Raw genomic sequence first — 57,003 nt, 5'->3', positions numbered from 1 at the left:
GCCTGCTGGCGTAGCGGATCATGTCCTACCTCGACTCTGAGCGTGTGCCTGGGACTGCGCCTCGCACGGCCTGGTGCCGGCAAGGCCGGTGGTGTCGCCGCCGGCCCCCGCCGCAGCGGGTGGTCCGGCGGCGACGCCACCGGTGGTCAGGAGCGACCGGTTACTTCTTGACGGCGATGTGGCGCAGGTCCCAGATGCCGATGTTCGACATCGGGATGTTGTCGGTGCCGACGATGTTCGCCTTCGAGACGTTCGCGTTGGTCTGGTTGCACAGCGGCACGAACCAGGCCTGCTCGAGCGTCGTCTTCCAGATGTCCTGGTACAACGGGGCCCGCTTGTCCATCGGCAGCGTGGGGTTGGCGGCCTCGGCCGCCTTGCCCGCGATGAGCGAGGGGTCCGCGGCGAGCTTGTACGTGTTCAGCATGTAGGTGTTCACCGTCGCCGCCGGGTCGGCCTTCGGGCTCCACGACGTGCCGACCATCAGCTCGAAGTCGCCGGCGATGAAGCGCGGCTCGTTCTCGGTGTTGGGCACGGGGTTGAGCGTCGCGTCGACGCCGGCGGCCCGCAGGGACGCCTGCACGACGTTTGCCGGCTGCTCGGCGTTCGTGCCCGCGGCGAAGGTGACCGACACCTTGGCGCCGCCGGCCTGCTGCACGAGGGCCTTGGCCTTGTCCACGCTGAACTCGTACGGGTAGGTGTAGCTCGGGATGCGGCTCGGGTCCGTCTCCGGCACGACCTGGCGGGTCGGCGTGCAGTAGCCGCTGAAGAGCGCGCTGATCGCCTCCGGGTCGACCGCGTGGGCGATCGCCTGGCGGACCTCCGGCTTGACGAGGTCGCCCTTGTTGGCGCGCAGGTAGATGCCGACGACGTTCTTGAACTTCACCTGGTGCTGCTGGAGACCGCTGCCCGGGGTGACGATCTTCTCCACCGTGGCGATCTCGCCGGCCGAGCTGAGCGGGGCCAGGTCGACCTGGCCGCTCTGCAGGCCGTTGAGGCGGGCGGCGGCGTCGGGCACGCGCTGCAGCTCGATGCCGCCGAGACGGCCGACGTTCGGGTCCCAGTAGTTGTCGGCCCGCTTGAGGACGAGCTTCTCCTGGGGGACGAGCTGGGTGGCGATGTACGGGCCGGACCCGGCGGTGCCGGGATTGTTCTTGATGTCGGCGCCGTCCTTGATCGCCTTCGGGCTGACCATCATGCCGGCCGTGCCGGTGAAGGACGCGGGCAGCTGGACGCCCTTGCCCTTGACCAGCTTGAGGCGCGCGGTCGTCGCGTCGACGACCTCGACCGACTCGATGTCGGCGAGGTCGCTCTTGAGGGTCGAGCCCTCGAGCGTCTTGCCGCGCTCGATGTTGACCTTGACGGCCTCGGCGTCGAACGGGGTGCCGTCGTGGAACTTCACGTCGTCCCGGAGCTTGAGTTCCAGGACGCTGCCGTCCTCGACGAAGTTCCACTCCTTGGCCAGGCCCGGGACGATCTTGTCGTCCTTGTCCAGCATGGTCAGCCGGTCCCAGACGAGGAACAGGTAGCCCCACGCGCCGTAGCTCGTCTGCAGGGCCGGGTCGAGGTCGCGCAACGGACCCGCCGACGCGAACTTGAGCACTGCCGACGTGTCGATCTCGCCCTGCGCGGCGCTGCTGCCGCTGCCGGAGTTGTCCGGCGAGCTGCAGCCGGCCAGGGCGAGAGCCCCGATGCTGATCAACGCGACCACACGTTTGCGGGCCGTTATGGTGACGCCCATTCTCATCCTTCCTAAACACGAGCCGAGTCGTTCCGGCTGATCAGAGGTGGTGTTGTCCCTTCCGGCCGCTGCCGGGCGGGATCCGTGGGTCGCTGACGGCCTTCGGAGCTGTGGTGGTGGCCGGCGTCTCAGCCCTCCGCGGAGAGGATCAGTGCACTGGTGGGAACGCCGACGCCCGCCGTCACCAGGACGTTGCGGACGCCGTCGGGCTGGTTGGTCGAGGTGCCCCGGACGAGGCGGACGCCCTCCGCGACACCGTTCGTGCCGTGCAGGTAGGCCTCGCCGATCTGGCCGCCGTGGGTGTTCGTCGGCAGCGAGCCGGTGACCTCCAGATTGCCGTCGGCGATGAAGTCCTTGGCCTCACCGCGACCGCAGAAGCCGTACTCCTCGAGCTGGTTGAGCACGTACGGCGTGAAGTGGTCGTAGAGGATCGCCGCGTCCATGTCGGCGGGACCGAGCCCCGACTGGGCCCACAACTGCCGGGCGCAGAGCTCGACCTCGGGGATCCGGGTCAGGTCCTCGCGGTAGTAGCTGACCATCTGGTACTGGTCCGGTCCCAGGCCCTGGGCCGCGCCCCGGATGTAGACCGGGGTGACGGGCAGGTCCTTGGCGCGTTCGGCGCTGACGACGACCATCGCCTGGCCGCCGTCGGTCTCCTGGCAGCAGTCGAACAGGTGCAGCGGCTCGGCGATCCAGCGCGAGGCCTGGTGCTCCTCGAGCGTGAGCGGCTTGCCGTAGAACCACGCCCTGGGGTTGTTCGCGGCGTGCTTGCGGGCGAGCACCGCCACCCGGCCGTAGTCCTCGCTGGTCGCGCCGTACGTGTGCATGTAGCGGCGGGCGAACATCGCGGTGTGCTGGGCCGGGGTGAGCAGGCCGTACGGGTTGACCCAGGAGCGGTACTCGTTGTCCGAGGTGGCCTGGGTCTTCGCCGGCGGAGGTCCCTGCCCGAAGCGGACGCCGGAGCGCTCGTTGAAGGCGCGGTACGTCACGACGACGTCGGCGATCCCGCTCGCGACGGCCATGGCGGCCTGCTGGACGGGTGCGCAGGCGCCGCCGCCGCCGTAGGGGATCCGGGAGAAGAACTTCAGCTCGGGGATGCCCAGGCTGCGGGCGACCATGTTCTCCGGGTTGGTCTCCATGGTGAAGGTCGTCATGCCGTCGACGTCGGCGGGGCTCAGGCCCGCGTCGGCCAGGGCGGCCGAGACGGCCTCGACGGCGAGCTGCAGCTCGCTGCGGCCGGAGTTCTTCGAGAACTCCGTCGCGCCGATGCCGACGACAGCGGTGCGACCCGACAGGAAGGTGGACGTCACGTCACTGCTCCGATCCGCGGGGCAGGCGCACTGTCACCTCGGAGACGACGTGCCCGCCCTTGCTGTTCATGCCACGCACCGCGACGCGCACGGTGTCCTCCTCGACGCCGACGACCTCACCGGTCAGCCGCATCACGTCACCCGGGAAGTTCGGCACCCCGAGGCGGGTGCTCAGGCGCACCATGCGCGCGGCGGGGCCGGCCCAGTCGGTGACGTAGCGGCCGACGAGCCCGTTGGTGTGGTTGATGCTCATGTACGTGTCGGGGGTGCCGCGACGCTGGGCCTGGGCCGGGTCGTGGTGCACGTCCTCGTAGTCGCGGGTCGCGAGCGCGCCGGCGACGATGACGGTCCGGGTCAGCGGGATCTCCAGCTCCGGCAGCGTGTCGCCGGGGCTCACCTGCTCGATGGTGATCTGCGTGCTCACAGCTGCTCCCCCTCGCCCACGAGGTCCGCGAGCTGCTGCAGGTGCCAGGCTCCGGAGCCGGCGGTGTTGGCAAGCTGCGTGGTCCAGAGCATGTAACGGTGGATCGGATAGGTGACGTCGGCGCCCATGCCGCCGTGCACGTGCTGCACGGTGCGCGCGACGCGGTCGCCCGCCTCGGCGGCCCAGTACTTCGCGACGTGCACCGCCGCCCGGGACGGCCGCCCGGTCGTCTCGCGCCAGAGCGCGTTGAGGTAGGTGACCTCCATCGCCTCGGTGTCGATGTGGCAGTCGGCGAGCTGGTGGGCGACGGCCTGGAAGGTCGCGATCGGCACACCGAACTGCTCACGGCCCGAGGTGTAGTCGGCGGCCTGGCGTACGGCGGCCTGGCTGACGCCGCTCTGCAGAGCCGCCACCGCGGTCCAGACCTGGCGCAGCAGCCAGTCGAACCGGTCCTCCTCGGGGCCCTCGGCGAGCAGCGCCGCGGCGGCGTCCTCGAAGTGAACGTCGGAGGCGAGTCCACGGTCGGTGCGCTCGAACGTGTCCCGGCGTACCCCGGGTCCGGCGGTCGGCACGAGGTACAGCCCGACCGCACCCGCCTCGTCGGTGGCCGGGACGACGATCGCGTCGGCGAGGTGCGCCGAGCGGACGCCGACGGCGGTGCCGCTCAGGGTGACCCCGTCACCGCCGGGCTCGGCGCCGGACCGCACGCGGACGCGGGCGCCGTACGGCCGGGCGTCGGTCAGGTCGTCGACGGCCACGGTGAGGACCGTGTCTCCGGCGGCCACGCGGGGCAGCCACTCGGCCTGCTGCTTGGCGTTGCCGTAGCGCAGCAGCGGGAGGACGCCGCCGACGAGGGTCTCCCACAGCGGGACGGTGCCGAGCGTGCGGCCCTGTTCGACGAAGACCCCGGCGATCTCCCACAGGCCCAGCCCGGCGCCGCCGTGCTCCTCGGGCACGGGCAGCCCGAGGATGCCGGACTCGGCCAGGTCGCGGTACAGGACGCGGTCGAAGCGGTCCGGCCCGGCCTCGATGTCGAAGAGCCGCTGCGGGTCGCCGTTGCGCGAGAACACGTCGCGCGCCAGGTCGTTGACCGTGACCTGTTCCTCGGCGAGCTGGAAGTCCATCAGTTCCCTTCCTCTTCTGTGGGCTCCGATGCGGAGGTCGCGGCCCGGAAACGCGGCAGCGTGAGGTTCTCGTCGTAGTCGAGCCAGTCGACCTGCACGGGCATGCCGATCTCGACCTCGCCGGCGTCCCCGGCGAAGTCGGCGACCAGACGGGTGCCCTCTTCGAGGTCGACGAGCACGACGGTGAGCGGGTAGTCGTACCCGGGCGCCTTCGGGTGGTGGCTGACGACGTAGCTGTGCACGGTGCCCCGGCCGCTCGCCTCCACCTCGTGCCACGCGTACGAGTGGCAGGAGGGGCAGATCGGGCCGGGCGGGTGGCGCAGTGTGCCGCAGTCGGTGCAGGCCTGGATGACGAGGCGACGCTGCGCGGCGGCGGCGAACCAGAACGCGTTGTCGCGCAGGATGAACGGCTTGTGCCGCAGCGCCGGGTCGGCGGCGGCCGGCGCCGCGGGCTTGGCGCCGGACGGGTCGAAGCGCAGGATGCGGAAGCGCTGGCGGGCCACGACCTCGTCGTTCTGGTCGGTGTAGGTGCGCAGCGTCGTGATGAAGTGGCCGGTGCCCAGGCCGGTGGTCTTGCGCGGGGAGACGTCCTCGATGACAGTGGTCATCTTGATCTCGTCGCCCAGGCGCAGCTCGCGCACGTACTCGTGCTCGTCGTTCGTCGCGACGACCCCGACGAAGCCGGCGTCGGCGAGCAGCGCGAGCAGCCGGGCCATCGGGGTGTCCGGCGCGGCGCCCGCGGCGGCGGCCGTGTGGGCCTTGTAGCCGACCATGAGCCAGGTGGACAGCATCGGCGGCGGGGCGACGACGCCCTCGCGGCCGGTGTCCCGGGCGGCCCGGTCGTCGACGTAGACGGGGTTCTCGTCGCCCATCGCCTCGACGAAGTGCCGGATCATCGCCTGGTTGACGGCGTCCTGGGCGTAGCGGGTGGGCGTGGCCTCGAGGCCGACGAACTCGCGCAGACGGGCGAGGAAGGCGTCCTGGTCGGTGGCTTCGGAGGCGGGGGCCTGCGTCGTGGTGCTCATGCGGAACGCCCCTTCCTCGGCATGCCGAGACCGGCGACCGCGATCATGTCGCGCAGCACCTCGTTGGTGCCGCCGCCGAAGGTGTTGATGTAGGAGCCCCGGGTGTACGCCTCCAGCTGTCCGCCGAGGACGGCGCCCGGCGCGCCGGCGCGCCGGGTCGCGCGGGGACCGACGACGGAGACGAGGTTGCGGCAGACCCGGTCGTGGGTCTCCGTGCCGTAGACCTTGGCGACCGACGCGGCGGCGGGCGCCGGGTTCTGGCCCTCCCCCACGACGGCGATCTTCCAGTTGAGCAGGCGCATCGCGGTCAGCTCGGCGTAGTCGCGGGCCAGTTCCGTGCGCACCCACGGCTTGTCCAGGACGCGGTTGCCGTCGGCGTCGGGCTCGGCGGCCCACGCGGCGACGTCGGTCCACAGTTGCTCGGTGCGCCCGCCCATCGCGGCCAGGCCCACCCGCTCGTGACCGAGCTGGCCGGTGATGAGGCGCCAGCCGCCGTTGACCTCGCCGACGAGGGCTTCGGGGCCGACGCGTACGTCCTCGTAGTAGGAGGCGTTGGTGTGGGTGATGCCGCTGGTGGCGATCGGCGTGCAGCTGAAGCCCGGGTCCGACGTCGGCACGATGAGGATGGTGATGCCCTTGTGCTTCGGGGCGGCGGGGTCGGTGCGCACGGCCATCCAGACGAAGTCGGCCTGGCTGACACCGCTGGTGAACACCTTCTGGCCGTTGATGACCCAGCCACCGTCGGGCGTCGCCTCGGCCCGGGCGCTCAGCGAGGCGAGGTCGGTGCCGGAGCCCGGCTCGCTGTAGCCGATGGCGAAGATGACGTCGCCGGTCAGCATGCCCGGCAGGTAGGCGCGCTTCTGCTCCTCGGTGCCGTAGCGCATCAGCATCGGGCCGATGTTGTTGATGGTGACGAAGGGGAACGGCGCCTGGGCGCGGTTGATCTCGTCGAAGAGGATGTACTGGTCGATCGCCGGGCGGCCCTGGCCGCCGTACTCCGTGGGCCAGCCGAGTCCGAGCAGGCCGTCCTTGCCGATCTGGCGGATGATCTCGCGGTAGGCCGGGCGGTCCTCGTTGGTGCCGCCGAGCGCCTCGCGGACCTCGGGCGTGAGCAGGCGCGCGAAGTAGGCTCGCAGCTCCCTGCTCAGCTCTCGCTGCTCGGGCGTGTACTCCAGGTACATGGATGTTCCTCATTCTCGGGGCGTGGGCGCCAGTCGGTGTGCCGGGCGGGCCGGCAGGTCAGGTGGCCGGCAGGAGCGCGGCACGTCCGTTGTCGGCGAACTGCTTCTCGAGGTCCCGGACGTCCGCCTCGGTCAGCGGGCGGTACGCGGTGGACGCGCCGTCGCGGACCCAGACGGGGTCGGTCGTGACCCAGGCGGTACGGCGCAGGATCTGCTTGGCGACCTTGCCGTTGCCCGTGCTGGGGATCTGGTCGACGATCCGCACGAAGCGGGGCCGCCACTTGGTGCCGAGGTCGGCCTGCTCGTCGAGGAAGGCGGTGAACGCCTCGGGGTCGAAGGTGGCGCCGCTGCGCAGCTGGATCACGCACATGACCTGGTCGCCGGTACGCGGGTCGGGCACGGCGAAGACGGGGGCGACCGCCACCCGGTCCCAGCGCTCGATGATCCGCTCGGCGGGGCCGGCCGCGAAGTTCTCGCTGTCGACGCGGATCCAGTCCGAGGAGCGGCCGGCGAAGTAGAAGTAGCCGTCGGCGTCGCGGTAGGCCAGGTCCCCGGACCAGAAGTCCTCGCCGCGGACCCGCTCGGCGGCGGCCTCGGGGTTCTTGTAGTAGCCCTCGAACTTCGCCGCCATGCCGACGCCGACGAGCTGGCCGATGGCCTCGTCGGCGTTGAGCAGCCGCCCGGTCCCGTCGAGCCGGGCCGGCGGGCACTCCAGCCCGGTCTCCTCGTTCATGACCTTGATCTCGGCGCCGGCGACGGCCACACCGAGCGCCTCGGCGGGCGTCTCAGGGGTGCGGTTGATCCGCATGACGCCCTCGCTGGAGCCGTAGCCCTCGGAGATGACGACGCCGAAGCGCTCGGCGAAGCGGACGATGTCGGCGGCCGAGGCCTCGGTTCCGACGGCGCGCCGCAGCGTGCTCGTCGCGTCGCGGGGGTCGACCGGCCGGGCCAGGATGTAGGCCAGTGCCCGGCCGACGTAGTTGAAGTAGGTGACGCCGTGCTCGTGCACGTCGCGTACGAAGCCGGACGCGGAGAACCTGCGGACCATGCAGATCGTCGCGCCGCAGACCATGGCCGGGCCGAGATTGAGCATGACGGCGTTGCCGTGGAACAGCGGCATCGCCAGGTAGCTGACCGAGTCGCGGGTCAGCTCGGTGCGGGCCAGCAGCGCCTCGGAGACCGCGGCGAGGCGCCCGTGGGAGCAGATGACCGCCTTGGGGGCGCCGGTCGAGCCGGAGGAGAACATGAGCAGCAGGTTGGCGCGCGGGTCGACCTCGTCGGTGGGTACCGGCGCGCCGGCGTGCCGGGCCAGCCAGGCGGCGTACTCCGGGGAGTCGATGTTGCGCACCTGCCCGGCGGGGATGCCCAGGTCGAGCCCGTCGACGAGGCTGGCGAGGCGGTCCTCGGTGAGGAGCAGGTCGGTGTCGGTGTGCCGCACGTCGTGGGCCAGCTCGGCGCCACGCCGGGTCGGGTTGATCCCGACCACTGTGGCGCCGGCCAGCGCGGCGGCACAGATCCAGTACACGTAGTCGGGGGTGTTCTCCAGGAGTAGCCCGATGTGCAGTGGCCTGCCGTCGGGCCGGGGCACGTCGTCCAATGCCGCGGCCCGGTCGGCGGCCTCCTGCACGATCCGGCCCCAGGTGATGGTGCGGCCTTCGAAGAGCAGGCCGGGGTGGTCGTCGCCCGTGCGTGCCCGCACGATGTCGGCGAAGACGGCGGGTCCCGAGTTTCGGGCCACCGGGGCCTGAGTCGTCATTGACGTTTGCTCCGTCTCGTCCGTCGTCAAATGCGAATCACCAAACAAGCAAGCGCTTGGTCGAAGCGTAGAGTGAGGCTTGCCGCAGGTCAAGGCCTTGACAACGCTTCCCATGGGCTGCTCGCGGCGAGCGCCGAGCGCACCCGGTCGGTGTCCTCACCACGCCGGCGCGGGGCCCGTGGGACCCCCGCGGGTGTACGCGAGAAACGAGGCGTCGGGGCCGGCTGGGCGACCCCCTCGACCTCGACGACGGCGCCCCGGGCCCGCATCTGCGGGTGCTCGGCCGACTCGGCGATGTCCAGCACCGGATGCACACACGCGTCGACGCCCTCGAAGACGCCGGTCCACTCCCGCCGGGTGCGGCCGGCGAAGACCGACGCGATCCGCTCGGCCCAGCCGGCCCACCCCGACTCGTCGAACTGCCCCGGCCCGTCCTCCGGATCGAGGCCGAGCGTTCGCAGGAACGTGCGGTAGAACTTCGCCTCGATGGCCGCCACGGACATGAACCTGTCGTCGGCGGTGCGGTACACCCGGTAGAAGTGCGCCCCGCCGTCGAGGTAGTTCGTGCCACGGGTGAGGTTCCAGGCGCCCCGCGCGAGCATCGAGTGGATGACGACGGTGAGCAGCGCGCTGCCCTCGAGCATCGAGGCGTCCACGACCTGCCCACGCCCGGAGGAGACACGCTCCTGCAGTGCGGCCAGCACGCCGAAGGCCAGCATCATGCCGCCGCCGGCGAAGTCGGCCAGATACATCGGCGGCACGACGGGGCCGGTGTCGGGCAGGCCGATCGTGTCGAGCACCCCGGAGACGGCGATGTAGTTGAGGTCGTGCCCGGCGGCCGCGGCGAGAGGGCCGTCCTGGCCCCAGCCGGTCATCCGCGCCACGACCAGGCGCGGGTACCGCTCGGTGAGTTCGGCCGGGGCCAGGCCGAGACGTTCGAGCACCCCGGGCCGGAACGGGTCGAGCAGCACGTCCGCGTCGGCGAGCAGCCGGTGCACGAGCGCCCGGTCGGCCTCGGACTTCAGGTCGAGCGTGACTGTCGTACGACCCCTGTCGATCGCGTTGACCTGCGCGCGCTCCCGCCGGTCGGGCTCGCCGGGTGGGTCCACCCGGACCACCTGGGCACCCATGTCGGCGAGCATCATCGTCGCGAACGGCACCGGCCCCTGCCCACCGAGTTCGAGGAGCCGCAGGCCGGCCAGCGGCCCTTCGAACCGCTGGCCGGGGACGCCGCTCACGCCTGTTCCCGGGTGCCGGCCGGCACCGGGAGGCCGGTCACGGCACGGGGGTCGGTGCTCCACGTCCGCGCGGTCACGCCCTCCTCGCGCAGGACGCGCTTGAGGACCCGCCCGACGGCGTTCTTGGGCAGTTCGGTGCGGACCTCGATGTGTGAGGGCACGGCGTACCGCGGGATGCGCGGGTGCAGCCACTCGAAGAGCTCAGCGGGGTCGATCTGGGCGCCGGGCGCGGGCACGACAGTCACCTTGAGGTCGTCCTCGGCCAGCGGGGAGGGGACGGCGTGGACGGCGACCTCGCCGACGGCCGGGTGGGTCGCGACGACGCCCTCGATCTCGAAGCTGGAGATGTTCTCGCCGCCGCGGCGCAGGTAGTCCTTGCCCCGGTCGACGAAGTAGAGGTAGCCGTCCTCGTCGAGGCGGCCGTAGTCACCGCAGTGGAACCACAGTCCCCGGAAGACCTCCAGCGTCTTCTCCGGCTCACGCCAGTAGCCGTTGAACATGATCGCCGGACGGTTGGGACGGGCGACGATCTCGCCGACCTCGCCGACGGGCAGCGGGTTGTCGTGCTCGTCGACGATGCGTACCTCGAAGGAGTCGTTGATCTTGCCGGCGCTCCCGGCCCGGTAGCCCCCGGGTGGGGTGAGGGTGATCAGGCAGGCCTCGGTCAGGCCGTAGGCGCCCGAGCCGACCCGTTCGACGCCGAAGCGCTCCGTCCAGCGAGCGGCGAGCTCGGCGGTGACCGGCGAGCCGGACACGACGCGCAGCCGGCCGAAGGCCTCGCGGGTGGCCTCGGAGTCGGGGGCGCCGGCGATCATCGGCAGCATCGAGCCCATGAGCGCGGCCATCGTCGCGCGGCTGCGCAGGATCTCGTTCCAGAAGCCCCGGACCGAGAAGCGCGACGCGAGGTCGATGGCCGAGCCGAGCTGGAGCGAACCCATCACGTGCCCGACGGCGGCCATGTGGAACAGCGGCATCGCCGTCCAGAGGACGTCGTCGGCGCGGCGTTCGAGGTTCTCGTGCATCTGGCGGGCCATGTTCGCCACGTAGCCGTGGCTGACCATGCACGCCTTGGACGGCCCGGTCGTGCCGGCCGTGTAGATGAGGTGGCTGGTGGCGTACGCGTCGAGGTCCGGGGTGGTCGTCACCGCCGAGCCCTCAGCGACGGCGGCGTCGAAGTCCACGACCTCGGTGGCCCAGGCGGGCGCCGGGCCCGAGGCGGGCCGGATGGGGGCGCCGACGAGGACCGGCACCCGTAGCTCCGTGCCGATGAGGGCGTCGTCCAGGACGGGCACGAACTCGTCCTCGACGATCATCGCGACCGGGTCGGCGTCGAGCACCTGGTGGGCCAGTACGGCGCCGCGGTTGCTCGTGTTGAGCGGGACGACGAAACCGCCGCGAAGCGTCGTCGCCCACCAGGAGAGCAGGGCCAGGCGGCCGTTGCGGGCGAGGACGACGACCCGGTCGCCGGGCGCGCCGCCGCCGGCGAGGAACCCGGCGAGGCGACGCGACGCGGCGTCGAGCTCGGCCACTGTGAACGGGGCGCCGGCGAGGGTGAGGGTCAGGTCCGGCTGCTCGTCGAGCAGGCGGGACAGGGCGGGCAGGAGCGGGGTGGCTGCGGTGGGACGGTTCACTGGCTCTGGCTACCTTTCTTCGGGTCGGCCGCGCGCGGTGGCGGACGGCGGGGACCTGACGCTCAGCCCTTCGTCATCGCGACGGTCCGCAGGTCGAACAGGCCGAGGTTGGTCCACGGCAGCTGCTCGGCCCCGACGACCTTCGGGGAGGCGATGGTGGCGCTGGTGAGGTTGCAGATCGGGATGAACCACGCCTCGCTGAACAGCCGCTCCCACAGCTGGTGGTACTGCTTGGCGCGCTCCTCGACGCTGGAGCGGGGGTCGGCGGCCTTGGCCGCGATCGGGCCGATGACCTCCGGGTCGGTGGCGAGCTTGTAGTTGCCGAGGAGGTAGTTGTCCACAGTTCCCGCCGGGTCGAGACGCGGGTTGAAGGTGTTGGACACCTCGAGCTCGAAGTCGCCGGCGATGAAGCGGGCCTCGGTCTCGGAGTTCGGCGTCGGGTTGAGCTTCGCGTCGATGCCGGCCTGGGACATGGCGGCCTGGATGGCGGTGGCGGGCTGCTCGGTGTTGGTGCCGGCGGAGAAGCTGATCGACACCTTCGCCCCGCCGACCTCGGAGATCAGCGCCTTGGCCTTGGCCAGGTCGAACTCGTACGGGTAGGTCGCCGCCGGGTCCTCCCACGGGCTGTCCGGGTAGATGCTGCGGGTAGGCGTGCAGGTTTCGGCGAAGAGCGCGCGGATGGCGGCCGGGTCGACCGAGCGCGCGATTGCCTCACGGACCCGCTTGTCCTTGAGGTCGCCCATGTCGGCGCGCAGCAGGATGCCGAGGACGTTGCGGAACGGGCGGGTGGTCACCTTGAGCTGGCCGTCCTCGCCGAGCTGGCGGGCCTGGGTGATCTCGTTGGCCGAGGAGACGAAGCTGAGGTCGGTCTGACCGCTGATGACGCCGTTGAGCCGGGTGGCGCCCTCGGGGACCCGGGTGATCTCCATGCCGGCGAGGCGCCCGGCGTTGGGGTCCCAGTAGGTGCCCTCGGCGCGCTTGACGACGTACTTCTCGTTCGGGATGAACTCGGTGACGACGTACGGGCCCGAGCCGGCCTTGCCGGGGGCGCGCTTGAGGTCGACGCCGTCGGCGATCGCCTTGGGCGAGACCATCATCCCGGCGGCGGTGGCCAGGGCCGAGGGGAGCACGGCGCCGGTGCCCGGCTTGAGGTTGAGGCGCACGGTGTGCGCGTCGACGACCGTGACGCCGGTGATGCTGGCGAGGTCCTGCTTGATGGTGCTCGTGGGCAGCGTCTGGCCGCGCTCGATGTTGACCTTGACGGCGTTGGCGTCGAACGGCGTCCCGTCGTGGAACTTGACGTCGTCGCGCAGGGCGAGTTCGAGGTGGGAGCCGTCCTGGGCGTAGGTCCACTTCTTGGCCAGGCCGGGGACGACCTGGTCGGTGGAGTCGACCATGGTGAGCCGGTCGTAGATCAGCGTGAGGTAGGGGTAGCCGCCGGGGGCCGGCTGCGCCGGGTCGAGGTTCTGGAACGGCGACGAGGCGCTCACCCGCAGGACGGCGTCGGGGTCGATCTCACCCGTGGTGGCACCGGGGTCGCCGGTTCCGGTGGCGGAGCAGGCTCCGACGACGAGGGTGGCGGCGAGCAGGCTCGCGGCGACGGCGAGGCGTCGGCGGCGCGGGAGGCGAGACACAATGGTCCTTTCCTGACCTTCGGCCCGAGAGCGGGAGCGGCTCCGCGGGTCACCCGGCGGGTTCCCGGGGGCGGCCGGGCCGTTCGGCGGCGGCCGTGCGGGCGCGATGGTCATGGAGGTGATGGATGGCGGCGCTGGTGTGGAGCGCCTGTCCGGAGCTGATCGGCATCCGCGCCCGAGACTGGCGGTGTTGCGGCCGTTCGCGATCCAAACAAGCGCTCGATTGGGAACCGTAGGTGGCTGCGTGCGGGCACGTCAATAGGCGATCGGCAGCATGATCGACAAGGGGGCGGCGCGTAGCGGGCAACCGTTGCCAGCGCGCGATCAGGTCGCTAAGGTGCGCAGCAAGCAAGCGCTTGGTTGCTTGATGTCCGGCCGGCCAAAGGAGTCCGCACGGTGGAAGCCCCCCTCGCCACGGCACAGCCCCGCGACACCGGCATCGACGCGGTCGCCTCGGCCACCCGCCGGCTCATCGACGCGATCACCCGCGCGGGCGGCGCCGTCGACCCCGACGCCGACGCGATAGTGGCCGACCTCGACGCGCTCACCGCCCGGATCGACGCCCACGCCCCGGACCTCGCCGAGCGGATCGCGACGATGTGGCGCCAGCCCGGCCCGGGCCGCTTCGACCCCGCCGGCGGCACCGAGAACCCGCTGTCGCCGCCGGTGTCCCTCTGGGTCGAGCCGGACGGCTCCCTACGCGGGGAGGTCACCCTGAGGCTTGCCTTTCAGGGGCCACCCGGGCACGTGCACGGCGGCACCTCGGCCATGCTGATGGACCACGCCCTCGGCATCGCCAACGCCCGCGCCGGATACGCCGCGGTGACCGTCGGGCTCGACATCTCGTTCCGCGCGGCCATCCCGATCGGCTCGACGATCACGATCCTGGCCCGGCACGACGGGCGCGACGGACGCAAGGTGCGCAGCTCCGGCGAACTGCGCGTCGGGGACCTGACGTGCGTCACGGCCACCGGCACCTTCGTCCTCATGGACGACCCGTCCACGCGGGAGAAGTTCCGCCGAGCGTCGAGGGAGCAGGCATGAGCACCGATCCCCATCCGAGCAGCGCCGCACCCGGCCCGCTCGCCGGCCGCGGCGCGCTCGTCATCGGCGGGGGCGGCGGCTTCGGCCGCGCCATCGCCGCCGCGCTGGCCGCCGACGGCGCCGCCGTGACGATCATGGGACGGACCGAGGCGACGCTGCGGGCGGCGGCCGGGACGATCGCCGCAGCCGCCCCCGGAGCACCACCGGTACGGATCAGCGCCGGCGACTCCACCCACGAACAGGACGTGGCAGCAGCGGTACGCGCCGCCGACGAGACCCCGCTGGCCGCGGTCGTCACCACAGTCGGCGGCGGCACCTTCCGTCCCCTGCTCGCCCTCGACGCCGAGACCCTCGAACACGACTTCCGGCGCAACGTCACCACGGCGCTGCACGCCATCCGGTACGGCGGGCAGGCCCTGGCCGCGCGCGGCGGGGGCGCGATCGTGTGCACCTCGTCGAGCGCGGGCGGGCACTCCTTCCCGTTCATGCCGTCGTACTCGGTGAGCAAGGCCGCGCTCGAAGCACTCGTCCGGGTCGCCGCCGACGAACTCGGCCACCTCGCGGTACGGGTCAACGTGGTACGCCCCGGCATCGTCGCCACCGACGGCGAGAACCCGGGCCGGCTGCTGGCCGACCCCGAACTGGCCGCCGCGACGGTCGCCGAGAAGCCCCTGTCGCGGATCGGGCGCGCCGAGGACGTCGCCGCCGCGGTCCGCTTCCTGTGCGGTCCCGGCTCCTCCTGGATCACCGGCGCGTGCCTGCCCGTCGAAGGCGGGGCACACCTGCGGCGCGCGCCCCGGCTGGAGAAGCTCGCCCGGATCGTCAACGGCGACGAGGTCGTCGACGCCACCCTGGCGGGCCGCATCCCGTGACGGCGCCACAGACACCCGCCACCCGGATGGAGCTGACCACGACGCTGCCGCCGACGACGGCGCTGCGCGAGGTGCCCGCGGTCGTGGCGCGCATCGAACGGCTCGGCTTCGACACCGTGCACATCCCCGAGACGACGCACGACTCCCTGGCGGTCGGCCGGCTCGCGGCCGAGCACACCAGCCGGATCACCGTACGCACCAGCATGACGCTGGCCTTCCCCCGCAGCCCGATGGTGACCGCGTACGCCGCGTGGGACCTCGCGCGGTTCTCCGAGGGCCGCTTCCAGCTCGGTCTGGCCACCCAGGTACGCGGCAACATCGTCGGCCGGTTCTCGGTGCCGTGGGAGCGGCCGGTGGAGAACCTGCGCGACTACCTCGCCTCGATCCGGGCGATCTTCGCCGCGTTCAGCACCGGTGAGCCCCTGGAGCACGAGGGCAGCCACTACCGCTTCACCCGGCTGCAGCCGTACTTCAATCCCGGCCCGCTGCCGACCGCGGCCCCGGCGCTGTACACCGGCGGGGTCAACCGGCGCGTCTGCGAGGTGGCCGGCGAGCTCGCCGACGGCTTCGTCACCCACGCGACGAACTCGCACCCGAGTCACCTGCGCACGGTCGTACTCCCCGCGCTGCGCGCCGGGGCCGAACGGGCCGGACGCGCCGGGATCCCGCGGGTCGTCGTGGTGTCCAAGTCGATCACCGGGCCGACGCCGGCCGCGCTCGCCGCGAGCCGCGACTCCGCCCGCCAGGAGCTGGCGTTCCTCTTCTCCACTCCCGCCTACCGCACCACCCTGGACCGGCTCGGCCTGGGCCGGGTCGGCGAACGGCTCGCCGCGATGGCCGCCTCCGGGCGCTGGACCGGACTCGCCACCGTCCTCGACGACGAGACCCTGGCCGCCCTCATCCCGCACGGCACCTACGCCGAGCTGCCGGACGTGCTCGGGCAGGCGTACGGCGGCATCGCCGACGGGCTCGGGCTCGGGCTGCCGCTCGACCCGGACGACGACGAGGACTTCGGCGCGTTGCTCGAACGCCTCCGGCTCATCCCGACCAGTGCCGCGGCCACCATCCCGCCCGCGAACGCCGGCCCCACCAGCGCGACGCGCGGCGTCGCCGGATCGGAGACCCTGTCATGACCGCACGCATCGGGCTGCTCACCCCGGTCGTCGTCCAGCATCCGCGCACCGCGGCCGCCTGGGAACGGGACGTCCTGTCCGGCCCCGACGTCGGCGGCGCGCTGCTGGCCGTCGCCCGCGCCGCCGACTACCTGGGCTACCACCACCTGACCTGCAGCGAGCACGTCGCCGTGCCCGCCCCGATCGCCGCCGAGCGGGGCGCGACGTACTTCGACCCCGTGGCCACGCTGTCGTTCCTCGCCTCGGCGACGCGCCGCGTCCGGCTCGCGACGAACGTCGTCGTCATCGGCTACCACCATCCGCTCGCCCTCGCCAAGACCTACGGCACCCTCGACCTGCTCAGCGGCGGCCGCGTCGTCCTCGGGATCGGGGTCGGCAGCCTCGAAGAGGAGTTCGACCTGCTCGGCGCCGAGTTCGCCGGGCGCGGCGAGATCGCCGACGAGGCGATCACCGCCCTGCGCGCGGCGTGGGGCAGGGCCGTGCCGCACCACGAGGGGCCCCGGTTCACGTTCACCGACTTCGTCGTCGAACCGCACGCGCCGCGCACCACGGTGCCGATGTGGATCGGCGGGCGCACCCGCCGCTCGCTGCGCCGCGCCGTGACGTACGGCACCGGATGGGCGCCGTTCGGCCTCGGACCGCGGGAGCTGAACCGCATCTGGGAATCCGTGGAACGCCCGGACGGCTTCGACCTCGTGCTGCAGATCCCGCCGCTGGACCCGCTCGGCGACCCGGACGGCTCCCGCGCGCACCTGCGCACGGCCGACACCGTCGGGGCGACCGCTGTCAACGCGAGCCTCGTGGCCACCTCGGCCGCCCACCACCTCGAGCAGATGGCCGCGCTGCGCGAGCTCGCCCCGGAACGCTTCGAGACGAACCCGGCCTGACCGGCCGCCGACCGGTTCATCCGACGAGACCCGATCGAAAGGAACCCACCATGAGCGACTCGCAGCCCGACCGGCTCGCCCTGCTCGAGGCTCGCCTCGAACAGGCCGAACGGCGCCTCGCCGCAGCCGAGGACCAGCTCGCCCTCTGGCGGATCGTGGCCAGCTACGGCCCCGCCGTGGACAGCGGCTCGGCCGAGATCACCGCCCAGTTGTGGACCGAGGAGGGCGTGTACGACACCTACCCGGTCGTGCTCAACGGCCGGGACGCGCTGCGCGGCATGGTCAACGGTGAGCGGCACCAGGCCCTGATCAACAACGGTGCCGCCCACCTCATGGGGCTGCCGCACATCGTCGTCGACGGCGACCGGGCCGTCGTGACGAACTACTCGCAGCTCGTGCTCAGCGCCCCCGACCAGAACGGCTACCGGATCTGGCGTACCGGCTCCAACCGGTGGGAGTTCACCCGCACCGACGAGGGCTGGAAGGTGACCCACCGCTGGAACCGCCAGCTCGACGGCACCGACGAGGGCCGCGACCTCCTCGCCCGCGCCGTCGAATCCGAGGCCTGAGGCCGTGCGCATCGGCCTCAGTTCCCCGGTCCTGGCCGACTCCGGGCCCCGGCCCCCGTGGGAGGCCGAGGCCGGGGTCGCCGAGTTGCGCACCGTCTTCACCACCGCCGACCGGCTCGGGTACGAGTTCTTCACCTGCCCGGAGCACGTCAGCGTGTCACCGGGGCTGGCCCGGGGTGAACGCTTCTACGACCCGGTCGCGACGTTCTCGTACCTCGCGGCGATCACCGAGCGGATCCGCTTCCTGCCGTACGTGCTCGTGCTCGGGCTGCACCATCCGCTCGAGTTGGCCAAGCGGTACGGCACGCTCGACCACCTCAGCGGCGGGCGGGTCGTCCTCGGCGTCGGCGTCGGCAACCTCGAAGAGGAGTTCGCGCTGCTCGGGCGTCCGTTCGCCGACCGCGGGCCACGGGCCGACGACGCCCTGCGGGCGCTGCGGGCATCCCTGTCGGTACGGCTCGCCACCTACCACGGGGAGTACTACCACTTCACCGAGCAGGTGATCAGCCCGCACGCGGTTCAGCAGAAGGTCCCGATCTGGGTCGGTGGCCACAGCAGGCGCGCCCTCCGGCGGGCGGTCACCCTGGGCGACGGGTGGGCACCGGCCCCCGTCACGTATCGCGGGCCGGACCTGGAGACGCTGCCGCGGATGCTCGCCGAGCACGACCTGCCGGACGGGTTCGACGTCGTCATCACGCCTCCGGCCCGCCTCGACCCGACCGGCGCCCCCGAGGCCGCGCTGGACCTCGTCGGCCGGGTCGGTGAGGCGGGCGCCACCGTGGTCAACCTCGTCGTCCGGCACCGTGACCTGGCCGAGTACCTCGACCAGCTCGCGGCGGCAGCGGAACTCTTCGGTCTCGACCGCCGCGACTGAGCACTGCCGTGGACGCCGGGACCCGTCGACGAGCCCCGGCGTCCACGGTCACGCCTCGTTCGGCATGTTCGACCAGCCCTTGCGGTCGGCACGCGCGTACCAGCCCGAGGCCGCCAGGGTCCCTCCGTCCACCGGGATCGTGTGCCCGGTGACGAAACGGGCGTCGTCGCTGGCGAGGAACTCGACCACGGCGGCATAGTCGTCGGGCTCGCCGAAGCGTCCGACGGGAATCCACGTACGGATCAGCTCCGGGTCGCGTCCGCGCAGCATCGCCGCGGCCGGTGTCTGGGGCGTGTCGGCGAGGTCGGGCGCGATCGCGTTGACCCGTACCCCGTGGCCGGCGACCTCGACGGCGAGGCTCCTGGTGAAGGCGCTGACCCCGGCGTTGTAGGCGGAGTACGGGGCGCACGCCGGGATGCCCCGGAAGGCCTCGACTGTCGAGTTGTTGACGATGGCGCCACGGCCCCGATCGACCATGCCGGGCAGCAGCGCATGCGTCATCGCGAGCACGTGCCACAGGTTGATCTCGTAGAGCGCCTGCCACTGCTGCGGGGTCGAGTGCAGGAAGGTCTTGGCGGCCGGGCGGAAGTCGCCGACGTTGTTGACGAGCACGTCGACCCGCCCCGAGTCGACGGCCGCCGCGGCGGCGACCGCGTCGGCGACACCGTCGGCGGTGCGTACGTCGGCGAGGACCACCTCGACCTCGCCGCCGGCACCCCGGATGTCGGCGGCGGTGCCGGCGGCGGCCTCCCCGTCGATGTCGACGAGGACGACGTGGGCGCCAGCGGCGGCGAGACGGCGGGAGATGCCGCCGCCGATCCCGAGGGCGCCGCCGGTGACGACAGCGATCCGGCCCTCGAGCCTGCGGGTGGCGCTCATCTGCCGGTTCCTTCCTCGTCGGCCCGGGTCACGGAGACGCGATGGCGTTCGATCCAGTTGACGGTCACCGCGCGGCGTGTGAAGGCCCATCCTTCGGCGGTACGCGCGTACTCGTCGTCGTAGTGCAGGAACCAGACCACGTCCGAGGGCCCGTCGCGACCGGGAAGCAGGTGGTGGGCCGTGCCGCGAACCCGGCCACGGGCCCCGGTCGACGTCGGCAGGTAGCGCGCCCCGGCCACCACGTGAGTCGTCGCCAGGGTGCCGGCGAGCGCCCCTAAAGCGGCCACGACAGCGGCGCGGCCGACGTGGGGCACGTGCGGGCCGAGGTGCGCCGGCGGCTCGGGAACCACCAGGACGCCGTCCGGGACGAACAGCGCGCCGATCGCTGCCGCGTCGCGGTCGTCGGCCGCCGCGGCGTACGTCTCGGAGAGCGCGCGCAGCGCGGTGAGGTCGGCCGCGTCGAGGCCGGTCACGCCGCGCGAGCGGTCGCCGCGCGCACGACCTGGACAAGCTCGGCGACGGCGCGCTCGCAGTCGCCGCGGGTGTAGCCGAGCAGCGCGGTCTCGGCCGGATCCGGCTCATAGGCGAGGACGTTCCCGCGACCCTGGACGATCATCGAGTCGGGCATGAAGGGGTGCGGCTCGTCGCGCTCGGCGATGGTGCGGTTGCCCCCGGCCGCGTCGACCAGCAGCTGGAAGAACTGCGTGAACGTCAGGTTGGCGTCACCGACGAGGTAGGCCGCGCCCGCCGCGCCACGGTCGAGCGCGCCGCCGATCGCCTCGGCCAGGGACCGGGCCGACATGTAGTTCGTGCCGCCGGCCGGCGCGTGGTCGGGGATCTGCGGCTCGTTGCCGGCCGCCCAGGACACCATGCGGCGGTAGCGCTTTGCCGTGACGCCGGGGATGGCACCGATGATCGAGGGCGGGTTGAGGGTGCAGACAGTGAAGGAGTCGTCAGCCAGCGCTCGGGCGCCCTCGTCGGCGTCGCGGCGGGCGGCGACGTAGGCGCTGGAGTCGGCCAGGTCGGGTCGCAGGTGGTGGTAGTAGCTGCCGACCTGGACGAAGCGGGAGACGCCCGCGCTCTTGGCGAGGGCGGCGAAGGCCGGCACCCCCGCGCTCTGGGTCTCCTTCCAGAACGTGGCCTCGTCCGCGTCGCGGGGCAGGTGGCGTACGTCCTGCCCGGCCGCGAAGACGATGGCGTCGAAGGGGGCCAGGTCCTGGCGGGTGAAGGTCTGGCGGGTGTAGTCCCCGCGGAGGACGGGCAGGCCGGCGACGGGTGAGTCCGCGTCGACCGTCCCTCGGGCGGCGACGGTGACGTTGTCTCCCCGGTCGCGCAGGTGAAGGGCGGTGTGGACCCCGATCATGCCGGTTCCACCGACCACGAGTACCTCCATCGCGAGGTCTCCTTGCGTAGTGAGGCGGCTCCCCCGGCGTGCGTCTGGGAGCCGGCATGACTTCCGTATCAACCAACCAAGCGATTGGTAGGTTAGCACGAGCAAGCGCTCGCCGCGCCAGGCGTCGCCGCGCCGACATCGACCTGCGACTCAGCCGCCCGCGACTTCCTCGACATCGATGCCGCCATCAGCGGCCGGTACACCCTCGACCAGCTCTGCGACCTCGCGCACGCCGCCGAGAACGGATTCGACCGGAGCATGTTCGCCGCGATGCTTCGCCACGTCGACCGCTTCGACGACGAAGACTTCACCGACTACGGTCTGGCATCGCATGAGGTCGCCGACATGCGGGCTCGCGTCTCTGCAGGGCGGACCGCCCTGCTCCGAGAAGTCGAATAGGTTCGATCAACCTGCTCTGCTGCCCCCGTCTCCTCGGCCTGCTCGACTCACGGCACGTCCGGGTCGGGGTGCTCGGTCCGACAGCGGCTCGCGGCAGCGTCATCGATCAGGCATCTGTCGAGCAGCCAGTCAATGGCCCGGCGGGCTGCCCGAGCCTGGTGGAAGGCGTGCCAGACCGTCAGCAGGTGCGGATACTCGTCGTGCAGTTCGTCCCTGAACCGCCGGAAGGCACCCCTGCCTTGGACGGCCCGCAAGAGCCTGCGGCCCGCCTGCTCGTCGCTGACCCGCTGGGCGAAGTCGACCATGTCGCGGTGCCAGACGGAGGGCGGCAACGCCTCGATCGGAACCAGATCGAGTTCATCGAGGTCGATCGGCGTCTTCCCGTCGATGCCGCCGTCAGCCGTCCACATCACGATCTCCCCGCCGGCCGGATCGATGAGCCAGCGGTACTCGTACGCGCTCTGGTCCTGCAGCGCCGTGGCGATCTCTTCGAGATCGAGGTGGCGTACGTCGAGCATGATGTCCACTCCCGTTGCCGTGGTCGTCGGCGACCACGGTAGGTGCTCTTCCCTCTCGGCCGCGAACTAGAGCGCGGCAGTGTCCCGGTAGCTGCGGCGACAGATGGACACCCCTGCGGAGATGAGGCCGATGAGGATCGGGTAGACGGCGCAGCGCTCGACGAGGCCGACCAAGACGTTGGTCCCTGACCCGGCGACGGCGAGGAAAGCCGCCGTGGAGACGAGTCCGAAGGCGCCGAGCATGACCATGGCCTTCCCGGGCTTCCTGCCGATGCGGAGGTCTCGGTACATGCGCCCGAGCACGATGATCAGAATGTTGCCGCCGACGATGGCGGCCATGGCGCCCAGACCGTGGAAGTCGACAGTGCCCTGCCGGTCGGCTTCGCCGTCGCCGGGGAAGAGCGCCAGCACGACGCCGCCGGCACCCACCAGGGCGGCCATGCCGAGCAGGACCCCCGGGCGCCAGCCTCGCAGGCCGTTGAGCAGGGCGACACCGATGAACACCAGGACTCCGAAGAGGAAGAAGCCGGTGTTCATGACCCACCAGAGGGGCGAATACATGTACTGGCCGAACGCGGTCAACGGGCCGTGGACTCCGAGGTCGCTGATGTAGTGGTAGGTGTAGCTGTAGGGCGGGCTCCGCCAGGCCGCGGCGGCGACGAACTCGAGCAGCAGGAAGATCGCTGCTGCGGCGGCCAGCGCTGCCCCGGCGGGCTGGCGCTGGCCGCTCCGGTACGCCGCAGAGACGGTTGCCTTCGGCGTTGCCTTCACCAGTTGTGTCATGGCCGGGAGCCCTTCGGCGAGGTCGGCAGGGGCAGAGGAGCCTGGTATCACTACGGAAGTGTAGTGATACCAGTTTTGGTGTCAATACCATCATGGTCAGAGTTGTACGATGACGGCATGGCAAGGGAGCCGAATCGAACTGGGCGGCGCGAGCGCAAGAAGGCCATGACCAGGGCCGCGATCCTGCGAGCTGCGCAGGAGCTGTTCCTCGAGCGCGGCTTCGACGCGGTGAGCGTGCGGGAGATCGCCGACCAGGCGGACGTCTCCCCCACCACTGTCTTCGCCCACTTCCCCCAGAAGGAGGCACTCCTCTTCCACGAGGAAGACGCGCAACGCGAGCGACTCGTCGCCGCCGTGCGCGAGCGGCCGGCCGGCCTCTCGATCTCGGAAGCGCTGAAGGCCCACTACCGCTCCGAATTCGTCGCCATGTGGTCCGGCGAGGAAGCGCCGCTCCGCCGCCGGGTCATGTCGCTGATGGAAGCCACACCGGCCCTCCAGGAGTACGCCTCCCGGATGTGGCTCCGCCATGAGGACGCACTCGTCGCAGCCATCACCGAGGATCTCGGCCTGTCCCAGCCGAGCGACGACATCCGGATCTACGCCCGGTTCGCCCTCCAGATCCAGCTACTCGTGACGAGTGACACCGATCCGATGCTCGACGCGGGATTCCGGATCCTCGATCAGGGCTGGAGTGAGCACGACCCGGCGCGAGGCACGTAGCGTCCACGCCAATGGGCGTATGGAAACCTCACGGCCCCGTCACGGTGACGGGCTTCCCGTTCAGTCCTGGCCCACGTCACCAAAGAGCGCATTGAACCGCCGGTTGAGGTCATCGCCGACCCCGACGACTCCGGGCGGTTCAGTGGGTGGGGTACGCGAACGGCCCGGGCCGTTCGCGGTGCTACGACGCGCTGAGCCGCTCCTGCGCCTCGAACAGTTCGTCGCCATGCTCGGTGACCCAGGCGCCCAGCGCCCGCATCGGGCCGTCGGCGAAGCTGCGACCGAGATCGGTGAGCGCGTAATCGACCCGGGGCGGCGCCTGGGGGAAGAACCGCCGCTCGACCAGGCCGTTGCCGACCAGCCTGTGTACGGCCTCGGTGAGCGCCTTGTCGCTGATTCCTCCGATTCGTGCCCGCAGTGAGCGGCGGCGGAGGGCGCCCTCGGCCAGCGCGGCCAGCACGACCGCATCCCACGTGTGCGCGAACAGGTCCGTCGCCATCCGCATCCGGCAGTCGGCTACGAGTTCCTCGCAGAGGTCGCCGTCACCCATGCGCCCATCCTGGCACGCCCGACATGCACCATCCGGTGCGCGTCGGCCTGCCTAGCGTGACGGTATGCGGATCGGAATCCTCGGCACCGGCAACCTCGCCACGGCACTGGCCACCGGCTGGGCCCGGGCCGGACACGACATCATCATCGGGGGTCGCTCGACGGCCGCCGCCGAAGCGATCGCGAACCGGATCGGCGGCACCGCGCGGCCCGTGCCGACGGTCGCCGCCGGCGCCGACGCGGTTCTGCTCGCGGTCCACTGGGACGGCGTCACCGAGATGCTGACAGCGGCCGGCGGGCCCGCCGGCGCACTGGCCGGCCTCGCCCTGATCGACCCGACGAACGCCGTCGAGCACGGTGCCGGCACCCTCCGGACGGAACCCGCCCGGTCGGCCGCCGGCCACATCGCCGCCCTCGCACCCGGCGCGCACGTGGTCAAGGCTTTCCATCTCTTCCCGGCCGAGCGGTGGGTGACGCCCGATGCCGGACCGGTCACGGTCGCCATGTGCGGTGACGACGAGCGCGCACTCGATGTCGTCGGGTCGCTCGTGCGAGACGTCGGTGGAGTTCCCGCGGTCCTCGGAACGCTCGACCGGGTACGACAGTTGGAGGAGGTCGCCGGCTTTGTCATCGGGCTGGCGTTCGCCGGGGTCGACCCGCAGTCGGCGATTCCGTCGGTTCCCCGCTGACATGTGTCCGACAGGCCGCTCGTGGAGGCGGACGGTCCCCGCCGGGAGCGCCGTCTGCTCTCCCACCCGTCGATCTCCCACTTGCCCGATCCGAATGTGTCCGGCGGGTCGACCTGGACCCGCTCCGGGCCGGGACCGATCCGCCGGGCACTCACCGCTGCGCGTCACAGTCAGTCCAGATCGAGCAGGACCTTGCCCGGCACCCGTCGTTCCCGCAGCGCCTCGATCGCGCCCCCGAGGTGACGCCACGATCCGCGCCAGCCGATCGGCGCCCGCAGCGCCCCCTGAGCCACGAGGTCCACCAGCAGCGCCAGATCGGCGGCCGGGGCGGTGGTGTCGCCGAAGGACCGCAGCGTCCGGGACGCGCCCGGGGCGAAGGTCGAGTTCACCGGAAAGACGGCCGGCTCACCGGAGGCCCAGCCAATGCTGTGCAGCACCCCGCCCGGCGCGAGCAGACCCCACGCGGCCACCAGCTGGGCGCCTCCCACGGTGTCCAGCACCACGTCGACCGGGTCGCCGACAGCCTTCAGGCCGACCACCAGCTCGTCGGCCCCCAGCGCCGCCAGCCCGTCGCCCCGGGACGCCGACCCGACCGCGGCGATCACGTACGCGCCCCCGTGCCGAGCCAACTGGACGGCAACTCGGCCCACTCCCCCGGACGCCCCGGTGATCAGTACGCGACGCCCGGGCAGCGGACCGGACTCACGCAGCGTCCGCAGCGCGGTGAGGCCGACCATCGGCAGCGCGGCAACCTCGGACAGGTCGACATCGGGGGGCACCACCGCGACGCTGTCCAGGTCGAACACCGCGAGTTGGGCCCACGCGCCCGGTCCGAAGGCGAGCACCCGGTCGCCCACCCGGGGACCGGGGCCACTCTCGGCGGCGCGCAGCACCTCTCCGGCGGCGTCGTGCCCGAGCACCTGTCCGGCCGGCCAGAGGTCGAGGTGACGGATCTCGCCGTTGTTGACGGCGGCATGCCGCACCTCGACCAGCACCTGCCCCGGCCCGCATTCGGGCTCGGGGACATCGGTCACCCGGAACCCGTCGACGGTGCCCGGAGCGGCGACGATCGCATGCATACGACCTCCTTCGGTCCTCGCCAGGTTCCCGACAGGTGGCCCACAGTGGCGACCCTGTCGACGACGACCGGCGCAAGACGCCGGCCCGATGGTCAGGCGGCGGCGCGACGGGCCGTGCCGTCCGGAGCGTCCGCGAGACCGGCGTAGCGACCCCGGTGGTAGAGCAGCGGGGAGCCGACATCGGCGTGCCGGAGCAACTCCGGCTCGGCCAGCACGACCGCGTGATCGCCGACGACCACCCGGTCGACGACCCGGCACGCCAGCCAGGCCAGGGCGCCGTCGAGGATCGGCAGTCCGTTCGGCCCGGGCCGCCAGCGGGTCGGAGCGGCGAAGCGGTCGATGCCGCTCGTGGCGAAGGTATGGGCCAACTTGTGCTGGCCGTGTGCGAGCAGGTGCACCGCCACGTGCCGGGCCTGCGCCAGCGTCGGCCACGTGGACGAGCCGAGGTTCAGGCAGAACGAGACGATCGGCGGCGTCAGCGACACCGACGTGAACGATGTCGCGGTGAAGCCCACCGGCGGCGCACCGGGGGCGGTGACCACAGTGACGGTGCTGGCCTGGTGGCGCAGCAACCTGCGTAGCGCGTCGGCGTCGGCGTCCATCGGGTCGTCGGCGGACGAGGTCATGGGCGTTCCTCCCGAGTGGGGCGCGGAGCGCTAGGAACGGGTGGCGGGGTCGGCCGCCAGCCGCTCGTACGGGATCTTCTCCCCGGCCTCGACGGCGACCGGCAGCCGGTTCTCCGTCGGTGGCAGCGGGCACGTCGCGAAGTCGGTGTACGCGCACGGCAGGTTGACGGCCCGGTTGAAGTCCAGCGTCACCCGGCCCTGCTCGTCCGGCGTGCCGACGGCCAGCGACCGGTTGGCCCCATAGGTGGTGATGCCGGAGGTGGTGTCGGTGAACAGCACCGACAGGCTGCCGGGCGTCACACCGTTGAACGCGGTCAGGCTCAGCGGCAGCCCGTCGACGCAGAACTCGATCCGGCCGGGCGCGTCGTAGATGTGCTGGAGCCCCTCCACGGCAGCGCCGACCGTGGTGGGCCGGGGACGCTCGAACGGCACGAACCGCCCCTGGAGCACCCACCGCTCGGCGGGCGGGAAGGTGGCGGTACCCCGGTAGCGCGTCCGCAGCGGGTGGTCGGGGCGTCGGGGTCGGAGGATGTCGCGCCCACCCCGCCGGGCCACCTCGAGGACACCACCGTCGATCTCCACGGTGATCCCGGCGCGCTCGGCGATCACCCCGAACTGATGCCTCTCCCGGATGCGCCGGCCGTCGACGACGATCTCCTCGTCGTCGGCGAGGGTCACCACCGGCCCGTCCGTCCCGGTGCGCCACTCCCCGGGCACACCGGGGAACCGCTGCGGCTCCGCGGTGAGCCAGTGCAGTCCGGCCACGGCGAGGAAGCCGTGGCGGTCCGCCCGCGTCTCCTCGTGCCGGCGGTGCCACTCCTGCCAGTCGTCGGCGAACGCGCGGGTGGGTCGTGCGGCGTCGGGGGGTGCGGACGGTGCGGGTTCACTGTTCATGACGGATCCCTCTCGTTGACGTGCGGCCGCTCGGAAACGGGCGCGGAGGTGCCGGACGCGAGCCGGCGGGACGAGGACCGAGAGGCAGCGAGCGCCCGCTCAGGCCGGAAGGGTCGCCACGCGACAGAGCTGCGCGGCGACCCGCATCAGGTCGACGACCCGGCGGGAGGTGAACAGCCGAACAAGCAGCATGGATCAATTTTCCTACTGAGCAAGTAGGATTTCAAGCCCCGGAGCCACTCAGCATCGCGTGGCCATCGCAACGTCTACCGGAATGGGCCGAACCAGGCAGCTGTCGCGCGGCCTGCCTCATCGAAAATGGATGTGCGGGAGCCGGGCAGCCATCGGTAAAGTGGCGTCCATGTCGAGCCCCGAGTCGGACACTTCGGGGGCTTTCGGCCACGCCGTCAGCCCCTGAACCACTGAGGTTCCAGCCTCCCGCCCACTACCGCATACGTGTGGGCGGTTGTTCGACCCCCGGGTTGGCCGTGGTGACGAGACGCCTTCTGTCCGTTTCATGCCTCGGAGCAACTCGATGCCTTTCGCTCTCCATCTTCTTGCCCTCGCCGTCTTCGCCATGGGCACCTCTGAATTCATGCTCGCGGGCCTTGTGCCCGACATCGCCACGAGCCTCGATGTCTCCGTCGGGTCCGCCGGACTGCTCACCTCCGCCTTCGCGGTCGGGATGATCGTCGGCTCACCCCTCATGGCTGCCTTCGCACGTCGGTGGCCGGCACGGACCACGCTCCTTGGATTCGTGGCGATCTTCACTCTCTGCCACGTCGTCGCCGCGACAACCCCGTCCTTCTCCGTGCTGTTCGCAACCCGTGTCCTGGCTGCGGTTGCCAACGCCGGCTTCCTGGCCGTCGCCCTCACCACCGCGGCCGGTCTCGTGGCCCCGAACCAGAAGGGGCGTGCCTTGGCGGCCCTCCTTTCCGGTACGACGATCGCTGTCGTCGCAGGCGTCCCGGCGGGCGCGCTGCTCGGCACCGCGATGGGGTGGCGAGCGACCTTCTGGGCAGTCGCGCTGCTGTGTATCCCCGCCGCTGTCGGCATCCTCGCGGGGATCCGGCCCCGCTCGGAGCCGACAGCGGAAGGGCCCGCCGCCGGCACGTCTCTGGCCTTCGAACTCGCGCAACTCCGAAAGCCCCGACTGCTCGTGGCAATGCTGCTCGGAGCGTTTGTCAACGGCGGGACCTTCGCGGCGTTCACCTTTCTTGCACCCGTCGTCACCGAGACCGCAGGACTGGACGAGGTGTGGGTACCGCTGGCCCTGGTCGTGTTCGGCATCGGATCGTTCATCGGCGTCACTGCCGCCGGGCGGCTCTCCGACCGGCGCCCTCGTCCGATTCTCGGAGTGGCCGCTCCCCTCCTGTTCCTGGGGTGGCTGGCACTCGCACTCGTCGCCACACACCCCGTACTGCTGCTGATCCTCGTCTTCGTCCAGGGCATCCTGGCTTTCGCGGTGGGTAGCACGCTCATCGCGCGGGTGCTCTACGCAGCATCCGAAGCGCCCACCATGGGAGGTTCCTACGCAACCGCCGCGCTCAACACAGGAGCCGCCGCCGGCCCGGCAATTGCGGCCCTGACGCTGTCGGATTCCAGTGACCTCGGCCCCGTGTGGGTGGCCTCTCTCCTGACTGGGCTTGCCCTGCTCATGCTGCTTCCATCGGTGGGGCTGATCGCGCCACGGAACCGGAGTGGGGAGGTCGTCCGGTGACTCACGCGAATGCTCCGCGCAACGTCGACGGCCGTCGGCGGCTCGTCGACGATGTCGAACTCGACCGATCGCTCACGTCGCGGCCGACAAACTCGCCGACTTGGACCGGACGGCGTGTTCCATGGGCGTGACAATGACCAAGCCTTGGCGTCAGCCCTGACGGAGGGGGCGCAGGTGGCGGTCGGCCCACTCAGCGAACGGGGTCAGGGGGATGCCGAGGGCGCGCGCGAACTCCGGCCGGGCCGGCTGCCCGGCGACGTTCAAGAACTCGTGGGAGGTGGTGGCCCACGGCGGCATGCCGGCGGCAAGCGCTTCCGCCTCGGTCATGTCGGGAGCGGTGCCGTCGATGCCGAGCGACTCACCGATGATCTTCGCGATTTCCGTCATCGGCAGGTGGTCGCCGGCCAGTTCGAGTTCGACGCGGTGGAAGCGGTCGGGGTCGGCGACGGCAGCTGCGGCCGCGCGACCGATGTCGTCGACGGCGACCAGCGACAGGTGGGTCTGCGGCCGGAGGACCGTCGCGAGCCCGCCCGCGACGCCCCGCGGCAGCAGGTAGGCCAGGTCGGGCAGGAAGTTCTCCATGAAGAAGCCCGGCTTGATCAGCGTCCACCGGTCGAAGCCGGCGGCCCGGACGCGTTCCTGCATGCCGGCCTTGGGCAGGAAGACGCGCTCCATCGCGGCCCAGCGTCCGTCGGTCCAGCCGGGGGCGTCCTCGTGCCGCCCGGCGCCGGACACCGAGGTGTGCACGAACTGCGGGACCTCCGCGGCCAGCGCGGCCTCGATCAGGTTGACGCCCTGGGCGAGTTCGCTCTCGAAGTCCCAGGTGTCGCCGCGCAGCTCCGGCATCTGCACGGAGAAGACGGCGCGGGCGCCCCGGGCGGCCGGGACCAGCGATGCGGGATCGCGGAGATCGCCGGTGACCAGCTCGGCGCCGAGGGCGGCGACTGCGGCGGCCTTGGCGGCAGCAGGGTTACGGACCAGGGCGCGCACCGGGACGCCGGCGGCGAGCAGGGCGCGGGCGGTTGCCCCGCCCTGCTGGCCGGTAGCGCCGGTGACCAGTACTGGTGCTCGATCAGACATGGACACTCCTCGACCCAAGAAACGGCGGGGACCGCCGTTTATGCTTGCTAAGATACGGCGGACCCCGCCGCTTAGCAACGCCGAGGTGAGACATGCGCGCAGATGCACGCCGCAACTACGAACTTCTGCTCGCGGTGGCAGCGGAGGCGGTTGCCGAGCACGGGGCCGACGCGTCGCTGGAACAGATCGCCCGGACCGCCGGGGTGGGCTCCGGCACGGTCCGCCGCCACTTCCCGACCCGCCACGCCCTGCTCGAAGCCGTCTTCCGGGAGCGCATCGACGCCCTCTGCGCCCGCGCGGGCGAACTAGTGGGCAAAACGGACCCCAGGGCCGCGCTCGTCGAATTCCTGATCGAGATGACGCGGGCCGCCGCCACGATCCGGGGCCTGGCCGAGGCGCTGAACCGCGGCCGCGTCGAAAGCGTCTACTGCGCGTCCGACCAACTGTCCGAGGCGGGTGAGCCACTGGTACGCCGGGCCGCCGAGGCCGGAGTGCTGGCGCCCGACGTCACCTTCGGCGACCTGTCGACGCTGGTCACCGGGATCGCCCTGGCGACCGAGAACGACCGCGACCCCGGTACCACAGCGACCCGCCTGCTCTCGCTGGCCATGACGGGGTTCACGGTGACACCGCAGGAACCCGCACAGCACAGCCCGCTTCCGAAACCAGGTGCCTGACCACGCCCCCGGGCCACGGCCTGATCGCAAGCCGTAGCTCGGGCCGGCTTCGCCGGACCAGATAGCGGTCCGAGCCACGGCTCGCGGGCCTACCCTGCGCCGTCGTGGTCGGCGAACCCCACCGCGCCTTCTACAGCAACCAGTTCAGTCTCACTGTGCCGACCCAGCCGACAAGGCCGAGGTCTACCGACAACTCGGTTTCCAGCCTGAAACGCAAACGGTGCGCGGTGCGCTCTCCGGCGTGCACAGCGTCGAAACCGAGATCGTCGCGCAGAGGATCAAGCGGGCGGGACCACTCGTCGCCTCCGGAGCCTGAGCGCGGCTTGCTTTCAAGCGCGCTCGAAGCTCTAGTGTCGGGGCCGTGACCACGACAGCCGAGACGAGAACATGGATCATCACGGGCGCGAGTTCCGGCCTCGGTCTGGGGCTCGCCGAGGCGGCACTCCAGGCTGGCGAGCATGTGATCGGGACCGCGCGACGGGCCGACCGCTTCGACGGGCTCAAGGCGCGGTACAGGGATGGGCTCCTCGCCGTCGCGCACGATGTGCGCGACACGGCCGGAGCGGCCGGTGTCGTGCAGCGGGCGCTGGAGGTGTTCGGGCGCGTCGACGTGCTCGTCAACAATGCAGGCGCCGGACAGGTCGGTGCCGCCGAAGAGATCACGGACGCTGCTCTGCGGGCCATGCTCGAGCAGCACCTGTTCGGCCCGGCCGCCTATGTGCGTGCCGTACTGCCCCACATGAGGGAACGTCGCTCTGGTGCGGTCGTGCAGATGAGCAGCCAGGGCGGGCGGATGTCGTTTCCCGCCGTCGGCAGCTACTCAGCCGGCAAGTTCGCGCTCGAGGGCTGGTCGGAGGCGCTGGCGGGCGAGGTCGCACCGTTCGGCATCCGCGTCCTCATCGTCGAGCCCAGTCGATTCCGCACCGCGTTCAACGCCGCGGACGTGCTCAACACAGCGCAGCAGAGCTCGATCTACGAGGGGGTCACCGGTGCCGTGCGCGCGAACATGGAGGGAGCCGACGGCATCCAGGAGGGCGACCCGGCACGAGCCGCCCGGGTGATCCGGAACATGCTCGACACACCCGACGCGCCGCTCCGGCTTCCGCTCGGCGCCGAGGCGGTTCGCAACCTCACCCGCGTCTACCGTGCAGCGCTCGACGACGTCGAGAAGTGGGCGTCGGTGAGCGAGTCGGCGGACTTCCCAGGTATGCCGCCCGCGGTTCGCCCGTTCTGATCGCCGTACGCTGATGGCCGAGACGGCATCCAGTTCGGCGTCGAGCGCTGACTCCGGAACGGCACATCCCGACTCCGGGAGTGCCCGCGACCTATTCGCCCAACTCTCAACGCCCGGCTCCGCCGACGTTGGGCCGCTTCCAGCATCCGGTCGAACCGGATGCCGAGTCGGTAGGTCACGATGGCGACGACGACACCAATACCGCGCCAAACGGCCCACTACCAGCGAAGACTCCGACCCCACCAGGTGCGGCTGGAGTACCAAGCGCGGTTCAGCACCAGAACGCCTGACCCCGCAGTCGAGTTGCGATCATGTGCGTCAACCGCGCGGCGCTCGGTCCGCAGGAGCGTCGCGACGCTGAGCTGCACGGCTCGGCGGCGCGGGGATGGTGGCGTCAGTACGAGTCGTGGCCGCCGCAGTCGCAGCCGCAGGCTTGGATTTGCGGCGGTGGAGCGTGAGGGTCATGACCAGCACGACCAGCGCTCCGACGATCAGCCCGAGGATCGCGCTGGCCACCGTGTTGACGAGCCAGCCGACGAGCCCGCCGAGCGCACCCGTGGAGTCGTGGGCGGCGACCTCCACGTGGTGCACGGCCTCGTACAGGAAGTGCAGGTTCAGCTCGTTCGTGCCCAGCAGCAGGATGTGCCCGCCCACCCACAGCATCGCCGCGGTGCCGACCACCGTCAGCACGGTGAGGACTACCGGCATCGCCCTCACCAGACCGCGGCCGAACGTGGCGACGGCGCCGGAACGTTGCGACAGGCGCAGCCCGGCGTCGTCCATCTTTACGATCAGGGCCACCACGCCGTACACCATGACGGTTATGACGACGGCGACGACCGCCAGGATCGCCAGGCGGGACCAGAACGCCTCATTGATCACCTCGTTGAGGCTGATCACCATGATCTCCGCCGAGAGGATCAGGTCGGTTCGTACCGCCCCGGACACCAGTGTCGTCTCGTCCTGCACCTTTTCCTCGCCCGCGCCGTGGGCATCGTGATGGGCGATCTTGGCCCACACCTTCTCCGCGCCTTCGTAACAGAGGTAGGCGCCGCCGAGCATGAGGATCGGAGTGAGCAGCCAGGGCACGAACTGACTGAGCAGCAGCATGGCCGGCAGGATGATGAAGAACTTGTTGCGCAGCGACCCCAGGGCAATGCGCTTGATAATCGGCAACTCGCGCTCGGCCGCCAGGCTCCGCACGTACTGCGGCGTGACGGCAGCATCGTCGACGACGACGCCCGCAGCCTTGGCGCCGGCCTTCGCGGCGCCCGCCCCGATGTCATCGATCGACGCGGCAGCGGCTCGGGCCAGCACCGCCACGTCATCCAGCAGGGCTACGAGTCCACCGGCCAAGGGAAGGGTCCTTCCAGGGTTGCGCAGAGTTCGAACTGGCCCATTCTCGCTCAGGTCCTGTGCGCGGCAAGCCACCGCCCGGCCGTATATCGGGCGAGAGCTCGAGGTGAGCGTCTATCGCGCTCAGCCGGCGACCCGCCACCACCGCGCCCGGGCATCAACCTGGCGCCAGCTCAGGCCGAGCCCGTCCGCCGCGGTCGCCGTTAGCCAGGGTCGGCGTAGATGCGTTTCGGTCGCTGTCCGGGTCGGCCGCGGATGCCTTTGATCGGCGGGATCTCGTCGACCAGGGGCAGTAGACGGGCCGCCCTCGGCAGACAGCGACTGGAGCGACAATCCAGCTGCTGATCAGCCTCGCGGCCTGGCGACACGGCTCCTTGAACGTGATACGCGCGCTAGCTCGGCAAGAACGAGCTCCCAGCTCAATCTCCGCCCTCTAGCTGGAACCGTGGAGGGCTCCGTTATGCGGCCTGGGCCTGCAGGGCGCGGGTCTCTGATCGTTCGTAGTCGATGGGCGAGTGTCCGCCGCAGACGGAGTGGCGGCGGCGCCAGTTGTAGAGGTCGGTGATCCAGGTGGCGATCTTCAGCCGGGCTTCCGTACGGGTGCGGAACTGGTGACGGTGGACGTACTCGACCTTGATGGTGGAGAAGGTGGCCTCGGCGACGGCGTTGTCGAAGCACGAGCCGACCCGGCCCATCGACTGGCGTACCTTCCAGCGGGCGCACACCCGGGCGAAGTCGGCCGAGCAGTATTCGCTGTCCCTGTCGCTGTGGAAGATCACTCCGGTGACATCGCCGCCGCGGGTGACGGCGGCCTTGTTCAACGCGGCGACGACCAGGCCGGGCCACGCGGACGGCGGCACGCTGGCCAAGCGGGTCTACGTCCACCCGGACAACAGCCACCTCAAGGTCGCCGCTGAGCACCTGGAATCGGGCCTGCTCGGCCGACTCCCGTGACACGAAATTCAGCAGTACGCGCGTACGTGATGAATTGTGAGACGGAACAGCAAGAAGGCCTCGACCCACCAAAGTGAATCAAAGAGCTCTTTTCATCGTGATCAAGGGCGGTTGAGCAGGCAGGCGGGGGCGGCGTGTCGATTGTCCGGATAGGACGAAGCTCCCGGTAGGACAGCAGTCGACCAAGACGCACTGCCCAGCACGGGAGCTTCGTTGCTGACCTATCCTGCCAGCATCCCGCTGTCCACGCGCAGCCTGACCCGCCTGACCGAGCTGATCCGCGACCGCCGACGTGCGCTCGGCGCCGGCTGGCGCAACCGGCGAGCCGAACCGAAATCCGGATTCGCCACCGACTCCAAAATCCGCCACCCGGATTACCCGTTCAAGGCTGCATGACGAGGCACTAACGTCCGGGCGGTCCAGGTAGCGAAGTCGCTTACCTCAGCTACGCCCGCTCACGTGCGCCCAAGAATCCCGTCCGCTGGCACCGGCGCCTGGCGGCCTCACACGCTCCCACCTACTCGTGGCTCCCGCGTTCTCAGGGGATGCTGCTGGATGCGGTACCTCCGCCGGCCCGCACCCTCATCCCTTGCTGAGCACTAGCTTGATCACTTTTAGCGAAACGTCGTTACGGCCGACCTCGTGGCGGATCCAGAGGTGAATGTCGCGGGCCGTCCAGCCCGGATGCTGCCGCGCCAGCCTGAGAATGAGATCGTGCTGCGTGCGGCTGACCGCTGGACGCCTCCGCCTTCGCGGCGGCGGGTTCTGCTTCACCGGCGGCGGGGCGGGCTGGTCCATGCTCCAACTCGGGTAGGTGACGCGTCGGCGAGGGTCGTCGTCGTAGGTCATTCGCGTACCCTCCTCAGGTCCCGACGGTCCCTGAAACGACGCTACGAACGCCGCGCGGTGCAGGTCCATGACGAATCACCTGGCAGAGTCCTGCCACGCCACTTCTCTGCAGTCGATGATCGTTGCAAGATGACACCGCCCGGGCACCGGCTGTGGGAAGGGGACCGCTCGCGTGGCCGTCCGCGTCGCCGTCGTCGATTCGCTGCCGATGTTTCGGCACGGCGTCACGACGGTACTGACGGCCGCCGGTCACGCGGTGGACACGCCCGCCAATGTGGCGCGCTGGGTGTCGCGTCGGCGCGACTCCTGCGTGCTCCTGTCGATTCAAGACGAGTCGGACTGGGATCTTCTTCGGAGCCTGTCCGCGACGCCCACCACCACGGTGATCGCGCTACTGGATGACGCCACCGTCGTCGCGGGAGCCCGGGCGGTACGGGCTGGAGCCCGATCTGTGCTGCCCCGCACGGTGTCTGGTGAGTTCCTACGGCGTACGGTGGAGGCGACGATCGACGGGCAGTCCGTTCTGCCGCCGGACGTTCTGGCGCTGCTTGCGACGACTGTGCCGCCGGACGTGGCGCCCACCGCGATGGACCGCGTGATGTGGCTGCATCATCTGGCGGCGGGCGGGACGGTCGCTGAACTGGCCGATCGCCTGGGCTACTCGGAGCGCGCGATGTATCGGATGCTACGCGCGCTCTATCAGGAGATGGGCGTCCAGACGCGCCTGGAAGCGGTGCTCCGTGCCCGCCAGTCGGGGCTCGTCTGAGGTCTGGGCCTAGATCTGGGCAAGCGCCTCGAGGGCCGGCTGCAACCGGCCCTGGGGGTTCCCACACCGGTCCAGCTGTTGCAACAGGAAACGCAGTCGGGCGACCAGACCAGGCGCGTCGCGTACCTGCCGGCGCGCTGTGCCGAAGTGCGCGGCAGCGTCGCCCACTTTGGCGTCGCCGGTCAGTGCCTGGCCGCAGAGACCGAACCCGAGCATGTCTCGGGCAGCGAAATCGAGGCGGTCGGCAAGGAGCCGGTGCTCCGCCTCGTCAGCGAGTTGGCGGAAGTGCCCGGTCGCGGCGCCGGGGTCGCCGGTCTGTGCGGTGGTCAGTGCCAGCACGGCCAGGACTAGCAGCGAGCGGCCTGGGCGGTCACGCCGACGGAGTCGATGGGCGCGCTCTATCTCCCGGCGGGCCTCCCCCGGATCGCCATGGCGCAGGTGGGCAACGCTCAACGTGGTACGTGCCTGAAGCAGCACTACCTCGTCGAGTTTGGCGCGGGCCAGCGCGACGGCCTCTTCGGCCAGACGGATCGCCTCACCCGTTTCGTCCTCGGCGAGGCGCAGATCGGCGAGGGCATCGCGCCTTGCGGCCAGCAGCCATTCCGGCGCGCGGCGAGCTGCAGCGGAGTCCGCCTCGCGCAGACGGTCCCGCGCCCGGTCGAGGTCGTTCTGCTCGATGTGCCACCGGGTGAGTCGCAGCAAGGTGAACACCCGCTCCAAGTCCGTGAACGCGGCGGCCGCTCGGTGGCGTGGATAGGCGGGCAGTTCAAGCAGACTGAGCGCCTGCTCGGCGTCGCGGATCGCGGCGCCGAAGTGTCCGTGCCTCCGGTTGCAGTCAGCCAGGCCGATCAGGGCGCCCATACACAGGGACAGGTCACCGACCCCGTCCCGGTCATCGCGAACCAGTCGGTACCGCGCACGGGCCCGCTGCGTCTTGCCGGCCTCCAGGTACGCGCCGGCCTGGTTGAATTGGATCCGCTGAGCGTCTGCGGCCCCGCCCAGGGCCCGGGCCTTTGCCAGGGCCCGCGCGAACGAGTCCGTCGCCGCCGGAAGATCGCCTATTGTGAGTGCGATATCGGCGAGCGCTTCCTCATTCGTCATCTCGCGGTGATGGTCGCCAAGCTTTCCCCGCAGCCTCCGGCGTTGGCGCAGCACCAGCTTGCGGCAGTTCCAGTCGAACAGGTACTCCATGTCGATCTCTTCAATGACCCGATACGCATCAGTCATCTGCCGGGCATTGAGCAGCGCGTTGATCTGCGCCAGCCGCAGCCGGAGGTCGCGGACGGCGGTCACCGGCCGTGCCGGAAGCTCAGTCAGCGCGCGGGCTGCGGCCGACAGCACCTCGACCCGGGCGGCGTTGCTCATCGGTACCAAGTCGAGGAAGGTAGTTCCACTGACGCCGGGTAGGTGGTAATCGCCGTCGTCGTTGCGGTAGATCACCCGACGCAGATTCAGCACGTCGAGCGCCGCCCGAATGTCCTCCGCTCGGTGTTTGGGAGAGAGAGCCGAAACCACGGCCGACTCGGGGATCGGGGTGTCGAACGCGGCCAGCGCCTGAAGCACACCGCCGCGGAGCTCGCCGAGGCGTTCGACCAGCAGACGGATAAGCTGGTGCGGCACCTGCGCGGGCGACTGCTGGAAGAGCAGCGTCGCCAGGTCACGCAGGCCCATGGGGCGGTCGGCGTCGGCCACGAGCGCGTGGACGAGCTCGCCGCTGCGCGGGTTTCCTTGCAGGTGCCCGTGCAGCTTCTCGCGGAATTTGTCGTCGAGGTCACCGAGCCGGAGCGCTCCGTCGCGATCGATACCGCCCAGAAACTTGAAGAACTCGTCGGGTTTGAGTTCAGGCACTGGGATCGGTGCGTGACGTCCCGGCCACGTGCCGCCAGTCGACGAGGCTGGGTGCCCGCGGAAGGCTAGCACCACCGAGACCTGATGGCCCCGCTCGTTCGTTAGCAGTTCGAGGGCCTCGTCTAGGTCCGCGTCGGCGAGCTCGTGGGTGCCTTCCGCCAGCAAATTGTGGGCAGCATCCAGCGCGACGATGACGCGCCGGCCGCCCAGCTCGTCGAGCACCCGCTCCAGGCGCGCCAACGAGGAATGGCCCCGTTCGGTGGGCGGGGCCTCGCGGCCTTCCAAACCGTCCATGAAGCTCTTCAAGTCGAGCCGAGTCGCCGCGTCCACGACCTGGCGATACACGTGTGCGGGGCCGGCAGCCCCGGCACCCTGCATGTCGTCGAGGACGGCATGGAGCACCTCGGACTTCCCGATGCCTGCGAGGCCGCTGATCACCACCGCACCGAAGGGTCCCTCGGTCAGCCGGTGATGCAGCGCCACGCGTTCGGACTCCCGGTTGATGATGGTCGTGCCGTGTCTACGCCGGTTGTCCCGCCGGGCCGCCGCGGGCGGAGGGCGCGATTGCTCGGACTGGACGGCTGGCAGCTTGCGTCGGGCAGCCTCCGCCGCGGCGGCCGCGAGGTCGTAGCACCATCGCCGGGCTTCGTCCGGTGACGTGGCGCGCAGCTCCCGGCCGACGTGCATCAGGCCGGCGCCCACCAGGCCGAGGAGCAATTGCTGACGCCACAGGCTCGACAGGCCCCGCTCCGGGAAGGCTTCGAGAACACCGGCCTGCACCTGGCGGGCGATCTTGCGGATGGCGCGCGCCTCGGGTTCGACGTCGCCAATATCGGGATTGACGATCGCCCGTATCCAGTCGGTGCGAATCTCTGGCGCCACGCGGTCAAAGTCGTCCAGGGCAAGCGCGACAACAAGGTGCATGGGGTCGAACGCCAGGAGCATTTCCCGGCTGAAGTGATCGTAATCGATCAGAACATACGAGCCGGCTCTGAGCTTCCTTCCGCGCTGCACGAAGATGTTGCGGGCGCTCAGATCCCCATGTGCCCGTCCCAGCATGGCGCCGGGAATGGGCCGTCCAGCATCCGCTCCGGTCACCAACGCGAATGGTGAGTCGCCGGCGACCGACAGGCCCTTGCCGCGAGCCCACGTCTCCGCAGCCCCGATGTGACGCCGCACGATGGGCTGGAGCACCTCGCCGACAGTGCGTTGCCCGTGGGACGTTCGGTGCGGATTCCAATCTCTGACGACCGATGAGGCGATCCTGCGGAGGCAGGCGGGCAAGGATGGGTCTCGACGAAACCGGCTCAGCGGCTGAAATTCGTCCTGATCGTCGCCAGCGACGCTCAGGAAGACCGCGGTCCATTCGCCAACCGGGATGACAACCTGATCGACTTTTGCCAGGTGACGCCGGTAGCCCGGCGACTCTTCCCACGCCTCGCTGAGTGCGGCGGTGCGGGCGCCGGGCTCGCAGAATTTCAGCACCAGTTGCTCCGGGTGGCCCCTACCGGTTCGCAGGACGAGGGCGACGGGGCGATCGCTGCGCCCGTCGTCGAACCAGTGGAGGATCTCGAGGTCGAAGTTAACGCTCTCCATCCAGCGAGCAAGCGCTGTCAGCACTTCGTGATGGCCGTCCAAGCCGGATTGCCAGTGTCTCGGGTTCAAGAGTTCCCCCATCTCAACCCCCTGCCAACTGGCCAGCGCGCACTATTGTCAATGTATGTCGTCGTCGCGATCAACTGAATCGGTAAGTTGCCGGCGGGTGGGCGAGTGGCGTGGCTGAGGATCTGACCGATTTCGCCAAGGCCCGGAAGGACCTCATCTGGGGGATGTACACCGACACCAGGACACACGCACGGCACGCCGAGGTGCTCCGCTCGAACGTAGTGAACTTCATGATAGTGGTGGCGTCGGTGCTGGTCGCGGTGATCGCGAACGACGGCACGGTGGGTCGCTCTGAGCTGCCGCTCTGCGTGGCGGTCGGCTTAGCCGGCCTCCTCGGCCTGGCGTTCGCGGCGTCGTACACCGAGCTGTTCGAGCGCAACCGGCGGCGGGCTCTGCGATTCCGCGACCAGCTCGACCAGGAGTTCCTTAAAGAGGGGCCAGTGACCATCGCGGCGTTGCTCGAGCAGGCCGACGAGCACCACCAAGCCGGCCGGCTGTACCGGCGAACCCGCCGGGTGATTGGGACAACGCAACGGTTCTGGTATCTGCTTCCGACCTTCGTGCTCGTGACCGGGGTCCTGCTCACGGTCGCCGCTGTCTAAGCCAGCCTGAGCATGCCCTGCAGGGCGGACTTCTCTCAGGACTGCAGGGTCAGGCCCCAGCTGTACTTGACGGTGATCCACATCTAGCTGTAGTACACCGTGCCACGTCGACGGGTCCTGATCACCCTTGGCCTGGTTGACGTTGTCCGTCACCGCGATCAGCTACGGGCGGGTCAGGTTGTTTGGCGAAGCTTGGCCGCCTGCTGATCGTCTAAAGAACTTCACCGCTGTGAGGATCGGGTGAGCATGTGTTTGTCGCGCGTGGGTGCCTCCCGAAGGACCGGGCGGACAGCGACCATTTGACAACAATTCCGTCACACCATGTCAGAACCAGCTGATACATCCGCTAATGCAGACAGAACGCTGCTCTCTTCTGGCATTCGCTGCCGGCTCATTTCAGCTACTTTGCGGTGGCGAGCGTCCATTCGTTACTGCGTCCGTTACGCCATCCGGTCAAGAACGGGTCCTGACAACGCGTCCGCGGCCGTGTCGCCGGCCGCACCTTCTGCGAGAACCCTAGAAAAGGATGCTCGCTCGATCGCGGAAGACACGGCATTGCTTCTACCCGCAGCCAACCCTCGCCAGCCTTTCAACTGCCCAAGCTCGAGTCCGAGCTTCAGGAACTAGACTGCAGCCGAGGCGTTAGCTGGCCGCGCCAGCTACTGCCAAGAGGGGGCGATCTTGCGAGACGTTGCGAATGAAATCCAAGAAGTTGATCTCTAGCGTCGCAGGTAAAGTAGTCTGCTCCCCGCGCACGCGGGGGTGATCCGGTCCCGATCAACCAGTGGATCCGGATCTTTCCCTGCTCCCCGCGCACGCGGGGGTGACCCCCAAGCGACCCGGCCGCGCGGCCGGTCCCTCAGCTGCTCTCCGCGCCCGCGGGGGTGATCCCAGCTCAGACTTGGCGTCGCGGGCGTTGCCGACCTGCTCCCCGCGCCCGCGGGGGTGATCCCGACATTCTCATGTGGCAGGGCAACGCCCCTGGCCTGCTTCCCGCGCACGCGGGGGTGGTCCGAACAGCAGCGACCGGTGGCAGCGCCCGGAGTGACGGTCCCCGCGCACGCGGGGCTGAATCGGTCACCTCGTCGAGTTCTGTTCCTACCAGATGCAGGTATTACGACCTTAACAAGTCCAATGTGTTCCGGAAGCTAGCGCTCAGGCTTTCAACGATCCGCTGCCCCTTGCCACTCGCTGCGAGTGAGGGACGTCCGATCACCCCGGACTCGGTGTAAGCGCCCATCCCAAGCGTGAGCAAGTGCGGATGCTCGGCGACGTGATCGCCCAGCTCGTAGCCGTCGCGCACAGTCTCCGGCGCCACGTGAAGCAGAATCGAGGTCTCAATCTCCCCGGCGTGCATGTCGTCATGCAGGCTGCTCACGATGCCAGCATCCTGGCATGCAGTCTCCCAGGCTGTCCGATTCGGAAATAGCGCGAGCTGAGGTCCGGCGACGTTGGCCTGCTGCACGATGTTCGAGAGCACGTAGTTCCCGCCGTGACCGTTCACGATCACGAGGCGCTCCACGCCCGAGCGCTGAAGCGACTCCCTCACATCGGTGATGATCGCGTCTAGGGTACGTGCGGAGATGCTCACTGTTCCGGGCCAGGCGGCGTGCTCGTGTGAGCAGGAGATCGTGATCGGTGGGAGTAGCAGCAGGTCGTAGCGATCAGCCACGGCTGCGGCGATCGCGCTGGCGACGATCGTGTCGGTGGCCAGCGGAAGGTGGGAACCATGCTGCTCAAAGCTGCCGACCGGTAGAACGGCTACTGATGCGGCGTGGCGGCCGGCCTCCGTGGTCGTTGCTGTGGTCCATAGGTTCACTGGCCCATTCTGCCGACTACTTGATCCGCAAGGGCAAGTCGGTCGCGGAAACGCTGCGCCTCATCCGTCACTCGTCGAGACCCGAGCTCGTGCTCCACAAGACTCAGCGCCTTGATCAGACGGACAGATCCGGCGTCGAGTGCGATAGTGAGCGCCTTCTCGCCCTGGTCAGCAGCTTCATCCACTCGACCGAGGTTCGCGTAGCCGGTTGCGAGCCAGGCGCGGGCGAGCGCCTCGTCCTGCCGGTACGCGGATGGCCAGGCCCTCAGCACAGCTTCAAGAACAGCGATGGACTGCTTCGCCTGGCCCAGTATCAGATGGCATTGCCCTTCGTACGCCAGCACATAGGTGCGGGTGCAGTGCAGGCCGATGGTGTCTGGGTCGTCGAGGCCTTCGGCAGCTCCTACCAGTGAATGCGCCTTCTGCAGCGCGGATTGGCAGCGCGCTCGTTGTCCAGCGAGCGCGGCGGCCTGGGCGGTTCGGACGGCGCACAGCGCCCGATCACGAGCTGTCGGCTCCTTCCTGGCATCGGCGAACTCGGCGAGGGCGATAGCTTGGGCGCTGTCCCCTCTCTCGACAGCGCGCTGCGCCTGCCGCATGAGGACGTAGGTCGCCATCCTGCCGTCAGCCGCTTCTCGGGCCATCGATAGTGACTGCCGCAACCAGTACGCCGCATCCTGGCTGTCGCCGAGGTTGTCGGCGGTCCAGCTGGCGAACTCCGCCCACCGCGACTCGACCCGCAGTAGCTCCCGCAGGGTTTGCCCGGCTGCGCCGGCGCGATGTCTTCGGATGATGTTCAGCTCACCCCGAACGACGTCGTGGAGCCGACGTGGGCCGAACGCGTCGTGGGAAGCGGCGAGGATGCGGAGCATGCTCATCCAGTGCGGCACGATGGCGGGGTCAACAGGACTCGTCGACGTCCTTGCCACCGCGGTGGCCGCAGCATGCGTGTCGACGGCTTCAAGCTCCGCTTCCTCAGGCATGGGGGGCAGAGCCTGCTGTTGGCGCATCGCCTGGTCATAGAGGCTGAGCAGTGAGCCGGCTGCCCCAAGGAGCTCATCGCAGCGCTGCCAGAACTCACGCGGCGCCCTCTGCCGGCCGGTCTCGACGTTCGCGATCGTGCTGCGGGCGTAGCCAGTCAGGGGTGCGAAAGAGTGCTGGTTGTAGCCGGCGGCGCGTCGAAGCTGCGCTAGCCGGACGCCCAGCGTCCGCCAACCGTCTACGTCGCTCATCGGCACCTGGCACCCTTCTCCTCGGCGGTCGCGAATGTCGGCAGCAAGCGACGCTGCTCCTCAATCGAGCTGGAACTCAACAGCCTGCCGGTAGCCTATGCGCTCCGGCCGCCAGCGAATGGCCCTTGATGTTCCCGCGCCCTCGTCCCCGGATGACGACAAGCAGCGTGCGCGTTGCTGGTCGGATCGTGACGGATTTCAGGGGATCCCGTCACTGGGGTTGTCGGTAAGAGGGTCGGCGGATTCCGACAATCCTCCGACATTCTGCCCGTCGCTCAACGTGCCGATCGGCACGGCGGCCAACCCTGAAGCGTCTCGCCGCAGGCGCTTTCGACTTCCAGGAGTAGGACCCTCCTGATCAGTTGACCGAGCATGTCAACGCAGTGTCGTAGATCCAATCCCGACCGTTCCCGACACCGGTCCACCTTTCGTTGGCTTGTCAGGCACCAGCAAGTGCAGGACCGGCGCCTCTCCGGCGCGCGAACGGTCCCTGCACCCATCAACCGGGGTGCGTAGTCGGAGCCGGGAGAGGCCCGGCCGCGCATCCCACGAGGAGGTGACGGGATGACGCGCATCAAATGGTTCGTCTCCGGGCAGGATCACCAGTCTTTCGCGCCGTTCGGCATCGCCAGCACGGCGACGCTCGCCCGGCTTCGCGACGAGCCGGACCACGAAGAGCCGAGCTGCAGCAGCAGGCACCTGCCTGGGTCCGCGCTGCGCGCCTCCGCCGCCTCGCTGCCCTGCCGCGACCCCGCCCCGTGACCGGCGCCGAGGAGAGCGACCGTCCCGTCGACCGCTTCGACGCGGCTCGCCGGACCGTGCTCGCCCACAAGGAGGGCGGAGCCTGCTTTCAGTGCCACGACGGCATATGTCGCCAGAACGAGTGGGCGCTGGAGGAACTGTCCCGTCATCCCGGTGGCCGTCGCCTCCTCGTACAGCTCCAGCTTCTCGACCCTGTAGACGACACGATTCAGGAAGGCCGGCCGCGGTGAATCCAGCCCTCGGCGCCGCTGACGAGCACGCCGCCTCGTATGTCCGTTCCGAGCCTGTCCCGGTCCCCCGTCCGGTGCCCGCCGGCGCCGCCTCCGAGCGGACCAGCCGGATCGCGGACGAGTTCTTCTTCATGTGCCACGACGACCGGACCGGTCGCCCTCGGCTGTTCGACTCGTCGCTGGCGCACGGCCTGGCCGCTGGGCTGCTCGTCGAGCTCTACTACGGCGGGCGGATCACGTTCGAGCGCGGGCACGTGCGCGTCAAGGACATCCGGCCGCCGCAGGATTGGCTCCAGCACCTGGTCCTGGACCGGATCGCGGCCGAGCAGCAACACACCGCGACAAGGGTGTGGCTGGCCTTCCTCGGCTCGTCCGCCTACGAGCAGGTCGCCCAGCGGATGTGGCAGTCGGGTCTGGTGCGGCCGCAGCAGGCGGGCCGGTTCTGGCGGCAACGCACCCTGTACGTGCCGACCGACATCAACACCGCGGCCTGGTCGTCGGCGCGGCTGTCTCAGCACCTGCGCAACGGCCGGAGCTTGAACGGCGTGGACCTCGCCCTGGCCGGCCTGGCGCTGCACACCCAGCTGGACACGACGCTGCTCGACGGCGCCTCGCCGGCGGTGCGCTCGCATCTGCGGCGGTTGGTCGAGCAGTCGTGGCCGCCGTTGCGGGATCTGCTCGCTGATCTCGGCAGTGTCGTCGGCGGCGCGGTCCTGAGCCACCGCACCTCCTGACGGCAACACCCATCCACTCTTCGTGAAAGAGACCTGATGTCGCATTCGACTACTGACACCGTTTCCGAGGTTCTGGCGCGCGGCCGGCTCGGGATCCCCTCGGTGGTGTTCTTCGTCATCGCCGCCGCCGCGCCGCTGACGGTGGTCGCCGGCGGTGCGACCACCGGCTACGCGGTCACCGGCGTGGCGGGTATTCCGGTGGCGTACCTTGTCGTCGCCGCCGTGCTGGCGCTGTTCTCGGTCGGGTTCGTGGCCATGTCCCGGCGGATCGTCAACGCCGGCGCGTTCTACACCTACGTCACCCGAGGGCTCGGCCGTCCGGCCGGTGTCGGCGCGGCGATGGTCGCGCTGGTGGCGTACAACGCGATGCAGATCGGCCTGTACGGCGGGTTCGGCGCGGTCCTCGCGACGTTCCTGCGCGATCAGTACGGCCTGCACGTCACCTGGTGGGTGCCGGCGCTGATCGGGTGGGCTGTAGTCGCCGTGCTGGGCGTGCTGCGCATCGACCTCAACGGCAAGGTCCTGGCGGTCATGCTCGTCGCCGAGTGCGCGGTCGCGCTGGTCTTCGACGCGGTGATGGTCGGGCACCCCGCCGGCGGGACGGTCACCTTCGACACCCTCGCCCCGTCGCACATCCTCGCCGCGGGTATCGGCGCCGCACTGGTCACGGCCATCACGGGTTTCGTCGGCTTCGAGGGCACTGTGGTGTTCTCCGAGGAAACCCGCGACCCGCGCCGGACGGTCGCCCGGGCCACCTACATCGCGGTGGCCGCCACCGGCCTGCTCTACGGCCTGTCCGCCTGGGCGATGTCCGTCGCCACCGGCCCGGACAGGATCGTCGATGCGGCCCGCACCGACGGCACCGACCTCATCTTCAATCTCGTCTCACCGCACCTCGGGTCCAGCATCGTGACCGTCGGGCGGGTCCTGTTCATCACCAGCCTGTTCGCCGCGCTGCTGAGCTTCCACCACACCGTCGCCCGGTACCTGTTCGCTCTCGGCCGGGAGCGGGTCCTGCCCGGCGTACTGGGCCGGACCAGCCGCCGCACCGGTGCCCCGAAGGTCGGATCGATCCTGCAGAGCATTCTCGCGGTGGTCGTCCTCATCGCCTACGCCACTGCCGGCGCGGACCCGATCGTGCACCTGTTCTTCTGGGTCACGGTGACCGGTGGCCTCGGCGTCCTGATCCTGATGACCGTCACCTCCGCCGCCGTGATCGGCTTCTTCGCCCGCATCGCCCACGGCGAAGGCTGGTGGCTGGCGTTCGTCGCGCCGCTGCTCGCCACGCTCACGCTGACCGGGTTCCTCGCCGCCACGCTACGAGAGTTCGACATCCTCCTCGGCGTCGACGCGCACTCACCGCTGCGCTGGCTCTTCCCGGCCACCTACGCCATCGCCGCCCTCGCCGGCACCGCCTGGGCGTTGGTCCTGCGCGCAACGCGGCCGCAGGTCTATGACGCCATCGGACTCGGCGCCGACAGCGCCACCGCGCCCCTGCGCCGCACCGACAGCTTCCGCCTGCCGGTCTGAACAAGGAGCTCACCATGACCGTCCCCAGCACCGGCGTGAGCATCCGTCGCGCCACTCCCGCCGACATCGACCCCTTGGTCTCCGTACTCGTCGACGCGTTCTTCGACGGGCCGGTCGCCGACTGGCTGGTCCCCGACCATGACGACCGTCGCGCCGTCTACCGCCGGTACTTCACCCTCGTCCTGCGTCACGGGCTCGCCCACGGCCACGTCGACACCACCACCGACCGGTCCGCCGTCGCGATCTGGTACGCCCGGCCCGAACCCCCACCCGCGGCGCCGCCGGAGCACCAGGCGGCGGTGGAAGCCGCCACCGGACCGTACGCGCCGAAGTTCACCCTCCTCGAGGCCATGTTCGACGTGTTCCACCCCGGCGAACCGCACCACTACCTCGCGTACGTGGCGGTCAGCCCCGACGAACAGCGCCGCGGCGTCGGAACCGCCCTGCTCGACAGCTACCACCGCCGGCTCGACGCGCTGGGCCTGCCCGCCTACCTGGAGGCCAGCAACATGCGCAACCGCAGGCTGTACCTGCGGCTCGGCTACCGGGCTGGACCGCCGCTGATCCTGCCCATCAGCGGACCCACGATCTGGCGGATGTGGCGCGGGCCGGCCGGAGCCGCCGGCACGGCGGCGTTTCCCGACACCGAGCAACGACCACGTCGGCGAACCCAGCCGACTGCCGCTTCAAGCTCCGTCCGCATCGGGCGGTAGGGGTGACGCGTCACCGGGACGCGGCCACCCGGCACCACCTCGGGTCACCGCGGCCCGGGGAGATCTCGAGATGGGAGGAAGACATGTCCACCAGCACCGCGGAGCAGAGCACGACCGCCGACGGCGGGGACTTCGACCTGGACGTCAGCCTGCTGGAGGTGGCGGACGTGGCCGGCCTGGTCAACCTGACCGACGACGGCTGCGGCAGCACCTGCACCGCCTGCACCACAAACGTCGCCTGACCGACGAACCCTCCCCCGGAAAGGCCGGCCGGCGCGGCAACACGCCCCAATTCTCCGCGCCGGCCGGCGCCCGAACCGACATCCACCCGAGGTGCAGCGTGCGCTCTCCCACAGGCTCTCCGGCATACCGGTCGACCGGGGCCGCGCTCGTCCGCGCGGCCGCCCACCCCGACATCGACCTGCCGCCGTGGCCGGACCTGACCGAACCACGCGACGCCCTCGTCCCCGGCTGGGTGGCATGGCTGCGGCAGGTGTGGACGAACGAGACCATCGTGGACGCGATCAGTCACGCCAGCCCGGTACTCGCCGCGCAGGTCGCCAGGCTGTGCGCCGGCGAGGCCCTCACCGTCCGAGAGACCCGGCGGGTGATCCAGGCCGTCGCCCGATACACGCAGCGCCTACGCGGCCGGCCGACCCCGTTCGGTCTCCTCGCCGGGGTGGCACCCGCCGTGTTCGGATCACGCTCGCCCACCCGATGGGGCACCGCACACCAGGCCGTCGCCCGGGCGGGCGCCGCGTGGCTCGCCGACGTGATCAACCACCTCAAACGATGCCCGGACCTGGTCGCCCGGCTCCCGGTGGTCGCGAACAACACCATGACGGTACGCGACGACCGGCTCGTCCTGCCCTACCAGCCGCACGCCCGACCGCAGGGCACGACGGCCGTGGAGGTGTCGCTGCGGTACACCGCGCCGGTCCGCGCCGCGATCACCGCCGCCGACACCCCGATCCGGGTGGAAGCACTGTCCGCGCAGCTGTGTGCCGCGTTCCCGCGCGCTGCACCGGCGACCGTTGAGGGGATGCTCGCCGAGCTGATCGCCCGCGGCGCACTGATCACCAGCCTGCACGCGCCCGGCACGGAGCCCGACGCCCTGGCGTACCTGCTGCTCCAGCTCGACGACGTCGATGCCGACGGCGTCGCGGCGGTCGCCGACCTGGTACGCGCCCTGCGCGACATCCACGCGGCGCTGCGACGCCACCGCACCGCCCACGGCGCAGGCGGCCGCGAGGCCCGCGCCCAGGTGACCTCCCGGATGCGCGCCCTCGGCATCTCCGTCCACGAGCCTCTCGCGGTGGATCTCCGGCTGGACGCGTCGGTCACGCTGCCGGATCAGGTCGCGCGGGAGGTGGAACGCGCCGCCCTGGCGTTGACCCGGCTCAGCGCCCACCCCTACGGCACCGCGGCGTGGCGCGCCTACCACCAGCGCTTCTACGAACGGTACGGGATCGGCTCGCTGGTGCCGGTACGCGACGTCGTCGACCCGGACAGCGGCATCGGCTTCCCCGACGGATACCCCGGCACTCCAGCAGACGAGCCACGTTCACCCCTGTCCCGCCGCGACGAGCTGCTCCTCGCCCTCGCCCAGCGCGCCGCCCTGGACGGCGCGGACGAGGTGCTGCTCGACGAGGAGCTGATCGCACAACTGGAGCTGGGGCCGCCACGGCTGCGGCTGCCGGCACACCTGGAGACGAGCGTCCGCGTGCACGCCGCCGGCGAAGCCGCCCTGGCGCGCGGCAGGTTCACCGTCGAGGTCACCTCCGTGTCCCGGGGCGCCGGGGGACTCACCGGCCGGTTCCTCAGCGTGCTGCGGGCGGTCGACGCCGCGAAGCTGGCCGCCGGCCTGACCGACCTGCCCACCGCCGATCACGGCACGGTGCCCGCCCAGATGTCGTTCCCGCCGCTGGATCCCGCGACCACCCACGTCACCCGCGCCATGCAGATCCTGCCCACTGTCATCAGCCTGGCCGAGCACCGGCGCCCGAACCGAGCGGTACTCACCGTCGACGACCTGGCGGTGGGCTGCGACGGCCGACGCATGTACCTCGCCGCGCCCGATCACGGTCGTCGCGTCGAAGCGGTCGGCATGCACGCGCTCAACCTGCGCACCCACACCCCACCACTGGCCCGGTTCCTCATCGAACTCGGCCGCGCCCAGTGCGCCCAGGTCACCGCTTTCGACTGGGGCGCCGCCGCCCGGGCCAAGCTGCCGTTCCTTCCCCGCATCCGCTACGGGCGCGTGATCCTCGCCCCCGCCACCTGGCGGCTGGAAGCTACCGAGCTGCCCGACCGGCGGCAGCCCTGGTACGCCTGGGACGACGCCCTCGACCAGTGGCGGGCCCGCCGGCGCCTGCCCCGCCTGGTGCAGCTGGTTGAAGCCGACCGGCGTCTGCCGCTGGACCTCGACGAGTCCGCGCACCGCGTCCTGCTGCGCACCCACCTGCTCACCGCACCGCGAGCGGTCCTCGTGGAAGCACCCAGCCCGCAGGAACTCGGCTGGTGCCGCGGCCGTCCGCATGAGGTCATCCTGACGCTGCACGCCACCGAGCGACCACCCTGGCCGCCCTTGCCCACACCGATCCCGGCCCGCGTCATCGGACGAGACCAGTGCCTGAGCCCCGCCACCTCCCCGCTGCTGCTCGCGAAACTCTACGGAGACATCCGCCGACAAGACCTCCTCCTCGCCGAGCACCTGCCCCGACTGCTCACTGAGTGGGAGGTGCCGCCGGACTGGTGGTTCCTCCGGTTCCGCGACCCGGACCAGCATCTCCGCCTCCGCATCGCCCTGCCCGACCCGTCGGCATTCGGACCGGCCGCCGGACGTGTCAGCGGATGGGCCGACGGTCTACGCCGACGTGGCCTGCTGCGGGAGGTCCAGTACGCCGCGTCCTACCCCGAGACCGGGCGGTGGGGATCCGGTGCGGCCATGCAGGCCGCCGAGGCGGTCTTCATCGCCGACTCCCACGCCGTCCTCACGCAGCTACGCCAGCCCGTCCGCCCGCGCCGACAGGCACTCGTCGCCGCGCAGATCGCCGCTATCGCCGTCGCCTACACCGGCAACGTCGACGCCGGCATGCGCTGGCTCATCGACCACGTACCCCCGACCGCGCCGCAGCCGGTCGAGCGGCCGCTGTTCCACGAAGCCGTACGACTCGCCCACCCCGGCGACGACTGGGCCGCACTGCGCGCTGTCCCCGGCGGCACCGCCATCGTCGACGCCTGGAAGAACCGCGACATCGCCCTCGCCATCTACCGGACCCACCTACCCGGACCGCACACCGACGGCATCAACAGCGACGACGTCCTCGGCTCCTTCATGCACGCCCACTACATCCGCGCGGTCGGCATCGACTTCGACGACGAAGACCGGTGCCGCCACCTCGCCCGCGCCGCCGCCCTGGCCTACTTCGCCCGGAGCCGGCCATGACCCTTCCGTACGAGAGCCACGACCTCGCTGTCGCAGTCGCCGATCTGCTCGCCCATCCCGACGACCCACGGCTGCCGATCCGGCAACCCTGGTGGCAGCAGTCACTCGCCCTCGGCGTACCCGGCATCGCCCTGCTCCACGTCGAGCTGGCAGCGGCACGGCTAAGGCCCTGGCAACGTGCTCATGATTGGCTCGCCGCCGCTACCAGCGGCCCGGTAACGACGGGCGCCGACAGCCACCCCTTCCACGGCGCGCCCGCGCTGGCCCACGTCCTCGCTTGCGCCGCCGCTCACCAGCCCGGCACCTACGCCCGCGCGCTCGACGACCTCGACCGGGCGATCGCCGCCGACGCCCGGCGCCGCGTGGCCGCCGCGCACGCCCGCATCGACGATGGGGAACTACCGGCGCTCGCCGAGTTCGACGCCATCCGAGGATTGGCCGGCGTCGGGGCGTACCTGCTCCGCCGAGCACCCGACAGTGAGGCGCTGGCCATGGTGCTCGGGTATCTGGTCCGGCTGACGCAGCCCCTACCCGTCGGCAGCGAGGTGTTACCAGGCTGGTGGACCGGCAGCGGGCCCTCCGGCCGCGCCGACTCCCGCTTCCCCGGCGGACACGGCAACAACGGCACGGCCCACGGCATCGCCGGACCCTTGGCGCTACTGGCGCTCGCGGCCCTGCACGGCATTGCCGTCGACGGTCAGACCGCTGCCATCGCAACGATCTGCACCTGGCTCGACCGATGGTGCCACGACTCCACGGCCGGTCCGCTCTGGCCGTACTGGATTACCAGAGTGCAACTCCGGGCGGACCGCGCCGAGGTCTACCGCGTGCAGCGGCCGTCCTGGTGCTACGGCACCCCCGGGCTGGCGCGCGCCCAGCAGCTCGCCGCCCTGGCCCTGAACGATCACGTCCGCCGCGCCGCCGCCGAAGACGCACTCGTACGCGCACTCGCTGACCCGTGCCAGCTCGCGGCGACCACCGACCCGTCGCTCTGCCACGGCCACGCCGGCCTGGCCCACATCGCGCACCGGATGGCCGCCGACGCCCTGCCCGACACCGCCGGGACCCTCGGCGTGCTGGCCCCTCGGCTTCTCGGCGCGCTCGACCCGGACGGCGCCGGGCCCCGGCGTACCGCAGCTGCCCTGGTCGCCGCGAGCCCTGGCCTGCTCGAAGGCGCCGCCCGGGTGGCGCTGGCCGCCCTCAGCTGCAGCAGCGCGGGCGCGCACACCAGCTCCTGGGACGCCTGCCTGCTCACCGCCCCATCGCCCATCCCCTGACATGAGGACGCCGAATGCCAACGCCCGCCTGGCGGCAGTACACCGTCGAGTTCCCCGACCCCACCGCAGCCGAGGACGTCGCCGCCTCCGTCCTGGCCCCGGCGCTGGCCGCCGCACAGGACGAGAGCGTGCTGCACGGGTGGTGGTACGTCCGGAAGTACCCCACCTGGCGGTGGCGCTACCTTGCCGACGACCCGACCTCCCACCGCGTCGAGGACCTGCTGGAGACACTCGCGGGTCAGGACCGACTCACCAACTGGACCCGAGGCGTCTACGAACCGGAGACCCTGGCCTTCGGCGGGTCGGCCGGCATGGAGGTAGCCCACGTGCTGTTTCATCAGGACAGCCGGCACCTGCTACTCGACCTGCCTCCCGCCACCACGCTGGGAAGGCGCGAGCTCGCCGTGCTGCTGTGCAGCGTCCTGATGCGCGCCGCCGGTCTGGACTGGTACGAGCAGGGCGACACCTGGGCGAAGGTCGCCGACCTCCGGCCCTCCCCCGGCCTCGCAGTGCCAGAGCGGGCCGCCGAACTGGCCCGAGCGATCAATCGGCTCATGACCGTCGACGCCCACAGCCTCGCGAAGACAGGCGGACCACTCGTGGGCCTCGGCCCATGGCTCGACGCCTTCGCAACCGCCGGCCAGGCACTCGCCGACCTCGCCCGACACGGCCACCTTCGACGGGGGCTACGCGCCGTCATCGCACACCACGTCATCTTCCACGCCAACCGATCTGGCTTGTCCGTTCAGGACCAGTCCACCCTCGCCGCGCTCGCGGTCCGCAACGTCTTCCACCACACCACGAGGAGCACCGTGTCGATCGCAGAACCCACGCCCACGAGCACTAGCGTCGATCGAGTGACCAGCGACCCCGCCGACCTGCGCGCCGCGCTCACCGACGCACTGCGCGCCGAGAACATCATCCGCACGCCCGGCGTCGAGGCCGCCATCCGCGCCACCCCGCGGCACCTGTTCCTACCCGGCGTACCACTTGAACAGGCCTACGCCGACGCTCCCGTCTACACCAAGACCGACGGCCGAGGCGCCTCCATCAGCGCCGCCTCACAGCCACGAATCGTGGCCATGATGCTCGAACAACTCGACGTACGACCCGGCCACCGGGTCATGGAAGCCGGCGCCGGCACCGGCTACAACGCCGCCCTGCTCGCCGCCTTCACTGGCGACAACGGACGCGTCGTCACCCTCGACGTCGACGAGGACCTCGTCGACGGGGCCCGCAAACACCTTGCCACTGCGGGCGTCACGAACGTGGACGTCATCCTCGGCGACGGAGCGCTCGGCTGCCCCGACGGCGCACCCTACGACCGGATCATCGCCACAGTCGGCGCCTACGAAACCCCGACTGCCTGGCTGAAGCAGCTCGCCCCGGACGGGCGACTCGTCGTACCGCTGCGCCTGCGTGGCGCCGCCTCCCGCTCGATCATCTTCGAGCGGTACGACGGCGGGTGGCGCGACCAGGGCAGCGAGCTGGCCGTCTTCATGCCGCTGCGCGGCATCGGTGATGACGCCCGCCGACTCGTGCCGATCACATCGGAGCAGGACGTCGTCCTGCAGGTGCACAAGGAGCAGGACGTCGACGCCGCGGCACTGGCCGGCGTGCTGGACACCGAACGGCGCAAGATTTGGACAGACGTGTTCTTCCCACCGATGGTGCCGTACGAGTGGATGGACCTCTGGCTGGCCTGCCGGCTCGACAACGCCATCATGCGCATGAACGTCCAACCCGCAGCCATCGAACGCGGCGCCGTCACCCCGATGTTCCCCTGGGGCGCGATGGCCACCACCCGCGGCGCCGACCTCGTCTACCTCACCATCAGGCCCACCCCGACCAGACCCGACGGCACCAAGTTGTACGAGGTCGGCGTCATCGGCCACGGACCCCACGGAGCGGACCTCGCACAGCAGGTCAGCGAAGAAATCCGCATCTGGGACGCCACCTACCGCTCCCGCACCGTGCGCTTCGAGATCCCCGACGCTCCCGCCGAGGCGGACCCCTCGGCCGGACGCTTCGTTCTTCCCCGGCCGCAGCACCCCATCACCGTCACCTGGCAGTGACCGTGCAGCCGGACAGCGCGGTGCTGCGGCGCTTCCCGCTGGTCGCGCGGCCACGGCCCATCGCTGGGCCGCTGGTTGAGCGCGTCGACAATTTGTGCACCCTGGCCGAACGCGCCGCGCGAGAGCACGACCGAGTCGTGGCGTCGGCCGTCTACAACCAGGCTGCTCTGCTCGCGTCGGACTGCGGCCAGCCGGAGCTGGCCCGCCGGTGGTGCCACGAGCACGCCGCCGCGTACCTGCAGGCTGTTCCTCTAGACGCGCGGGCGGCGCGGTGTGCGCTGGAGCCCTTGGTCAATCTCGCCCGGCTGCACATTCGCGACCGCGACGGCGACGCTGCTCTTCACCTCCTCACTGGCCTCTTCGAGGCGGTGTCATCACGGAGGGATGCGGTGATCGACGGCCAGGCCCTGCCGGCGAGCCGGCTGACTCGCGGCGAGGACGACCACCGCGAAGTAAGGCAGTGGCTGTGGAGCGTGCTCGTGGCGGAGGGCGCCCGTGCGCTGGCTGGCGCGGGCCGGTGGAGAGAGGCGTACGCGCATCTTGAACGGCATCGTGGCATCGGCCAGCGGATGCTCGACGGACGTCAGGTGGCGGTCATTGCTCATGTCAGGGCGGGTGATCTGGAGTCGGCCCGGGCACTGGTGGCCGGAACCGCTCGGGGTGAGCCGTGGGAGGAGGTGATCACCGCATGCTTGGCCCACCTGTGCGACAGGCCCTCGCGTACGCACCTAGACCTCGCGTTGGAGGGCTACCTCGGCCTACGGCCGGCGCAGGGCCTAGCTATCTTCGAAACTCGGCTGGGATTGACGCTCATTGACGCGTCGACCGGAGCGGATCAGCGAATCTTGCCGCAGCTTGCTTCGGAAGTGGTTGCCAGAGCGGTCGGCTCCGGTGACGCCTACGCTGCCCGCGAAGTTCTCCTCCACGAAGGTCTCATGGCGGCCGTTGACGGCCGGCGCACCACCCAACTCAGGAACACCGCATCGGCTAGCGGGTTGATCTTGATCTCACTTCCGGCCTGGTTGCGGGAACGCATCGACGGCGTCCTCGACGCTTGTCGCGCTGCGATCGCTGAGGCTTGGTGAGCGCCTCGAATCGAGCGCCTGCGATCAACGAAGCGGATTCCATGCGACCCCTCCAGGGATGATGGCGACCGCCGTGCCCATGGACGGCGGGCTGAACGTCAATATCGCGTTGCGTTCCCTTCAGGGTGATGAGCAACACTGGGCTAGCCTGCTCTCCGGGCACCGGCTCCTGTTGGGGTCATTCCAGAGGTGACGAGCGACGGCGTACCAGCCCGGCTTGGAGCGCAAGACCCTTGATCCGTACTTGGCGGGTTGGCGCAAGCGGGTGGTGCCGACGCTCGGTCACATTCCCGTTCGGATGATTACCAATGGCGCGGTGGATCGGGCGGTGCACTCGTGGATCGCCGACGAGTACAGCCGATCGACGGTGAAGAACAGTCTCGCCGTGCTGGTCCGCGTGATGGAACAGGCCGTACGGGATGGCATCATCCAACGCAACCCCGCACAGGTGACAGGGTGGCAGCGCGAATACCAACGGGCCGCCGACGAGTTGGACGATCCTCGCTCGCTGGCTCTGCCCGATTGGGAAACGCTAACCAAGCTTGCCGCTGCCCTGGTCGACCGCTCCGCGAATCACTTCACCGGATGGGCCGACGTGGTGATATTCGCCGCCTGTACCGCCGCCCGGATCGGCGAGGTTTCCGGCGTCCGGGCCGAGGACATCGACCGAGAAACGTGGATGTGGACAGTGCGCCGCCAGACCACACCCAGCCCTGGTGGCCTAATCGACAAGGGCACCAAGGGAAAACGCGCCCGGACCGTGCCGCTGATCGAGGAAGTACGACCGATCGTGGCCCATCGCCTGGACGCCGCGACCAAGCCGGAATCCCGGCTGTTCACCGGCCCGCGCGGTGGCCGGATCAGTACCGCCGTACTCCGTGACGCGACGCATTGGGATGAGGTGGTCACAAAGCTCGGATACGAACACCTACGCCGGCACGACCTGCGGCACACCGGCCTTACCTGGATGGCCGACGCGGGCGTACCGGTACACGTCCTACGGAAGATCGCCGGACACGGATCGCTGACCACGACCCAGCGCTACCTACACCCCGACCGGCAGTCGATCACGGACGCCGGAACGGCCCTCAGCGCCCACTTGAAGGCCCGTCGGTCCCCAGGTGGTCCCCAGCTACGCGCCGTCTAGATCAACAAACTTCTACTACCCCGATACGAATTAGAGGCCGTTGACCAGGGCTTTCACCCCGGTTGACGGCCTCTTTTCGTGCTGTCGGGACGGCCGGATTCGAACCGACGACCCCTTGTTACCGTCCGTAGCCATCTCGCCTTTGTCGTTGACTACCAGAAGGAGGCGTTGAACTGCGCAGCCGCGGTCAGGCGATGACCGTCAATCGTCACTGGTTGTCAACCATGCGCGGGGGTTTTCGGGGGGTAAACGGGGGCTACAGGGGCGTCGCCAGTCCACCGCGTCCCGCTCCCCCATCACCAGAATGTCGACGGCGAGGTAGGCGAGGCAGTCGTGCGGGATGCGCGGGTGGTCCGCCTCGGGCATCGCGTCCAGCAGGTTGAACACGGGGGCGCACTTGCCGGTGGCCTGCTTCAGAGCGTCCTGGTGGTCGGGTTCGACCGCCGGCTGAACCTCGCCGCGCCCGTACCAGACCGCTACGGCGGACAGATCGGCGTTGGTGTCCACGGTGCCGTGCCTGAGCGCGTGTTGAAGCACCAGTCGGAAGTAGCGGTAGCAGACGGGGCGCCGGTCGTTCTCGTCGGGAACGAGCCACGCGGCAAAGGGGCACCTGAAGGAACGAATCCGCGAGCGCGAAGAGCAGCCGGGTCTTCGTCGTCGGGGATGGCGCGGCGGACGGTGACGGCGGGTCGTATGGCTGGTGACTCCTGGCAGGGGCGTTAGCAGCGCCGGGGGTGTGCTCACCCAGGGGGTCGCATCTCTCTTGTTCGGTCGTCAGCTGAAGGGTGTCGCTGCGCCGCTGCACCTCCGGGTGCGCCACCAGCTCGCGCTGTGCCCAGTCGTTCTGCTTGCAGCTGTCCGCGGGCGCAGTTGAGGCGGCGGCCGCCGACGGTCCGTCAGAAGTGCGGATTCGAGCCGGTCGGCCAGCCGCACGCTCTCGTCTCCGCCACTCATCGGTGGTTCCGGCGGCGCCGTAGAAGCGTGTGGAGCAGCCCTTTGCTGTTCTTGGGGGTGGGGCGCTGCGCGGCCTCCCAGAATGCCTGGTTGCCGCGGGCCACCTCGTTGGGCGACTCGGCGGGAGAACCCGCCGGCGCGGTGAAGCCGTCCTGCCGGCTGTAGAGGGTGGCCGCGCGCCGGTCAGGTACATGACCGCACCGATGAGGTGTGCATCCAGTGGTGCTCCCCAGCGGGGCGCTAGATAGTCTTGGACGTAGCGGCAACGTTCAGGGCT

General features: G+C 70.5%; 53 protein-coding genes and 2 pseudogenes (1 of these 55 running past the window's edge). 25 read left to right on the top strand and 30 right to left on the bottom strand.

Annotated elements, in window-relative coordinates; all coding sequences use genetic code 11:
• The 11 genes from BAW75_RS09795 to BAW75_RS09745 all read right to left on the bottom strand — a co-directional run.
• On the bottom strand, positions 1–22 hold the 5' portion of the coding sequence (locus tag BAW75_RS09795; RefSeq protein WP_043324835.1) for an ABC transporter permease. Its footprint begins 920 nt before the window's first position; the window shows 22 of its 942 coding nt (coding positions 1–22); its start codon is at positions 20–22; its stop codon lies off the left edge, out of view.
• A 138-nt stretch (positions 23–160) separates the two neighbouring features.
• Positions 161–1,738 (bottom strand): ABC transporter substrate-binding protein, encoded by a 1,578-nt coding sequence (locus BAW75_RS09790; protein WP_064446348.1) that lies wholly within the window; start codon positions 1,736–1,738, stop codon positions 161–163.
• Between the two features lie 128 nt (positions 1,739–1,866).
• On the bottom strand, positions 1,867–3,048 hold the full coding sequence (locus BAW75_RS09785) for a lipid-transfer protein (RefSeq protein ID WP_104113353.1): 1,182 nt from the start codon (positions 3,046–3,048) through the stop codon (positions 1,867–1,869).
• Between the two features lies 1 nt (position 3,049).
• Positions 3,050–3,472, bottom strand: coding sequence for a MaoC/PaaZ C-terminal domain-containing protein (locus BAW75_RS09780; RefSeq protein WP_223201125.1), 423 nt, complete (start codon positions 3,470–3,472; stop codon positions 3,050–3,052).
• Positions 3,469–4,596 (bottom strand): acyl-CoA dehydrogenase family protein, encoded by a 1,128-nt coding sequence (locus tag BAW75_RS09775; RefSeq protein WP_104113352.1) that lies wholly within the window; start codon positions 4,594–4,596, stop codon positions 3,469–3,471. Before BAW75_RS09775 ends, BAW75_RS09780 begins: the two co-directional genes overlap by 4 nt.
• Positions 4,596–5,621, bottom strand: a complete 1,026-nt coding sequence (locus BAW75_RS09770) for a bifunctional MaoC family dehydratase N-terminal/OB-fold nucleic acid binding domain-containing protein (protein ID WP_104113351.1) — start codon at positions 5,619–5,621, stop codon at positions 4,596–4,598. The genes BAW75_RS09775 and BAW75_RS09770 overlap by 1 nt, the downstream gene beginning before the upstream one ends.
• On the bottom strand, positions 5,618–6,802 hold the full coding sequence (locus tag BAW75_RS09765; RefSeq protein WP_104113350.1) for an acyl-CoA dehydrogenase family protein: 1,185 nt from the start codon (positions 6,800–6,802) through the stop codon (positions 5,618–5,620). Before BAW75_RS09765 ends, BAW75_RS09770 begins: the two co-directional genes overlap by 4 nt.
• A gap of 58 nt (positions 6,803–6,860) precedes the next feature.
• Complete coding sequence (locus tag BAW75_RS09760) at positions 6,861–8,558, bottom strand: AMP-binding protein (protein ID WP_104113349.1); 1,698 nt, start codon at positions 8,556–8,558, stop codon at positions 6,861–6,863.
• An 89-nt stretch (positions 8,559–8,647) separates the two neighbouring features.
• Complete coding sequence (locus BAW75_RS09755; protein ID WP_104113348.1) at positions 8,648–9,796, bottom strand: CaiB/BaiF CoA transferase family protein; 1,149 nt, start codon at positions 9,794–9,796, stop codon at positions 8,648–8,650.
• Positions 9,793–11,427 (bottom strand): AMP-binding protein, encoded by a 1,635-nt coding sequence (locus BAW75_RS09750; RefSeq protein ID WP_104113347.1) that lies wholly within the window; start codon positions 11,425–11,427, stop codon positions 9,793–9,795. The genes BAW75_RS09755 and BAW75_RS09750 overlap by 4 nt, the downstream gene beginning before the upstream one ends.
• A gap of 62 nt (positions 11,428–11,489) precedes the next feature.
• Positions 11,490–13,061 carry an ABC transporter substrate-binding protein gene (locus BAW75_RS09745; protein ID WP_104113346.1) on the bottom strand — a complete coding sequence of 524 codons (1,572 nt, stop codon included), beginning with the start codon at positions 13,059–13,061 and terminating at the stop codon, positions 11,490–11,492.
• Between the two features lie 396 nt (positions 13,062–13,457).
• On the opposite strand from BAW75_RS09745, the gene BAW75_RS09740 reads away from it, so the two are divergent.
• The 6 genes from BAW75_RS09740 to BAW75_RS09715 are packed head-to-tail and all read left to right on the top strand — an operon-like array spanning position 13,458 to position 18,440.
• Positions 13,458–14,105, top strand: coding sequence for a PaaI family thioesterase (locus BAW75_RS09740; protein WP_051611058.1), 648 nt, complete (start codon positions 13,458–13,460; stop codon positions 14,103–14,105).
• Positions 14,102–14,977, top strand: a complete 876-nt coding sequence (locus tag BAW75_RS09735) for an SDR family NAD(P)-dependent oxidoreductase (RefSeq protein ID WP_104113345.1) — start codon at positions 14,102–14,104, stop codon at positions 14,975–14,977. Before BAW75_RS09740 ends, BAW75_RS09735 begins: the two co-directional genes overlap by 4 nt.
• Complete coding sequence (locus BAW75_RS09730) at positions 14,974–16,110, top strand: TIGR03617 family F420-dependent LLM class oxidoreductase (protein WP_208635220.1); 1,137 nt, start codon at positions 14,974–14,976, stop codon at positions 16,108–16,110. Before BAW75_RS09735 ends, BAW75_RS09730 begins: the two co-directional genes overlap by 4 nt.
• Positions 16,107–16,997 (top strand): TIGR03619 family F420-dependent LLM class oxidoreductase, encoded by an 891-nt coding sequence (locus BAW75_RS09725; protein WP_104113343.1) that lies wholly within the window; start codon positions 16,107–16,109, stop codon positions 16,995–16,997. The genes BAW75_RS09730 and BAW75_RS09725 overlap by 4 nt, the downstream gene beginning before the upstream one ends.
• A gap of 50 nt (positions 16,998–17,047) precedes the next feature.
• A complete protein-coding gene (locus BAW75_RS09720; protein ID WP_104113342.1) occupies positions 17,048–17,566 on the top strand; it encodes a nuclear transport factor 2 family protein in 519 nt (172 codons plus the stop codon).
• 4 nt (positions 17,567–17,570) lie between these two features.
• Positions 17,571–18,440: a TIGR03619 family F420-dependent LLM class oxidoreductase gene (locus BAW75_RS09715; RefSeq protein WP_104113341.1), complete on the top strand. Its 870-nt coding sequence runs from the start codon at positions 17,571–17,573 to the stop codon at positions 18,438–18,440.
• A gap of 48 nt (positions 18,441–18,488) precedes the next feature.
• Here BAW75_RS09715 and BAW75_RS09710 read toward each other — a convergent pair whose 3' ends face one another.
• The 6 genes from BAW75_RS09710 to BAW75_RS09690 all read right to left on the bottom strand — a co-directional run bounded on the left by BAW75_RS09710 (position 18,489) and on the right by BAW75_RS09690 (position 22,412).
• The gene (locus BAW75_RS09710) at positions 18,489–19,319 is read right to left on the bottom strand and encodes an SDR family NAD(P)-dependent oxidoreductase (RefSeq protein WP_104113340.1); all 831 of its coding nucleotides are present in this window, start codon (positions 19,317–19,319) and stop codon (positions 18,489–18,491) included.
• Positions 19,316–19,792 carry a nuclear transport factor 2 family protein gene (locus BAW75_RS09705; RefSeq protein ID WP_104113339.1) on the bottom strand — a complete coding sequence of 159 codons (477 nt, stop codon included), beginning with the start codon at positions 19,790–19,792 and terminating at the stop codon, positions 19,316–19,318. Before BAW75_RS09705 ends, BAW75_RS09710 begins: the two co-directional genes overlap by 4 nt.
• The gene (locus tag BAW75_RS09700; protein ID WP_104113338.1) at positions 19,789–20,712 is read right to left on the bottom strand and encodes an NAD-dependent epimerase/dehydratase family protein; all 924 of its coding nucleotides are present in this window, start codon (positions 20,710–20,712) and stop codon (positions 19,789–19,791) included. Before BAW75_RS09700 ends, BAW75_RS09705 begins: the two co-directional genes overlap by 4 nt.
• A 150-nt stretch (positions 20,713–20,862) precedes the next feature.
• Positions 20,863–21,045 carry a hypothetical protein gene (locus tag BAW75_RS32025; protein ID WP_146074824.1) on the bottom strand — a complete coding sequence of 61 codons (183 nt, stop codon included), beginning with the start codon at positions 21,043–21,045 and terminating at the stop codon, positions 20,863–20,865.
• A 113-nt stretch (positions 21,046–21,158) separates the two neighbouring features.
• Positions 21,159–21,629, bottom strand: coding sequence for a UPF0158 family protein (locus BAW75_RS09695; protein ID WP_104113370.1), 471 nt, complete (start codon positions 21,627–21,629; stop codon positions 21,159–21,161).
• Between the two features lie 66 nt (positions 21,630–21,695).
• Positions 21,696–22,412: a DUF998 domain-containing protein gene (locus tag BAW75_RS09690; protein WP_104113337.1), complete on the bottom strand. Its 717-nt coding sequence runs from the start codon at positions 22,410–22,412 to the stop codon at positions 21,696–21,698.
• Positions 22,413–22,529: 117 nt separating this feature from the next.
• On the opposite strand from BAW75_RS09690, the gene BAW75_RS09685 reads away from it, so the two are divergent.
• Complete coding sequence (locus BAW75_RS09685) at positions 22,530–23,132, top strand: TetR/AcrR family transcriptional regulator (RefSeq protein WP_082930948.1); 603 nt, start codon at positions 22,530–22,532, stop codon at positions 23,130–23,132.
• Positions 23,133–23,313: 181 nt separating this feature from the next.
• On the opposite strand, the gene BAW75_RS09680 is transcribed toward BAW75_RS09685, so the two are convergent.
• Complete coding sequence (locus tag BAW75_RS09680; RefSeq protein ID WP_104113336.1) at positions 23,314–23,682, bottom strand: winged helix-turn-helix transcriptional regulator; 369 nt, start codon at positions 23,680–23,682, stop codon at positions 23,314–23,316.
• 64 nt (positions 23,683–23,746) lie between these two features.
• Between BAW75_RS09680 and BAW75_RS09675 the strand changes: the two genes are divergently transcribed.
• The gene (locus tag BAW75_RS09675) at positions 23,747–24,370 is read left to right on the top strand and encodes an NADPH-dependent F420 reductase (RefSeq protein ID WP_104113335.1); all 624 of its coding nucleotides are present in this window, start codon (positions 23,747–23,749) and stop codon (positions 24,368–24,370) included.
• A gap of 170 nt (positions 24,371–24,540) precedes the next feature.
• Here BAW75_RS09675 and BAW75_RS09670 read toward each other — a convergent pair whose 3' ends face one another.
• From BAW75_RS09670 to BAW75_RS09660, 3 genes are all read right to left on the bottom strand, one after another.
• A complete protein-coding gene (locus BAW75_RS09670) occupies positions 24,541–25,449 on the bottom strand; it encodes a zinc-binding dehydrogenase (protein WP_208635219.1) in 909 nt (302 codons plus the stop codon).
• A gap of 92 nt (positions 25,450–25,541) precedes the next feature.
• Positions 25,542–26,075, bottom strand: a complete 534-nt coding sequence (locus BAW75_RS09665; protein ID WP_064446364.1) for a flavin reductase family protein — start codon at positions 26,073–26,075, stop codon at positions 25,542–25,544.
• Positions 26,076–26,105: 30 nt separating this feature from the next.
• Complete coding sequence (locus tag BAW75_RS09660) at positions 26,106–26,969, bottom strand: DUF1684 domain-containing protein (protein WP_104113334.1); 864 nt, start codon at positions 26,967–26,969, stop codon at positions 26,106–26,108.
• Between the two features lie 535 nt (positions 26,970–27,504).
• Here BAW75_RS09660 and BAW75_RS09655 point away from each other — a divergent pair.
• Positions 27,505–28,689, top strand: a complete 1,185-nt coding sequence (locus tag BAW75_RS09655) for a Cmx/CmrA family chloramphenicol efflux MFS transporter (RefSeq protein ID WP_104113368.1) — start codon at positions 27,505–27,507, stop codon at positions 28,687–28,689.
• A gap of 150 nt (positions 28,690–28,839) precedes the next feature.
• On the opposite strand, the gene BAW75_RS09650 is transcribed toward BAW75_RS09655, so the two are convergent.
• Positions 28,840–29,769 carry an NmrA family NAD(P)-binding protein gene (locus BAW75_RS09650; RefSeq protein ID WP_104113333.1) on the bottom strand — a complete coding sequence of 310 codons (930 nt, stop codon included), beginning with the start codon at positions 29,767–29,769 and terminating at the stop codon, positions 28,840–28,842.
• A 92-nt stretch (positions 29,770–29,861) separates the two neighbouring features.
• Here BAW75_RS09650 and BAW75_RS09645 point away from each other — a divergent pair, with 92 nt between their 5' ends.
• Together BAW75_RS09645 and BAW75_RS09640 are read left to right on the top strand one after the other, a co-directional pair.
• Positions 29,862–30,446: a TetR/AcrR family transcriptional regulator gene (locus BAW75_RS09645; protein ID WP_104113332.1), complete on the top strand. Its 585-nt coding sequence runs from the start codon at positions 29,862–29,864 to the stop codon at positions 30,444–30,446.
• 361 nt (positions 30,447–30,807) lie between these two features.
• Positions 30,808–31,680, top strand: coding sequence for an SDR family NAD(P)-dependent oxidoreductase (locus BAW75_RS09640; protein WP_104113331.1), 873 nt, complete (start codon positions 30,808–30,810; stop codon positions 31,678–31,680).
• Positions 31,681–31,998: 318 nt separating this feature from the next.
• Here BAW75_RS09640 and BAW75_RS09635 read toward each other — a convergent pair whose 3' ends face one another.
• From BAW75_RS09635 to BAW75_RS09625, 3 genes and pseudogenes are all read right to left on the bottom strand, one after another.
• Complete coding sequence (locus BAW75_RS09635) at positions 31,999–33,036, bottom strand: DUF808 domain-containing protein (RefSeq protein WP_104113330.1); 1,038 nt, start codon at positions 33,034–33,036, stop codon at positions 31,999–32,001.
• Positions 33,037–33,242: 206 nt separating this feature from the next.
• A pseudogene (locus BAW75_RS09630) lies at positions 33,243–33,335 on the bottom strand (IS5/IS1182 family transposase); the annotation flags it as partial.
• A gap of 159 nt (positions 33,336–33,494) precedes the next feature.
• Positions 33,495–33,896: an integrase core domain-containing protein gene (locus BAW75_RS09625; protein ID WP_244206064.1), complete on the bottom strand. Its 402-nt coding sequence runs from the start codon at positions 33,894–33,896 to the stop codon at positions 33,495–33,497.
• Between the two features lie 307 nt (positions 33,897–34,203).
• Here BAW75_RS09625 and BAW75_RS32845 point away from each other — a divergent pair, with 307 nt between their 5' ends.
• On the top strand, positions 34,204–34,386 hold the full coding sequence (locus tag BAW75_RS32845) for a hypothetical protein (RefSeq protein WP_244206061.1): 183 nt from the start codon (positions 34,204–34,206) through the stop codon (positions 34,384–34,386).
• A gap of 186 nt (positions 34,387–34,572) precedes the next feature.
• On the opposite strand, the gene BAW75_RS09615 is transcribed toward BAW75_RS32845, so the two are convergent.
• On the bottom strand, positions 34,573–34,839 hold the full coding sequence (locus BAW75_RS09615) for a hypothetical protein (RefSeq protein ID WP_104113328.1): 267 nt from the start codon (positions 34,837–34,839) through the stop codon (positions 34,573–34,575).
• Positions 34,840–35,011: 172 nt separating this feature from the next.
• Here BAW75_RS09615 and BAW75_RS09610 point away from each other — a divergent pair, with 172 nt between their 5' ends.
• Positions 35,012–35,605, top strand: coding sequence for a helix-turn-helix domain-containing protein (locus tag BAW75_RS09610; protein WP_104113327.1), 594 nt, complete (start codon positions 35,012–35,014; stop codon positions 35,603–35,605).
• Between the two features lie 9 nt (positions 35,606–35,614).
• On the opposite strand, the gene BAW75_RS09605 is transcribed toward BAW75_RS09610, so the two are convergent.
• Entirely contained in the window at positions 35,615–39,130 is a 3,516-nt protein-coding gene (locus tag BAW75_RS09605; protein ID WP_104113326.1) for an AAA family ATPase, read from the bottom strand.
• A 98-nt stretch (positions 39,131–39,228) separates the two neighbouring features.
• On the opposite strand from BAW75_RS09605, the gene BAW75_RS09600 reads away from it, so the two are divergent.
• Positions 39,229–39,720: a hypothetical protein gene (locus BAW75_RS09600; RefSeq protein ID WP_104113325.1), complete on the top strand. Its 492-nt coding sequence runs from the start codon at positions 39,229–39,231 to the stop codon at positions 39,718–39,720.
• Positions 39,721–40,834: 1,114 nt separating this feature from the next.
• On the opposite strand, the gene BAW75_RS09595 is transcribed toward BAW75_RS09600, so the two are convergent.
• Positions 40,835–41,539, bottom strand: coding sequence for a creatininase family protein (locus BAW75_RS09595; protein ID WP_104113324.1), 705 nt, complete (start codon positions 41,537–41,539; stop codon positions 40,835–40,837).
• A complete protein-coding gene (locus BAW75_RS09590; RefSeq protein WP_104113323.1) occupies positions 41,536–42,771 on the bottom strand; it encodes a helix-turn-helix domain-containing protein in 1,236 nt (411 codons plus the stop codon). The genes BAW75_RS09595 and BAW75_RS09590 overlap by 4 nt, the downstream gene beginning before the upstream one ends.
• A 564-nt stretch (positions 42,772–43,335) precedes the next feature.
• Here BAW75_RS09590 and BAW75_RS09585 point away from each other — a divergent pair.
• From BAW75_RS09585 to BAW75_RS09535, 11 genes and pseudogenes are all read left to right on the top strand, one after another.
• Entirely contained in the window at positions 43,336–43,533 is a 198-nt protein-coding gene (locus BAW75_RS09585) for a hypothetical protein (RefSeq protein ID WP_104113322.1), read from the top strand.
• A complete protein-coding gene (locus BAW75_RS09580; RefSeq protein WP_104113321.1) occupies positions 43,530–43,763 on the top strand; it encodes a hypothetical protein in 234 nt (77 codons plus the stop codon). Before BAW75_RS09585 ends, BAW75_RS09580 begins: the two co-directional genes overlap by 4 nt.
• On the top strand, positions 43,760–44,497 hold the full coding sequence (locus BAW75_RS09575; RefSeq protein WP_104113320.1) for a GOLPH3/VPS74 family protein: 738 nt from the start codon (positions 43,760–43,762) through the stop codon (positions 44,495–44,497). The genes BAW75_RS09580 and BAW75_RS09575 overlap by 4 nt, the downstream gene beginning before the upstream one ends.
• Positions 44,498–44,533: 36 nt before the next feature.
• The gene (locus tag BAW75_RS09570; protein WP_104113319.1) at positions 44,534–46,027 is read left to right on the top strand and encodes an APC family permease; all 1,494 of its coding nucleotides are present in this window, start codon (positions 44,534–44,536) and stop codon (positions 46,025–46,027) included.
• A 14-nt stretch (positions 46,028–46,041) separates the two neighbouring features.
• On the top strand, positions 46,042–46,740 hold the full coding sequence (locus tag BAW75_RS09565; RefSeq protein WP_104113318.1) for a GNAT family N-acetyltransferase: 699 nt from the start codon (positions 46,042–46,044) through the stop codon (positions 46,738–46,740).
• A gap of 83 nt (positions 46,741–46,823) precedes the next feature.
• On the top strand, positions 46,824–46,982 hold the full coding sequence (fxlA, locus tag BAW75_RS09560; RefSeq protein ID WP_104113317.1) for an FxLD family lanthipeptide: 159 nt from the start codon (positions 46,824–46,826) through the stop codon (positions 46,980–46,982).
• Positions 46,983–47,080: 98 nt separating this feature from the next.
• Positions 47,081–50,188 carry a lantibiotic dehydratase gene (locus BAW75_RS09555; RefSeq protein ID WP_208635218.1) on the top strand — a complete coding sequence of 1,036 codons (3,108 nt, stop codon included), beginning with the start codon at positions 47,081–47,083 and terminating at the stop codon, positions 50,186–50,188.
• Positions 50,185–51,465: a lanthionine synthetase C family protein gene (locus tag BAW75_RS09550; RefSeq protein WP_104113366.1), complete on the top strand. Its 1,281-nt coding sequence runs from the start codon at positions 50,185–50,187 to the stop codon at positions 51,463–51,465. Before BAW75_RS09555 ends, BAW75_RS09550 begins: the two co-directional genes overlap by 4 nt.
• 14 nt (positions 51,466–51,479) lie before the next feature.
• The gene (gene fxlM / locus BAW75_RS09545) at positions 51,480–53,540 is read left to right on the top strand and encodes a methyltransferase, FxLD system (RefSeq protein WP_104113316.1); all 2,061 of its coding nucleotides are present in this window, start codon (positions 51,480–51,482) and stop codon (positions 53,538–53,540) included.
• A complete protein-coding gene (locus BAW75_RS09540) occupies positions 53,537–54,625 on the top strand; it encodes a hypothetical protein (RefSeq protein WP_208635217.1) in 1,089 nt (362 codons plus the stop codon). The genes fxlM and BAW75_RS09540 overlap by 4 nt, the downstream gene beginning before the upstream one ends.
• A 214-nt stretch (positions 54,626–54,839) precedes the next feature.
• Positions 54,840–55,772, top strand: a pseudogene (locus BAW75_RS09535) (tyrosine-type recombinase/integrase); the annotation flags it as partial.
• 201 nt (positions 55,773–55,973) lie between these two features.
• Here the strand turns inward: BAW75_RS09535 and BAW75_RS09530 are convergent.
• Positions 55,974–56,279: a hypothetical protein gene (locus tag BAW75_RS09530; protein ID WP_146074822.1), complete on the bottom strand. Its 306-nt coding sequence runs from the start codon at positions 56,277–56,279 to the stop codon at positions 55,974–55,976.
• Positions 56,280–57,003: the final 724 nt, after the last annotated feature.

This window comes from Micromonospora chalcea (assembly GCF_002926165.1).
Lineage (GTDB): Bacteria > Actinomycetota > Actinomycetes > Mycobacteriales > Micromonosporaceae > Micromonospora > Micromonospora chalcea.
Note: the sequence above shows the minus strand (reverse complement) of the source record. Positions and strands in the feature narration are given on the sequence as shown.

Coding starts and splice junctions, on each gene's coding strand:
- BAW75_RS09615 (WP_104113328.1), bottom strand. CDS start 34,839: ATGACCTACGACGACGACCCTCGCCGACGCGTCACCTACCCGAGTTGG.
- BAW75_RS09565 (WP_104113318.1), top strand. CDS start 46,042: ATGACCGTCCCCAGCACCGGCGTGAGCATCCGTCGCGCCACTCCCGCC.
- BAW75_RS09680 (WP_104113336.1), bottom strand. CDS start 23,682: ATGGGTGACGGCGACCTCTGCGAGGAACTCGTAGCCGACTGCCGGATG.
- BAW75_RS09605 (WP_104113326.1), bottom strand. CDS start 39,130: ATGGGGGAACTCTTGAACCCGAGACACTGGCAATCCGGCTTGGACGGC.
- BAW75_RS09650 (WP_104113333.1), bottom strand. CDS start 29,769: ATGTCTGATCGAGCACCAGTACTGGTCACCGGCGCTACCGGCCAGCAG.
- fxlM (WP_104113316.1), top strand. CDS start 51,480: ATGCCAACGCCCGCCTGGCGGCAGTACACCGTCGAGTTCCCCGACCCC.
- BAW75_RS09720 (WP_104113342.1), top strand. CDS start 17,048: ATGAGCGACTCGCAGCCCGACCGGCTCGCCCTGCTCGAGGCTCGCCTC.
- BAW75_RS09675 (WP_104113335.1), top strand. CDS start 23,747: ATGCGGATCGGAATCCTCGGCACCGGCAACCTCGCCACGGCACTGGCC.
- BAW75_RS09585 (WP_104113322.1), top strand. CDS start 43,336: ATGACGCGCATCAAATGGTTCGTCTCCGGGCAGGATCACCAGTCTTTC.
- BAW75_RS32025 (WP_146074824.1), bottom strand. CDS start 21,045: ATGCGATGCCAGACCGTAGTCGGTGAAGTCTTCGTCGTCGAAGCGGTC.
- BAW75_RS09775 (WP_104113352.1), bottom strand. CDS start 4,596: ATGGACTTCCAGCTCGCCGAGGAACAGGTCACGGTCAACGACCTGGCG.
- BAW75_RS09570 (WP_104113319.1), top strand. CDS start 44,534: ATGTCGCATTCGACTACTGACACCGTTTCCGAGGTTCTGGCGCGCGGC.
- BAW75_RS09695 (WP_104113370.1), bottom strand. CDS start 21,629: ATGCTCGACGTACGCCACCTCGATCTCGAAGAGATCGCCACGGCGCTG.
- fxlA (WP_104113317.1), top strand. CDS start 46,824: ATGTCCACCAGCACCGCGGAGCAGAGCACGACCGCCGACGGCGGGGAC.
- BAW75_RS09655 (WP_104113368.1), top strand. CDS start 27,505: ATGCCTTTCGCTCTCCATCTTCTTGCCCTCGCCGTCTTCGCCATGGGC.
- BAW75_RS09645 (WP_104113332.1), top strand. CDS start 29,862: ATGCGCGCAGATGCACGCCGCAACTACGAACTTCTGCTCGCGGTGGCA.
- BAW75_RS09660 (WP_104113334.1), bottom strand. CDS start 26,969: ATGAACAGTGAACCCGCACCGTCCGCACCCCCCGACGCCGCACGACCC.
- BAW75_RS09735 (WP_104113345.1), top strand. CDS start 14,102: ATGAGCACCGATCCCCATCCGAGCAGCGCCGCACCCGGCCCGCTCGCC.
- BAW75_RS09700 (WP_104113338.1), bottom strand. CDS start 20,712: ATGGAGGTACTCGTGGTCGGTGGAACCGGCATGATCGGGGTCCACACC.
- BAW75_RS09725 (WP_104113343.1), top strand. CDS start 16,107: ATGACCGCACGCATCGGGCTGCTCACCCCGGTCGTCGTCCAGCATCCG.
- BAW75_RS09760 (WP_104113349.1), bottom strand. CDS start 8,558: ATGACGACTCAGGCCCCGGTGGCCCGAAACTCGGGACCCGCCGTCTTC.
- BAW75_RS09670 (WP_208635219.1), bottom strand. CDS start 25,449: ATGCATGCGATCGTCGCCGCTCCGGGCACCGTCGACGGGTTCCGGGTG.
- BAW75_RS09710 (WP_104113340.1), bottom strand. CDS start 19,319: ATGAGCGCCACCCGCAGGCTCGAGGGCCGGATCGCTGTCGTCACCGGC.
- BAW75_RS09790 (WP_064446348.1), bottom strand. CDS start 1,738: ATGGGCGTCACCATAACGGCCCGCAAACGTGTGGTCGCGTTGATCAGC.
- BAW75_RS09550 (WP_104113366.1), top strand. CDS start 50,185: ATGACCCTTCCGTACGAGAGCCACGACCTCGCTGTCGCAGTCGCCGAT.
- BAW75_RS09685 (WP_082930948.1), top strand. CDS start 22,530: ATGGCAAGGGAGCCGAATCGAACTGGGCGGCGCGAGCGCAAGAAGGCC.
- BAW75_RS09690 (WP_104113337.1), bottom strand. CDS start 22,412: ATGACACAACTGGTGAAGGCAACGCCGAAGGCAACCGTCTCTGCGGCG.
- BAW75_RS09770 (WP_104113351.1), bottom strand. CDS start 5,621: ATGAGCACCACGACGCAGGCCCCCGCCTCCGAAGCCACCGACCAGGAC.
- BAW75_RS09665 (WP_064446364.1), bottom strand. CDS start 26,075: ATGACCTCGTCCGCCGACGACCCGATGGACGCCGACGCCGACGCGCTA.
- BAW75_RS09765 (WP_104113350.1), bottom strand. CDS start 6,802: ATGTACCTGGAGTACACGCCCGAGCAGCGAGAGCTGAGCAGGGAGCTG.
- BAW75_RS09590 (WP_104113323.1), bottom strand. CDS start 42,771: ATGAGCGACGTAGACGGTTGGCGGACGCTGGGCGTCCGGCTAGCGCAG.